This window comes from Hymenobacter lapidiphilus, from assembly GCF_003417065.2.
Taxonomy (GTDB): Bacteria; Bacteroidota; Bacteroidia; order Cytophagales; family Hymenobacteraceae; genus Hymenobacter.
Map to the genome: position 1 here is coordinate 1 of NZ_QVLT01000023.1, position 56,781 is coordinate 56,781.

48 protein-coding genes (1 of these 48 only partly in view) are annotated in these 56,781 nt (G+C 61.0%); 21 read left to right on the top strand and 27 right to left on the bottom strand.

The window, feature by feature from the left end; genetic code table 11:
- Nucleotides 1-297 precede the first annotated feature (297 nt).
- From ruvB to D0N36_RS13265, 5 genes are all read left to right on the top strand, one after another.
- Nucleotides 298-1,344: a Holliday junction branch migration DNA helicase RuvB gene (ruvB, locus tag D0N36_RS13245; RefSeq protein WP_116942274.1), complete on the top strand. Its 1,047-nt coding sequence runs from the start codon at nucleotides 298-300 to the stop codon at nucleotides 1,342-1,344.
- A gap of 760 nt (nucleotides 1,345-2,104) precedes the next feature.
- On the top strand, nucleotides 2,105-2,518 hold the full coding sequence (locus tag D0N36_RS13250) for a hypothetical protein (RefSeq protein WP_147320887.1): 414 nt from the start codon (nucleotides 2,105-2,107) through the stop codon (nucleotides 2,516-2,518).
- 176 nt (nucleotides 2,519-2,694) lie between these two features.
- Nucleotides 2,695-3,093, top strand: coding sequence for a hypothetical protein (locus D0N36_RS13255; protein ID WP_190242668.1), 399 nt, complete (start codon nucleotides 2,695-2,697; stop codon nucleotides 3,091-3,093).
- A gap of 35 nt (nucleotides 3,094-3,128) precedes the next feature.
- Nucleotides 3,129-4,436, top strand: a complete 1,308-nt coding sequence (locus D0N36_RS13260) for a PAS domain-containing protein (RefSeq protein ID WP_190242669.1) — start codon at nucleotides 3,129-3,131, stop codon at nucleotides 4,434-4,436.
- 42 nt (nucleotides 4,437-4,478) lie between these two features.
- Nucleotides 4,479-4,844 carry a CZB domain-containing protein gene (locus D0N36_RS13265; protein WP_116942278.1) on the top strand — a complete coding sequence of 122 codons (366 nt, stop codon included), beginning with the start codon at nucleotides 4,479-4,481 and terminating at the stop codon, nucleotides 4,842-4,844.
- 254 nt (nucleotides 4,845-5,098) lie between these two features.
- Here the strand turns inward: D0N36_RS13265 and nagB are convergent, their stop codons facing one another.
- Entirely contained in the window at nucleotides 5,099-7,042 is a 1,944-nt protein-coding gene (gene nagB, locus D0N36_RS13270) for a glucosamine-6-phosphate deaminase (protein ID WP_116942279.1), read from the bottom strand.
- Between the two features lie 639 nt (nucleotides 7,043-7,681).
- Between nagB and D0N36_RS13275 the strand changes: the two genes are divergently transcribed.
- Nucleotides 7,682-8,473, top strand: coding sequence for an MBL fold metallo-hydrolase (locus D0N36_RS13275; protein WP_116942280.1), 792 nt, complete (start codon nucleotides 7,682-7,684; stop codon nucleotides 8,471-8,473).
- A gap of 91 nt (nucleotides 8,474-8,564) precedes the next feature.
- Here D0N36_RS13275 and D0N36_RS13280 read toward each other — a convergent pair whose 3' ends face one another.
- Entirely contained in the window at nucleotides 8,565-8,894 is a 330-nt protein-coding gene (locus D0N36_RS13280; protein WP_242478913.1) for a CsbD family protein, read from the bottom strand.
- Nucleotides 8,895-9,047: 153 nt separating this feature from the next.
- Nucleotides 9,048-11,120 (bottom strand): HelD family protein, encoded by a 2,073-nt coding sequence (locus D0N36_RS13285; RefSeq protein ID WP_242478914.1) that lies wholly within the window; start codon nucleotides 11,118-11,120, stop codon nucleotides 9,048-9,050.
- A gap of 322 nt (nucleotides 11,121-11,442) precedes the next feature.
- Between D0N36_RS13285 and queG the strand changes: the two genes are divergently transcribed.
- Nucleotides 11,443-12,405: a tRNA epoxyqueuosine(34) reductase QueG gene (gene queG, locus D0N36_RS13290; RefSeq protein WP_116942281.1), complete on the top strand. Its 963-nt coding sequence runs from the start codon at nucleotides 11,443-11,445 to the stop codon at nucleotides 12,403-12,405.
- A gap of 95 nt (nucleotides 12,406-12,500) precedes the next feature.
- On the opposite strand, the gene D0N36_RS19685 is transcribed toward queG, so the two are convergent.
- From D0N36_RS19685 to D0N36_RS13310, 5 genes are all read right to left on the bottom strand, one after another.
- Nucleotides 12,501-12,695: a hypothetical protein gene (locus D0N36_RS19685; protein ID WP_116942282.1), complete on the bottom strand. Its 195-nt coding sequence runs from the start codon at nucleotides 12,693-12,695 to the stop codon at nucleotides 12,501-12,503.
- Between the two features lie 298 nt (nucleotides 12,696-12,993).
- Nucleotides 12,994-13,923, bottom strand: a complete 930-nt coding sequence (locus tag D0N36_RS13295) for a ferritin-like domain-containing protein (RefSeq protein WP_116942283.1) — start codon at nucleotides 13,921-13,923, stop codon at nucleotides 12,994-12,996.
- Nucleotides 13,924-13,942: 19 nt separating this feature from the next.
- On the bottom strand, nucleotides 13,943-14,668 hold the full coding sequence (locus tag D0N36_RS13300; RefSeq protein ID WP_116942284.1) for a ferritin-like domain-containing protein: 726 nt from the start codon (nucleotides 14,666-14,668) through the stop codon (nucleotides 13,943-13,945).
- 292 nt (nucleotides 14,669-14,960) lie between these two features.
- Nucleotides 14,961-15,776: a ferritin-like domain-containing protein gene (locus D0N36_RS13305; RefSeq protein ID WP_116942285.1), complete on the bottom strand. Its 816-nt coding sequence runs from the start codon at nucleotides 15,774-15,776 to the stop codon at nucleotides 14,961-14,963.
- Between the two features lie 29 nt (nucleotides 15,777-15,805).
- A complete protein-coding gene (locus D0N36_RS13310) occupies nucleotides 15,806-16,528 on the bottom strand; it encodes a ferritin-like domain-containing protein (protein WP_116942286.1) in 723 nt (240 codons plus the stop codon).
- A gap of 548 nt (nucleotides 16,529-17,076) precedes the next feature.
- On the opposite strand from D0N36_RS13310, the gene D0N36_RS13315 reads away from it, so the two are divergent.
- The 3 genes from D0N36_RS13315 (at nucleotide 17,077) to D0N36_RS13325 (ending at nucleotide 20,578) form a co-directional block, all read left to right on the top strand.
- Nucleotides 17,077-18,555 carry a BatD family protein gene (locus D0N36_RS13315; RefSeq protein WP_116942287.1) on the top strand — a complete coding sequence of 493 codons (1,479 nt, stop codon included), beginning with the start codon at nucleotides 17,077-17,079 and terminating at the stop codon, nucleotides 18,553-18,555.
- A gap of 141 nt (nucleotides 18,556-18,696) precedes the next feature.
- Nucleotides 18,697-19,773: a chorismate synthase gene (gene aroC, locus D0N36_RS13320; RefSeq protein ID WP_116942288.1), complete on the top strand. Its 1,077-nt coding sequence runs from the start codon at nucleotides 18,697-18,699 to the stop codon at nucleotides 19,771-19,773.
- Between the two features lie 175 nt (nucleotides 19,774-19,948).
- The gene (locus tag D0N36_RS13325; RefSeq protein WP_116942289.1) at nucleotides 19,949-20,578 is read left to right on the top strand and encodes a NifU family protein; all 630 of its coding nucleotides are present in this window, start codon (nucleotides 19,949-19,951) and stop codon (nucleotides 20,576-20,578) included.
- A gap of 229 nt (nucleotides 20,579-20,807) precedes the next feature.
- Here the strand turns inward: D0N36_RS13325 and secDF are convergent, their stop codons facing one another.
- The 5 genes from secDF to D0N36_RS13350 form a co-directional block, all read right to left on the bottom strand.
- Nucleotides 20,808-23,771, bottom strand: coding sequence for a protein translocase subunit SecDF (secDF, locus tag D0N36_RS13330; RefSeq protein WP_116942290.1), 2,964 nt, complete (start codon nucleotides 23,769-23,771; stop codon nucleotides 20,808-20,810).
- Between the two features lie 205 nt (nucleotides 23,772-23,976).
- Nucleotides 23,977-24,354: a hypothetical protein gene (locus D0N36_RS13335; protein WP_116942291.1), complete on the bottom strand. Its 378-nt coding sequence runs from the start codon at nucleotides 24,352-24,354 to the stop codon at nucleotides 23,977-23,979.
- A gap of 135 nt (nucleotides 24,355-24,489) precedes the next feature.
- Nucleotides 24,490-25,122: a uridine kinase family protein gene (locus D0N36_RS13340; RefSeq protein WP_116942292.1), complete on the bottom strand. Its 633-nt coding sequence runs from the start codon at nucleotides 25,120-25,122 to the stop codon at nucleotides 24,490-24,492.
- 385 nt (nucleotides 25,123-25,507) lie between these two features.
- The gene (gene rdgB / locus D0N36_RS13345) at nucleotides 25,508-26,086 is read right to left on the bottom strand and encodes an RdgB/HAM1 family non-canonical purine NTP pyrophosphatase (protein WP_116942293.1); all 579 of its coding nucleotides are present in this window, start codon (nucleotides 26,084-26,086) and stop codon (nucleotides 25,508-25,510) included.
- Nucleotides 26,087-26,165: 79 nt separating this feature from the next.
- Complete coding sequence (locus D0N36_RS13350) at nucleotides 26,166-26,564, bottom strand: hypothetical protein (RefSeq protein ID WP_147320888.1); 399 nt, start codon at nucleotides 26,562-26,564, stop codon at nucleotides 26,166-26,168.
- A gap of 284 nt (nucleotides 26,565-26,848) precedes the next feature.
- On the opposite strand from D0N36_RS13350, the gene D0N36_RS13355 reads away from it, so the two are divergent.
- The 4 genes from D0N36_RS13355 (at nucleotide 26,849) to hemC (ending at nucleotide 30,936) form a co-directional block, all read left to right on the top strand.
- On the top strand, nucleotides 26,849-27,115 hold the full coding sequence (locus D0N36_RS13355; RefSeq protein WP_116942295.1) for a type B 50S ribosomal protein L31: 267 nt from the start codon (nucleotides 26,849-26,851) through the stop codon (nucleotides 27,113-27,115).
- Nucleotides 27,116-27,258: 143 nt separating this feature from the next.
- The gene (locus D0N36_RS13360) at nucleotides 27,259-28,491 is read left to right on the top strand and encodes a GlmU family protein (protein WP_317191473.1); all 1,233 of its coding nucleotides are present in this window, start codon (nucleotides 27,259-27,261) and stop codon (nucleotides 28,489-28,491) included.
- Nucleotides 28,492-28,530: 39 nt separating this feature from the next.
- The gene (locus D0N36_RS13365) at nucleotides 28,531-29,667 is read left to right on the top strand and encodes a DNA polymerase III subunit (protein WP_116942296.1); all 1,137 of its coding nucleotides are present in this window, start codon (nucleotides 28,531-28,533) and stop codon (nucleotides 29,665-29,667) included.
- 336 nt (nucleotides 29,668-30,003) lie between these two features.
- A complete protein-coding gene (gene hemC / locus D0N36_RS13370; RefSeq protein WP_116942297.1) occupies nucleotides 30,004-30,936 on the top strand; it encodes a hydroxymethylbilane synthase in 933 nt (310 codons plus the stop codon).
- 127 nt (nucleotides 30,937-31,063) lie between these two features.
- Here hemC and D0N36_RS13375 read toward each other — a convergent pair whose 3' ends face one another.
- The gene (locus D0N36_RS13375; RefSeq protein WP_116942298.1) at nucleotides 31,064-31,702 is read right to left on the bottom strand and encodes a DUF2238 domain-containing protein; all 639 of its coding nucleotides are present in this window, start codon (nucleotides 31,700-31,702) and stop codon (nucleotides 31,064-31,066) included.
- A gap of 219 nt (nucleotides 31,703-31,921) precedes the next feature.
- Here D0N36_RS13375 and D0N36_RS13380 point away from each other — a divergent pair, with 219 nt between their 5' ends.
- Together D0N36_RS13380 and D0N36_RS13385 are read left to right on the top strand one after the other, a co-directional pair.
- Nucleotides 31,922-32,563 carry a peptidylprolyl isomerase gene (locus D0N36_RS13380; protein ID WP_116942299.1) on the top strand — a complete coding sequence of 214 codons (642 nt, stop codon included), beginning with the start codon at nucleotides 31,922-31,924 and terminating at the stop codon, nucleotides 32,561-32,563.
- Nucleotides 32,564-32,745: 182 nt separating this feature from the next.
- A complete protein-coding gene (locus D0N36_RS13385; RefSeq protein ID WP_116942300.1) occupies nucleotides 32,746-33,657 on the top strand; it encodes an SDR family oxidoreductase in 912 nt (303 codons plus the stop codon).
- Between the two features lie 31 nt (nucleotides 33,658-33,688).
- On the opposite strand, the gene D0N36_RS13390 is transcribed toward D0N36_RS13385, so the two are convergent.
- The 7 genes from D0N36_RS13390 to D0N36_RS13420 form a co-directional block, all read right to left on the bottom strand.
- Complete coding sequence (locus D0N36_RS13390; RefSeq protein ID WP_147320889.1) at nucleotides 33,689-34,297, bottom strand: PKD domain-containing protein; 609 nt, start codon at nucleotides 34,295-34,297, stop codon at nucleotides 33,689-33,691.
- A gap of 55 nt (nucleotides 34,298-34,352) precedes the next feature.
- The gene (locus D0N36_RS13395; RefSeq protein ID WP_116942302.1) at nucleotides 34,353-35,063 is read right to left on the bottom strand and encodes a LytR/AlgR family response regulator transcription factor; all 711 of its coding nucleotides are present in this window, start codon (nucleotides 35,061-35,063) and stop codon (nucleotides 34,353-34,355) included.
- Nucleotides 35,064-35,115: 52 nt separating this feature from the next.
- A complete protein-coding gene (locus tag D0N36_RS13400; RefSeq protein ID WP_190242670.1) occupies nucleotides 35,116-37,740 on the bottom strand; it encodes an ATP-binding protein in 2,625 nt (874 codons plus the stop codon).
- Nucleotides 37,741-38,194: 454 nt separating this feature from the next.
- On the bottom strand, nucleotides 38,195-38,596 hold the full coding sequence (locus tag D0N36_RS20280; RefSeq protein ID WP_190242671.1) for a two-component regulator propeller domain-containing protein: 402 nt from the start codon (nucleotides 38,594-38,596) through the stop codon (nucleotides 38,195-38,197).
- Nucleotides 38,597-38,733: 137 nt separating this feature from the next.
- Nucleotides 38,734-40,773, bottom strand: a complete 2,040-nt coding sequence (locus D0N36_RS13410) for an OmpA family protein (protein ID WP_116942305.1) — start codon at nucleotides 40,771-40,773, stop codon at nucleotides 38,734-38,736.
- 68 nt (nucleotides 40,774-40,841) lie between these two features.
- The gene (locus D0N36_RS13415; protein ID WP_116942306.1) at nucleotides 40,842-41,903 is read right to left on the bottom strand and encodes a tetratricopeptide repeat protein; all 1,062 of its coding nucleotides are present in this window, start codon (nucleotides 41,901-41,903) and stop codon (nucleotides 40,842-40,844) included.
- A 243-nt stretch (nucleotides 41,904-42,146) separates the two neighbouring features.
- Entirely contained in the window at nucleotides 42,147-42,440 is a 294-nt protein-coding gene (locus tag D0N36_RS13420; RefSeq protein ID WP_116942328.1) for a hypothetical protein, read from the bottom strand.
- Between the two features lie 167 nt (nucleotides 42,441-42,607).
- Here D0N36_RS13420 and D0N36_RS13425 point away from each other — a divergent pair, with 167 nt between their 5' ends.
- Nucleotides 42,608-43,030 carry a BrxA/BrxB family bacilliredoxin gene (locus D0N36_RS13425; RefSeq protein ID WP_116942307.1) on the top strand — a complete coding sequence of 141 codons (423 nt, stop codon included), beginning with the start codon at nucleotides 42,608-42,610 and terminating at the stop codon, nucleotides 43,028-43,030.
- A 158-nt stretch (nucleotides 43,031-43,188) separates the two neighbouring features.
- A complete protein-coding gene (locus D0N36_RS13430; RefSeq protein WP_116942308.1) occupies nucleotides 43,189-44,115 on the top strand; it encodes a glycosyltransferase family 2 protein in 927 nt (308 codons plus the stop codon).
- 133 nt (nucleotides 44,116-44,248) lie between these two features.
- Here the strand turns inward: D0N36_RS13430 and recQ are convergent, their stop codons facing one another.
- Nucleotides 44,249-46,447, bottom strand: a complete 2,199-nt coding sequence (gene recQ, locus D0N36_RS13435) for a DNA helicase RecQ (RefSeq protein ID WP_116942309.1) — start codon at nucleotides 46,445-46,447, stop codon at nucleotides 44,249-44,251.
- 180 nt (nucleotides 46,448-46,627) lie between these two features.
- Here recQ and D0N36_RS13440 point away from each other — a divergent pair, with 180 nt between their 5' ends.
- Together D0N36_RS13440 and D0N36_RS13445 are read left to right on the top strand one after the other, a co-directional pair.
- Nucleotides 46,628-47,605, top strand: coding sequence for a KpsF/GutQ family sugar-phosphate isomerase (locus tag D0N36_RS13440; RefSeq protein ID WP_116942310.1), 978 nt, complete (start codon nucleotides 46,628-46,630; stop codon nucleotides 47,603-47,605).
- A 93-nt stretch (nucleotides 47,606-47,698) separates the two neighbouring features.
- Entirely contained in the window at nucleotides 47,699-48,826 is a 1,128-nt protein-coding gene (locus tag D0N36_RS13445; RefSeq protein WP_116942311.1) for a mannose-1-phosphate guanylyltransferase, read from the top strand.
- A gap of 83 nt (nucleotides 48,827-48,909) precedes the next feature.
- On the opposite strand, the gene D0N36_RS13450 is transcribed toward D0N36_RS13445, so the two are convergent.
- Nucleotides 48,910-50,142 carry an isocitrate dehydrogenase (NADP(+)) gene (locus tag D0N36_RS13450; RefSeq protein WP_116942312.1) on the bottom strand — a complete coding sequence of 411 codons (1,233 nt, stop codon included), beginning with the start codon at nucleotides 50,140-50,142 and terminating at the stop codon, nucleotides 48,910-48,912.
- A gap of 180 nt (nucleotides 50,143-50,322) precedes the next feature.
- Here D0N36_RS13450 and D0N36_RS13455 point away from each other — a divergent pair, with 180 nt between their 5' ends.
- Complete coding sequence (locus D0N36_RS13455; RefSeq protein ID WP_116942313.1) at nucleotides 50,323-50,697, top strand: hypothetical protein; 375 nt, start codon at nucleotides 50,323-50,325, stop codon at nucleotides 50,695-50,697.
- An 80-nt stretch (nucleotides 50,698-50,777) separates the two neighbouring features.
- On the opposite strand, the gene rlmB is transcribed toward D0N36_RS13455, so the two are convergent.
- The 4 genes from rlmB to D0N36_RS13475 form a co-directional block, all read right to left on the bottom strand.
- A complete protein-coding gene (rlmB, locus tag D0N36_RS13460) occupies nucleotides 50,778-51,866 on the bottom strand; it encodes a 23S rRNA (guanosine(2251)-2'-O)-methyltransferase RlmB (protein ID WP_317191474.1) in 1,089 nt (362 codons plus the stop codon).
- Nucleotides 51,830-52,999, bottom strand: a complete 1,170-nt coding sequence (locus tag D0N36_RS13465) for a GWxTD domain-containing protein (protein ID WP_207190727.1) — start codon at nucleotides 52,997-52,999, stop codon at nucleotides 51,830-51,832. Before D0N36_RS13465 ends, rlmB begins: the two co-directional genes overlap by 37 nt.
- A gap of 164 nt (nucleotides 53,000-53,163) precedes the next feature.
- A complete protein-coding gene (locus D0N36_RS13470; RefSeq protein ID WP_116942315.1) occupies nucleotides 53,164-56,160 on the bottom strand; it encodes a glycosyltransferase family 117 protein in 2,997 nt (998 codons plus the stop codon).
- 247 nt (nucleotides 56,161-56,407) lie between these two features.
- Nucleotides 56,408-56,781, bottom strand: the 3' portion of a protein-coding gene (locus D0N36_RS13475) for a T9SS type A sorting domain-containing protein (protein ID WP_147320890.1). 34 nt of this gene lie beyond the right edge of the window; only the last 374 of its 408 coding nucleotides appear in the window; the start codon falls outside the window, past its right edge; it ends in the stop codon at nucleotides 56,408-56,410.

The window sequence follows — 56,781 nt, forward strand, 5'->3', positions numbered from 1 at the left end:
ACTACGTTGGATAGCGGCCCGTATTGCCGAAGTTGTGCGGGCGCTGCCGTGGAGTATTTGTCCCATAAGTGCGTGCGAAATTCCAGCCCGGAAAATACACCATCTCTCCCTGGGACTATACACCTAGTCTGTTGATTGGAGGTAACAACGCCGGTATGATGGGGTGGCAGGCTCAGCACAGAAGTGGTTTTGCTAATCATGTTAGCTATATTCAGCCTGTGAAGTTTTTTTGCTAAAAAAGGCACCAAGGCCCGCGGCAAAGTGTTACCTTTCGACACGCTGAATTATTGCCAAGCTATGCGCGAACCGCTCCTGACGGGTGACACCGAACACTACGACGCCACCGATAAAGACATTGACAAGGCCCTGCGGCCGCTTTCCTTCGACGACTTCGCCGGCCAGGATAAGGTGGTGGAGAACCTGAAGGTATTCGTGGCCGCCGCCAAGCGCCGCGGCGACGCCCTCGACCATGTGCTGCTGCACGGCCCTCCTGGTCTGGGTAAAACCACGCTCTCGCACATCATCGCCAACGAGCTGGAAGCGGGCATCAAGATGACCTCCGGCCCGGTACTCGACAAGCCCTCCGACCTGGCCGGCCTGCTCACCAACCTGGAGCCGCACGACGTGCTGTTCATTGATGAAATCCACCGCCTCAACCCAGTGGTGGAGGAGTATCTGTACTCGGCCATGGAGGACTACCGCATCGACATCATGCTCGATTCGGGCCCCAACGCCCGCTCGGTCCAGATTTCGTTGTCGCCCTTCACCCTCATCGGGGCCACCACGCGCTCGGGCATGCTCACGGCGCCGCTACGCTCCCGCTTCGGCATCAGTTCGCGCCTCGAATACTATGATGCCAAGCTGCTGACCAGCATTGTGGGCCGCTCGGCCGAAATCCTGGGTACACCCATTCACGACGATGCGGCCTACGAAATTGCCCGCCGCTCGCGCGGTACTCCGCGCATTTCCAACAACCTGCTGCGCCGCACCCGCGACTTCGCCCAGATTAAGGGCACGGGCACTATCACTGTTGATATTGCCCAGTTTGCCTTAGCTGCCCTCGATGTGGACTCTCGCGGCCTCGACGATATGGACAAGCGCATTCTGACCACTATCATCGACAAGTTCAAAGGTGGTCCGGTAGGTATCAGCACCATCGCCACGGCCTGCGGCGAAGAGGGCGAAACCATCGAGGAAGTTTACGAGCCCTTCCTGATTCAGGAAGGCTACCTAAAGCGCACCAGCCGCGGCCGCGAGGCGACTGAGGCCGCCTACGAGCACCTGGGCCGGCCCATGCCCCAGCATCTGCGCGGCAACTCGTCTACCGGCGAGCTGTTTAGCTAGGCGGCGTAGCCAATAGTTGAATGCCCGGCACCTGCTACCGTTTGGCTGGCTGGTGCCAGGCATTTGACTGTCGGGTAAGGTGCCAGAACGGTTGTGCGGTAACCAGTAGGCTCCCGATGCAGCGTGACTGTTTCAGCCTGCTGTTCAGCGCGCCAGACCCTCCCGAAACAGCAAACCCGGGTTTCAAAATGGCCGGATCAGTGCTTTCAGCCATTCGTTGTGGCCGCAGGGCCGGTGCCACGCGGCCAGCCCGGACCGCGCAGTCTTGCCAACAGACCCTCTTTGCCTGTTTTCTCCTCCGCTGTTGTCATCAGTTTGTCCTCTCGCTACGGCTGCGCCCTAAATGTAGCACTCTGGCTACGCCACCGCTGATACACCGACTTGCCCGTGAAAACGGGCACCTAGCGCAACTCTCATGTCACTGTACAGTGGCCGGATGTAGGAGCGGGGCTTAGCTGCGCCTCTACCTGAACTAACCTGAAATCTGCTCTGGTTTCTAGGTATTTACTATGCGGGCAGCCTGCCAGAAGGCTTCCAGAGGCCCGATTGTGGCTTTTGGGGTGCCCGCTGTTGCGCTCAGCCAGAAAAGTGCCGGAAAAATCGGCGAAATAATTCTGCCTCACGTTCAAGCGGAATAGCTAAATTGCCTTTTTATTGACGGTTGTATGTGGTGCCGGTGCCCCTATTGTTGGGGCATGTACCAGTACTATCACGCCACTGCCTCGCGCCTTTAGCTTTCTGCTCTAACTACCTGTTGCCCATGCCTGCTGCCTCCCGGCTTTACTTCAACAACCCTGTGGGGAGGGTTATGGAACATCCCGAGGGGTATGCCCATATTATCTACGAGCCCGGCCTTCGCCGGCTCGACTACCTGCAGTCCTTTCTTACCCATACCGGCAAACTGCTGCGGCTGCGGGGCTGGAACAAGCTTCTGGGTGACCAGCGGCTGATGACGCCCTTTACGATCGAGGAAAGCGAGTGGATTGTTGACTACTGGCTCACGGCCGAGCAGCGGGGCAGCGCCCGCATTTATGGGGCTGTGCTGCTGCCCGAAGACGATATTGCCCGTCTTTCTACAAGCCAGCTCATGGCCGATGCCCACGTGGCCGCGCTTACCTACCGCATGTTCGATTCGGAGGAGGCGGCGCAGCAGTGGCTGCGGCAGGTAATGTAAGCGTCCGGGGGCCGCGTAGCCTTATTGGCTCAAATGGGCCGACTGTATGCCAGTATGGCACAGAAAGGCTTATTCGTAGCTTTTTGCATCCATTGTAAATTCGCGTGCCCATGCCCCAGGCCTGCCCTAACCCAACGTGGCTGGGGCCTTACACCTGCCACAACCCCCTGCTTGTAATGGCCAACCGCATCCTTTACGACACACCTGTCCTGACCATTTCCATCAATTACATCGACGATTGGCTGTACCTCGATTGGCACGGCCGGCTCGATGATGAAGCGATAGTACCTGGAGCGCTCAAATTGCTTGAGCTGTTGCAGCAGGAGCGCTGTGCTAAAATACTCAACGATAATACCCATGTGTCCGGCCTGTGGGCCGATGCGGCCAAATGGGGCAGCGACGTGCTCTTCCCGCAGCTTCATGCCGCGGGCTGCCGTTACTTTTCGTGGGTACACTCGCCCGAGCGCTACAGTCAACTATCGGCCGAGCTGGCCGTGGAGCAAACCTCCGCCGGTATCACTTTTATGTCCTTTCAAGACCTGCCCACGGCCGCCGCGTGGCTCCGTCGCATGTAAGTAAGGGCTCGTCGCCTGCTTCGTTTTTTCGCGCCATGACTTCTCCTCTTCCCGCCCCCGGTACGTTCTATTCTTTGTGGCAGCTGCCGGAGCATTATATGCTGGTGACGCCCGACCATACCATTCTGGACGCCACCGACCTGTACCTGACCACCACGCTGCTGGAACGCGCCGACATTGTGGGCCGCAATGTGTTCGATGTTTTTCCCCGCGAAGAGCAGAGCGAGTGGCAGGTGCTTTTCAATTCGCTCGAATACGTACGCCAGCACGCTACGGCCCACACTATGCCCCGCATCCGCTACGACCTGCAGCGCCCCGCCGCACAGGGTGGCGGCCTGGAGGAGCGGTACTGGCAGACGACCAACTACCCCCAGTTCGACGACCAGGGCCGGCTCCAGACCATTCTGCTCAAAACCGAGGACGTAACTGCGCAGCACCGGGCCGAGCTGCAGGCTGCGGCCATAGAGCGTGAACTGCACGAAAACCAGGAGCGGACCCGCTTTATTCTCGAGTCGCTGCCCGTTATGGTCTGGACCACTCAGCCCGATGGTGCGGCCGACTACTTCAACCAGCGCTGGCTCAGTTTCACGGGCAAGCCGCTGGACGCTGAAACCGGCTCCGGCTGGCTTGATGGCGTACACCCCGACGACCGGGCCAGCGCCGCCGCGGCCTGGCGCGGGGCTTACGAGTCGGGGGAAGCTTACCAGACCGAATACCGCCTGCACTGCGCCGAAGGTGACTACCGTTGGGTACTGGCCCGCGGCATTCCGCGTCTTAATGCCGAGGGCGCCATCACTATGTGGGTAGGGTGTTGCATCGATATTCAGGATCAGAAGCTAATGGTTCTGGAGCTGCTGCAGGCCAGCGAGGAGCAGGCCTTGCTTTCCGATCAGGCATACCAGGCCTACCAGCTCGCTCAGTCGCAACGCGAAACATTTTATGCTCTGTTTCAGCAGGCACCCGCCCTCATTGGCATTTCCCGGGGGCCGCAGCACGTGTTCGAGTTTGCCAACCCGCCCTACTACGAGCTGTTTGCCACCGACGACCTGATTGGCCGGCCCGTGCTTGAGGTGGTGCCCGAAGCCGCCGAACAGGGCTATATCACGCTGCTCGACAATGTGTACCAGACGGGAGAGCCGTTCTTCGGCAAGCAAATGCTGCTGCAGCTCCACCGGCGTACCACGGGCCAAATTGAGGAGCGGTATTTCGACTTTTCTTACCAGGCGTTGCGTGAGAAAGAACAGATTGTGGGTATAATCAGCTTTGCCTTCGACGTAACGGAACTCGTGGAGGCCCGCCACAAGTTAGAGGGCCTGCTACCACCGCCCCCGGCTGCCTCCTAGGTAAGCAAGTGTGCTCCCTCGTTTTTGCTCACTTCTTCACCCATGGACTTTACTACTCTTGATATTCAGCAAGCCCGCATTAAACAGATTCTGTTTAAGTCGCAGCTGCGTTCAGTACTCTACGGTGTGCGCGAGGCCGATGAGAACCTGTTCTCGCTGCAAAGCAATGCGTTGGGCCTGTGGCTGAGCACCGAGGTAAAGCCCCGCTACCCCGGCCGCCCCGAAGTGCGCGAAGCCGAGCGCCTGCTCCAGCAGCTGCTCGACACGGGACGCGAGCTGGCTGCGCAGTACCGCCAGGGCCAGATTGACGAAGCCCGCCGGGGCCTGACGCGCATTGAGCAGGTCGGAGAAGAGCTGGTTGCCGTGCTGCAGCGGCTTAGCACGCAACCGCCAAAGCTGGTGGCTTAAAACCGAAGTGGGGCGAGAACAGCAGCTAGGCTTTGCGGTTCAGGTGCTGCCGGAGCTCGCCTAACTGCCGGTCATTGTTCTGGGCCACCTGCCGGGCGGTAAGGGTAATTTCAGCTTGAGTTGACATGGCAGGAGGTATGTACCCATAATGCGGGCATCCGTTGGATATGAGGTTGCGGCTCCTGCGAACTGGCCGTGGCCGGGAGCCTGGGGCGAAGAGGCAACGCCGGAGCGGTGCGCCTCCCCAGCAGGGGCTAAAAGTGCCAGCGCACGAAGGCCTCCATGGCCTCGTAGTTGGCCATGCCCAGGCGGTGGTACTGTTCGGCCGTTTCGTGGTTGCGATGCTCGGCGCGCACCCAGAACTCGCGGGCATCATCGCCCGGGAACACCGGCGTGTCCTTCTGGCTCTGGTGCTTAAAGATGGCGTTGCGCTTGCGCGTCACTTCGTGCGGCGACAGGGGTACGGCCATTTCAATCTCGTGCACCGGAAACTCGTGCCAGGCCCCGCGGTACATCCACACCCAGCAGTCCTGCACCCAGGCCTCAGTGGCCTTCAGGCGGCGCAGGGCTTCGGCCACAATATTGAAGCATACAATGTGCGTGCCGTTGGGGTCGGCAAAGTCGCCGGCCAGAAATACCTGCTGCGGCTTTACGCGCTGCAGCAGCTGCATGGTCAGCTCAATATCTCCGTCGGTTACCGGGTTCTTCACCGTTTTGCCCGACTCGTAAAACGGCAGGGCCTGGAAGTGGATGTGGCTGTCGGGCAGGCCGGCATAGCGGGCACCCGCAATAGCCTCGCTCTTGCGGATGTAGCTCTTGACGTTGCGGATTTCCTGGGTATCCACCTGGTTGGGCTGCTTTTGTCCGATGAAGGCCCGCATGTTCTCATACACGTTCAGCAGCTCCTGGCTGTCGCGGCCCAAACTGTTTTCCAGGTCGATGGCAAACTCCATGTAGCGCAGCACGTCGTCGTCCCACACGGCCGTGTTGCCAGAGGTCTGGTAGGCTACATGCACCTCGTGGCCCTGGTCAATCAGGCGGATGAAAGTGCCGCCCATCGAAATTACGTCGTCGTCGGGGTGGGGCGAGAAGATGAGGCTGCGCTTCTTTTCGGGCAGGGCGCGCTCGGGACGCTGCGAGTCGTCGGCGCCGGGCTTGCCGCCGGGCCAGCCCGTAATGGTGTGCTGGAGTTGATTGAAAATGGCAATGTTGATGTCGTAAGCCGGGCCGCGCTCGGTGACCAGCTCGGCCATACCGTTGTTGTTGTAGTCCTCTTCGGTGAGCTTGAGAATGGGCTTGCCTAGCGTGTTGGAAAGCCAGATAACGGCCTTCTTAATCATCAGCTCGCTCCACACGCAGTCCTTCACCAGCCAGGGCGTATCAAAGCGGGTGAGTTCGGCGGCGGCAGCTTCGTCGAGCACGAATTCCACGTGGTGGGCCAGCTGCAGGTAGGTGGCCGGCACCTCGCCCGATACCTCGCCCTCCACGGCCTTGCGGATAATGGAGGCCTTCTTACCGCTCCAGGCCAGCAGCACAATCTCACGGGCCCTGAAAATGGTGCCAATCCCCATGGTAATGGCCTTGCGGGGCACGTTCTCCTTGCCCCCGAAGTCGCGCGAGGCGTCGCGGCGGGTCAGGTCGTCGAGCGTAACCAGACGGGTGCCCGAGTTGGGCGCCGAGCCGGGCTCGTTGAAGCCTACGTGGCCCGTGCGGCCGATGCCCAGAAGCTGCAGGTCCAGCCCGCCGGCCTGCTCAATCTGCTGCTCGTAGCGCAGGCAGTAGTCGGCCACTTCTTCGGGCGCCAGCGTACCATCGGGAATATGAATGTTTCCAGGCTCGATGTCGATATGGTCAAACAGCTGTTCGTGCATGAAGGTCACGTAGCTCTGGGGCGCCGTGGGCAGCATGGGGTAGTACTCGTCGAGGTTGAAGGTGATTACGTTGCGGAAGCTCAGCCCTTCCTGCTGGTGCAGGCGCACCAGCTCGGCGTACACGCCCACCGGTGTGGCGCCGGTAGCCAACCCCAGCACGGCCTGCTCGCCGCGCTGCTGCTTGCCCCGAATGAGGTCGGCAATGCGCGCCGCCACCTGCACCGAAGCCAGCTGCGGGCTGGAGAACACCGTGACGGGCTGCTTCTCGAAGCGGGTTTCTTCCAGTAGGTTAAGTCGGGTTGTGGCGGGAGCAGGTGTATTAACCATCGGGCCGGGAATAAGGCGTGAAGAAGGAAGAGCAGGTATAAAGGGCACGCCGCACCAGAAGCCAGCGCCCATAAACAGGTGCGCCGGGACTATACGGGACAGTCAGATGGCAGCCTGCCCCTAAGCCGGAGCCGGTAAGTTTCTGAAAGCACCCGGGCAGAATAGCGGCGGCTACCCAACCGGCCACTACACCGCCTGAAGCCGGCCAGTTGGTTGTGGCTGGCGGCCTGGCAACGCACCGTATTGTTGAAGTGCTCCAGGAGCGGTTGTTCTGTAACCAGTAACGGATTCATGGCAGGAGCTCCAAAGAATCAATAAATAAAGCAAAAGCATTTTGGTAAGTGAAACGACTCTTGCTAAAACCTGCCGAAAGCCAGCAGAAGTATGCCAGCGCAGCAAGGTTGGTGGGCTGGCGGACTACTTTGGTTTCAATTTGCCGCCTACGCCCGGCTGAGAGTTCCGTCGTTTAGGCCATCAGCGCATCTTCGCGGCCAGGTTGGTATTGCCTGGCTGCCGGCCGGCCAAAACTTGTGCGCCGCAACCGAGTTACAGGGCACGGTTTTCGGGGATGACGGCGGTTAAATGGCGCTGTAACCCAAAACCGTCTCCTTCACGCATCAACAACAAACCTAAACTCCGATGAAATCTACCTTCCTGCTCACGGCCGCGCTGGCTGTTTTTGCGGTTCAGGCGCAGGCCCAGACCGCTGCCGCTCCTGCCGCCGCGCCACGTGCGGCCGCCGACCAGATTGCCACCAAGAAAGGCCCTCTCACGGTGCAGCCTATCACCCATGGCAGCGTAGTATTCACCTGGAACGGTAAAACTATTTACGTGGACCCCTACGGCGGGGCCGAAGCCTATGCCGGGCTGGCGGCGCCCGATGTTATCCTGATTACCGACATTCATGGCGACCATCTGGACCCCAAAACGCTGGCGGGCCTCTCGGTGGGCAAGGCCCTGATGGTAGTGCCCCAGGCGGTGGCCGAAAAGCTGCCCGCCGAGTACCAGGCGCAGGTCCGCATCCTTAATAACGGCCAGCGCCTCGATACGCTGGGCATGTCGGTCTCGGCCGTGGCCATGTACAACCTGCCCGAAGCGGCCGATGCCATGCACACCAAGGGCCGGGGCAATGGCTACGTACTGAACCTGGGCGGCAAGAACGCGTACCTGTCGGGCGACACCGAAGACATTGCCGAAATGCGCGCCCTCAAGAAAATAGACGTGGCCTTCGTGTGCATGAACCTGCCCTACACCATGGACGTGGACCAGGCCGCGCAGGGGGTACTGGCTTTTAAGCCGGGCATTGTATACCCGTACCACTACCGTGGCCAGAACGGCCTGAGCGATGTGGACGGCTTCAAGAAAACCGTGAACTCAGCCAACAAGAAAATCGACGTACGGCTGCGTAACTGGTACCCGGCGGCCAAGTAGGCGCGCCTGCTACCTGCCACCCAAAACGGGCCCGCCACCTGGTTGCTACAACCGGGGGCGGGCCCGTTTTGGGTGGGCAGATGTGGTAAGGCTACAGCGCGTTCAACAGCTTAATGACTTTGCGCTTGCCTTTGCCCAGTTTAGCCTGCAAACGGCTCACCAGTTCGTGGCCTTTGCCCTCCACATAGGTCAGGTCTTCGTCGGTGAGCTGGGTGTAGGCCTGCTGCAGCTTGCCCTTGAGCAGGTTCCAGTCGCCCTGCAGCCGCAGCCGTTGGTCGGTCCGGTAGTTGCGGAACTGCCGGCGGCGTTCCATGCTGCTCCTGGAATACAGCAGCACCCCCACGGCGGCCCCTACGCCGGCACCGGCCAGAGAGGTGAGCAGGACTTTAACAGTTCGGTTTTTGGGCGTATGGCACGTCATCGGAGAGGGGTTGAAAATGGGAAGATCGTAGCTGCCGCCAGCCGGTTTCGGTACCGGGCGTCTGGCGTCTGGCGTCTGGCGTCCGACAAAGGTTGCTCCCCGCGCGCCCCGCTACCTTGACTTACGCCAGCCCGGACGATGATATGAATCAAGTCAGGACAGAAATCCGGCTAGCTGGCCCGTATACGTAAGCGTGAGTTGGTGCATAGCCCTGGTACAGGCCACGTAGAGCATGCTCTTGTCGACATCCGTGTGGTAGGTGCGGGCATTGGCGAAGGGCACCAGCACCTCATCAAACTCCAGGCCCTTGGCCAGGTGAGCCGTTGTGATGATGATGCCCTCCTGAAAGGATGATGACTCGTCCGTGAGCAGGTACACATCCGGGGCCTGCAGCGCCTCGAAGGCCTGCTCGGCCTGGTGTTGGGTTTTACAAATAATTCCCAGCGAATGACTGCCCGATTTTCGGAAGGCGGCCGTGAGTTGCCGGATCGTTTCCAGCTCCTCGGCGGGGCTGGCGCAGCGCACCACGGCCGGAGGCGGCCCGTGTCTTTCCAGCGGAATAATGTGGGGGTTGGGCGTGATGCGTTGCGTGAAGGCCGTAATTTCCACCGTCGAGCGGTAGCTGCGGTAGAGCCGGACCACATCGGCCTGCGGGAATACCCGCTCAATCATTTCGGCCGAGGAGGCGCTGTACGGGTTCACGGTCTGGCTCACATCACCCAGAATGGTTTTGCGGCAGGTAAACAGGCGCGACAGCACGGCGTACTGCACGGGGGTGTAGTCCTGCATTTCGTCTATCAGCAGGTGCTTGACGTGCGCATAGGTGCTGACGCCTTCCAGCCGGATGCGCAGATAAATAAGCGCAAACACGTCGGCGTACTCCAGCTTCAGGTTCTGGCCGAGCTTCAGCAGCGCGGGCTTGCCGGCCCAGCGGTAAAAGTCGCGGTAGATGTCGAGTACGTTGTGGAACCGGAACATACGGCTCATGGCCTCGCCAATGGTGCCCTTTTCATGCCCGCTGAGCTTGCGGCCGGTGGCGTGGCGCACGTAGTCGCGCACATCCTGCGCCACCAGCGCAAAGCGCTTCAGCAGCGGCACGCGGTGGTAGCCCTGGAATTTCTGCTCGATGACGGCCTTCGGAACCAGCGCGCTGCCCACCCGCAGATCCTGAAACGTGAAGTAGCTGTTTTCTATGTGCAGCAGATACTGGTTGAGCTGACCAAGAAAATCGAACGAAGACTTAAATCGGATGCGCTCAATAAAGGCCGCATCATGGTGTTCGAGCAGGGCCGATACCTGCTCAAAGAAGGTCTGAAACGGGTAGCGGTTTTCGAGCAGATCGGCTGCCAGCTCCTCCATCACCATCTCCGGAATGTGCTCCTCTCCCAGCTCGGGCAGCACGTTGGAAATGTAGTCGGCAAATACCTTGTTGGGCGAGATGATGAGAATGTCGCTGGCGGCAATGGTTTCGCGGTAACGGTACAGCAGAAAGGCAATGCGGTGCAGGGCAATGGAGGTTTTGCCCGAGCCGGCCACGCCCTGGATGACCATCACCGGAGCACTCTCGTTGCGGATAACCGCGTTCTGGTCGCGCTGAATAGTGGCAACAATGTTCTTGAGCTTGTCGTCCGACGACTTCGCCAGCTCGCGCTGCAGCACGTCGTCCTGAATGTTCACGTCGCTGTCGAGCAAAAACTCCAGGCGGCCGTCGCGGATGCGGTACTGGCGCTTAAGCCCAACGGTGCCGCGCACCGAACCGGAAGGAGTGGTATAGAAGGCCGGCCCCGGCTCGAAGTCGTAGAACATCGACGAGATGGGCGCCCGCCAATCATAAATCAGGTTCGCGCGCTGCAACTCGTCGAAGAAGGAATAGATGCCTATATATACCGGCGTGGCCTCCTTGCCGGTGGCGGCGAAATCGAGGCGCCCGAAGTAGGGCGACTGGCCCAGCTTGAGCAGCTTGCGCTTGCGGCTGACGGCCGCTTCGCCCGTAAAGGCCATGCGGTTGATCGACTGGCCGGCTGCGACCATATCGGCCTCATCCATGCCCGACTGGTGCTCGTGGATGTATTGCTTTTTCTCCCGGAGCTCGTCAGAAAACTGCTTTACCGAGCCGTCTACCCGCCGGATAGCCTGCGTCAGCTGCTCCTTAATCTGCTCCAGGTATTCCTTCTCCTCCTGCTGGGTTGCGTTCATCACGGCCGACTCCTGAAAAATGAACCCCAAAGGTGGGGGCAAATTCTGGTCTATGGAAGCGCTGCGGCGTTGGCTGCTGTGGCAACCCAGCCCGGAGCCGCACCCGCCAATACGGCAACAGGGCTGGCTGCCCGCGACTAATGAAGCATACCGGGCTTATTGATTCAGCGGATTTGCTACACCGATTCCCCTACGAGCTGGCAGTGGCAGTCTATTCAGGCAAGAATGGCCTGCCGGGCCTGCCAACGAACTCCGGCGGCATCTGCCTCACTGTTTCGGGAAGGAAAAGTGGCTGGCATACGTTGGCACGTTCGGCATGACGTATTTTTGCGGCTCATTCCTGTCTGATCCTATGCTGCCAACAGCCCACTATACTGCTTTCATCAAACGCCGGGCGGCGGAGCTGGGCTTCATGTACTGCGGCATTTCGGAAGCCGGGTTTCTGGAGGAGGAAGCCCCGCGCCTCGAAAACTGGCTCAATAAGAACATGCATGGCCAGATGGCCTACATGGCCAACCACTTCGACAAGCGCCTCGACCCGCGCCTGCTGGTCGACGGCGCTAAATCGGTTATTTCGCTGCTGCTCAACTATTATCCGCCCGAGGAAACCCGGCAGCCCGCCGACACGCTGCAGGTAAGCAAGTACGCCTACGGCCGCGACTACCACTTCGTCATCAAAGACAAGCTGAAAGAGCTGCTCCACGATATGCAGCAGGAGATAGGGGAGGTGGGCGGCCGCTGCTTCGTCGATTCGGCCCCGGTGATGGACAAGGCCTGGGCTAAAAAGAGCGGCCTGGGCTGGGTGGGCAAGAACGCCAACCTGATTACGCCCGGCGTGGGCTCGTTCTACTTCATTGCCGAGCTGATTGTGGACGTGGCCCTCGACTATGACGGCCCCATTAAAGACTACTGCGGCACCTGCACCAAATGCGTGGATGCCTGCCCCACCCAGGCCATTACCGAGCCGTACGTGGTAGATGGCAGCAAGTGTATCAGCTACTTCACCATCGAGCTCAAAGACCAGATTCCGCGGGAAGTGGAAGGCAAGTTCGGCAACTGGGTATTCGGCTGCGACATCTGCCAGGATGTGTGCCCCTGGAACCGCTTTGCCAAGCCCCACCACGAGCCGCAGTTCCTGCCCCACCCGGCTCTGAAAGACCTAACCCGCGGCGACTGGCAGGAAATCACCCACGAACTGTTCTCGGAGTTGTTTCGTCAGTCGGCCGTGAAACGTACCGGCTACGTCGGGCTGCAGCGCAACATCCGCTTCGTAACAACCGACGATGGGTTCGGGGCCAATACTCCAGCAGGCTAAAACCCAAAGCGCAAGGGCCGGGCAGCGCTACCAGTAGGTGCGGTGCCCGGCCCTTGCGGTGCCGGCTGCGTTGTGTGCAGCAGGAGAGGTGGGGCTTACCCCAAAGCAGGCTGCCCGAAAACCCGGTTCAGAAGGCGATGATAAACTCTGGAGAATTGCTGGTAGCACCAAGCTTTAAGTTCCAGCAAATCGGCGGGTACCAGATTCCGCAGGGCTTTGCGCAATTCCTTCTCAAACAGAATTTTGTCGAAGCTAACCTTCAGCAAAATAGTTTTGGCATACTCCAACATGGCGTTGAATAATTTGGGGTGGGAAAGGTGGGAGGATAGGTAAGAACGAAGAGTTAGAAGGTGGAAAGATGATTTTGAGCGGGCAAACTGCCCCTTGTACGGCTGCTACACAAAAAGGGCACGAGTTACCCGAAACCGGATAGTCCCTTTCTTGAAAGATACAAAATTTTGCCGGACAGATGCAACCGCCATACCGGCGGCTACAGCAGCAAACCGGGCTAAAAAAGCAGGCGTAGCGTGGAAAACCACGCTACGCCTGCAATAAACGAGTGTTACCGACCGGCCGTTAGGCCCGTATTTAGTACGTGAACAGGGCCGCCACATTGGTGGCGATAACCGCGTCGGCGGGTTCGTCGAAGGCCTCGGCCACCTTGCGCAGGATGGCTTCTGCGCTTAGTGGTGGCGTTGCCACGTTAATGGGCAGGGTCGAATCGAAGGGCACCGAAACCAGCGGTCCTCCCTGGCCACTGGAGTCGCTGGCGTTGTAGGTCTGAATGAAACCTGATTCGCCTTCGTACACCTTGGCAATGGCCGGGCTGGGGGCGGCCACCGGCGCATCGTTGGGGCTAACCCAGCTTTTCACCACGGCCCCGCGCTGCCGGCGCATGGTGCGCAGGTGCGAGGCATGGCGGGCCTCGGCCGAGTGGCTGCGCAGCATTGTTTCGGTGAGGTAGGCGTCGGACCGCACAAAGTCAACCTGGCTCTTGTAGGCGCGTACGGCCACGTCTTTAACCACCTGCGCCACCAGCAAATAGGTATCGGGGTTGGTCTGGATGTCGGGATAGAGTGCGGTCTGGGCACCGTTCCGGCTGCCCGTAAAATCGTAGCGCGGCGCGGCAGGCAACGTGGCACCACCATCGGTAATCAGCCGCGAAAACAGGGCAACGCGTTGCACCTCCTGCTGCTGAATAACCTGAATGCCGGCTTTTTCGGCTGCCGTGAGGGGCAAGGCCGGGTATCCGGGCACCAGGCCTAGGGCGCGCGAGTGCAGCTCGTTGCCGAGGGCCGCCAGCTGGCGAACCAGCAACAGCACATCGAGGCGGGTGCGGGTGTCGAGGGCGCCGGCAGTGGCCGGCTGGCCGAGGGCGCTCAGGAGCAGGCCCGGCAGCAGAGCCGTACCAGCCTGGCCCAGCCGGCCCAGGGCGGCGCGGCGTGGGGCCGCCAGTTGAGGTGCGGCAGAAGTCGAATCGAGGTCGGCCAACCGGGCCAGCAGGTTCAGAAAGTCCATGAGAAAGAAAAAGCGGGGCTTAAAGACGCATCAGGTTGTCGGCTACCAGCACTATCGGTACCAGTGGGGCGAGCAGCTTGGCCACTTCAACGGGCGTTTTTACCGTGTCGAGTCCGGCCTCGTTACCGGTAGGCGTTATCACGTCGGAGCCGGCGAAGGAGTTGGGCTCGGCCTGGTCGCGCACAAAGGCCGCGTGTCGGGCCTTCACAGACGTTATCTTGAGCAGCAGGCGCAGGTAGCTGCTGTTGGCCAGCCGCCGGCCCAGGCCGTTGTAGGCACCCACCGCAAGGTCTTCGAGCGTGCGGGCCGCCTCGTACACGCCCTTGCGCGTGGTAAGCGTGTAAGGCGTGAAGTTGAACTCCAGCGCCGTCGTCAGGCCATTATCGTAGACTGACGTACCCAGCACCGACTTGTAAAATTCGCGGTAGATAACCTCGTGGTCGCGCATGTCCACGAAAGCGGCCGTGTCGGCGGCCGTAAAATCGGCCGGGGGCGTTGTAACCACCTTTTGGTAAAGCGCCGCCTGTATCTGTGCCAGCAGGTAAGTCAGGTTGAGGATGCCCGTGTCGTTGGCCGCAAAGACCAGTGTGCCGGTACCGGCATCCGGCACTGGCTTCGGGTCATCATCGTTGCCGCAGCCGGCCATTACCAGCGCCGAGGAAGCAGCCGTAGCACCGGCCACCCGTAAAAAAGTGCGCCGGCGCAGGGCCCGGCCCGAAAAAGAAGTGTCTGCCAAATCAGCCATACGCGAAAATAAACCCGACAAGCAACAACCCAACGCAGGTTGCCAAGTCCCGGAGGGCAAAGGTACTCCTTTGAACCCGGATGCTCTACCGCCACGATACCGATACTGGCCGGAAGGTTGCCAGGCCAGCGCACCGGACAGTGCATCTGGCACCTGCACCGCGCCGTTTAGCCTGCCCAGCCCCCTGCTCTGGCACAGATGTCACGCCATGCGGGAATCCTGTCAAATAAAAACAGGCTGCTCCTTACGGAACAGCCTGTTTTTATTGGGAAAGCAAAAAAGCTGTAGCAGCTTATCCTTGTACCAAACCACCAGCGCGCGAAGCGTCGAGCACTTCGGCCATGGTCAGGATTTCGTCGAACGAAGCGGCAGCATCATTGGCCGAGTAAGGCGTGCCGAGCTGGCTGGTGATGTTAACGTTCGATTGGATAACGTTGTCCTCGCGGATAGTACCGGTGTATACCGGACCCAGCGGAGCAGGCAGGTTAGAGTCAGAAGCTGGAATCCAGGCTGGCTGCATGCGCATGCCGCGGATGTGAGCTGCGTGACGAGCTTCTACCGAGTGAATCTGAAGAGCCACCTGGAGCAGACTGGTCGTACCGGCCATTTTGCCTAGCAAGTTACCAGCCTGACCTTTATAGGCCCGTACACCGGTGTCTTCCAATGCCTGGGCTACTACCAACTGGGTAGGATAGTCGGCTGGGAAAGCCGAAGTCTTAAATTTTACGTTCGTCACGGGCGTGCCGTTCAGCGCTCTGATGGTATCAGACAGCAGCTTAACGTGAGCAGTTTCGTGCTTCAGGATAGTAGCAATGGCTCCGGCGGCGACACCAGCGGGTACTCTGCCGGCAGCAGTCATTTTCTTATAGAAGTCTTCTTCCAGCAACTCCAGGGTCAACGCGTAGTTGAGGACTTCAACAACACTGGGAGTCGTCGTCTGGCCATAGGCCTTCGAAAACAGCGAGGATACGAAAACTGGGGCGGCAGCCAGGGCGCCCATTTTGGCGGTGTTGCCAAGGCTTTTGAATACTGCCCGACGGGAGTCGAAACGGCCCAGTACGTCGGCGTCTACTTCCGACAGTTGCTCGATTATGCGAAGTATGTTCATGATGATGGCTCGTTAAAAGGAAGGAGGAATTACTTACCGACTCTCGAAGCGTCGAGCTTCTCTTTGATGAAGCTCTGAGCCGCCGTTACCACTTCGACCGGCTCCATGGCTTTGTCGAGGCCGTTGGCGTCGATGATGCTGTCATCAGCAAACGAGCCGGGGGAAATCAGGTCGCGCACATAAGCGGCGTGGCGGGCTTCTACCGATACAATCTGTCCGGCAATTACCAAGTAAGCCGGCGTCTTCAGGTATTTACCTGCACCATTATAGGCCGCTACTCCCAAATCCTCGAACGTTTTGGCAGTGGCCAATACCGAAGCACGCTTCGTAAAGTCGACGGAAGTGAAGATAGGCGTCAGGCCGGGGATAATCTGGCCGGGCGCGTCGCGCGTGATGGCGGCCTTGAAAAAGTCGCGGTGAATAGCTTCGTGTGCGGCTACCTGGTTGAAGTAATCTTTTTCCAGGGTCGAGAAGTCGGCGGCTGGAGTAGCCTTCACCTGGGCATAGAAAGCAGCTTCGAGCTGCTCCAGGGCGTAAGCGTAGTTGAGCACGCCTACATCGCCCGAACCCAGATTAACCGTGCCATTGGGCGTAACGATTTCGTTATCGTCGTCGTCGCAGCCCGAGAGCAGCAGAGCAGTAGCTCCGGCGGTAGCCCCGGCATACATGAAGAATGAGCGACGCTTGATGGGCGTGTACAGCGGCTTGGCGAATTCCGCCTCTTCGCTGGCATTTTGCTTGATGTTGGACATTAGAGAAATAGTTTGGGTGAAAAAAGGCAAGATGAATCTGCGCGCCCTGGGGCAGTGAATTACGAGTCAGGAACTTCTGCCGAAATGAGCGGTGGAGTAGTTGCTGGGTAGAGTTACGGCTGCAACTCGGCAGTGGATTGAGAATAACCGAAATTCTGTAACATATTATATGCAATGTGCTGATAGATAGAAGTCTCCTTTTTCAGGATAAGGCGTATTGTTCTATGGAATGCCCCAATGAAAGGCGCCTGATAATCAGTTGAGTGTCGTGAGAAAATGCTGGTATTGAATTTGTGCGCAACTGAAACAGGGAGTTGTTGAGCTTGCGGAGAAGCGCAGTGGTTGGCTTCTCCTAGTTGCACTGTTGCCGATAGCCTCCGCTCTACCCCGCGGCTCAACCACAAAGCGCCAACGGCTGCGCCTCCAAATTGTTCTGGGCCAACCCGGGGGTGGCCCCACGAACAAACCGCCAACCGGGGGTTGGCGGGCCCAGCAGCCCCAAAACAGTTTTTCGTAACTTTGAAACCCACCCGCTGAAGTTGGGCCTCATGCGTTTAGTTCTGGTTGTGTTTTGCTGGATACTGCTGCTGCCGGCCCTTAGTGCCCACGCGCAGCTGGCGCCGGCCGCTGGTACTGCCGACATTGAACTGGGGCCGGGCGCGTTTCCGCTCAACGAGTACTACACCATCAGCTTCCGGCTGCGCGGCGCCCCGCTGGAACGCTACTCTGCCTTCCCCGATCTGGAAGGCTTCAAAAAAAGTGGCAAGTCGAGCACCACCACCACGCGCATTGTGGGCGGGCAGAGCTTCACGGAACTGACCATTACGCAGCGCTACGCCGCTTTTTCCGAAGGCGAGTACGAAGTCAAGCCCTTCAGCATGAAGGTGAACGGGCTGAGGCTGGAATCGGTAGGAGCCAAACTGGAGGTGGGTCCCCAGCAGGCCACCGCCACGCCCGCACCCGGCGGCACGGCCCCATTGCAGGGCCTGGGGCTGCTCGACCAGCTTTTCGGCAAGCCCAAGCCGCAGGACTATACCGAGCCGCGCGACCAGGCTTTTCTGACCCTTACCCCCGACAAAGAGCGGGTGTTTGTGGGCGAGGGCCTGCACGTCGCCCTGTATTTCTACCTGCGCCCCGAAGACCAGGCCGTACTCGATTTCTATGACTTTGCGGGCCAGCTGCCAGGTATCATCCGGCAGCTGCATCTGCGCACGGTGTGGGAGGAAAGCTTCGACGAGCAGGAGGTAGTACCCGAAAACGTAACGGTGGGCGGCCAGCCGTTTCTGCGCTACCGCCTTTGGGAAGCCGCGCTGTATCCGCTTAATGCTACCCCGCTCGCGTTTCCGGCCGTCGAGCTGAAGATGCGCAAGTATAAGGTGGCTAAAAAGCCCGCCGAGGGCCTCGATAATCGCCTCGAAGGCTACAAAGCCTACCGCTCGACTCCGCTGACGGTGCCCGTGGTGCCATTGCCGCCCCACCCCCTGCGCGACCAGGTGCCGGTGGGCAACTACGAGCTGAAAGAGTTTCTCGACCGCACCACATTTCGCACCGGCCGTACGTTTGCCTACACCTTCGCGCTCGAAGGCGAGGGCAACCTGGCCACCGTAAACCTGCCTGCCCCCGTGGCCCCCGATGGCCTGGAGCTCTATGGCCCCGAAGTGCAGCAGACGCTGACCCGCCAGAACGGCCGGGTAGGAGGGCGCAAAAGTTTCCGCTTTCGCCTGGTAGCCCGCCAACCCGGCCCGGTCCGCCTCGATACGCTGTTTCAGCTCATCGTTTTCAACCCTGCCACGGCCCGCTACGACACGCTGCGCTCAACGCTGCGGCCTGTAGTGGCCGGCCCCGAGCGTACCGAAAACACCCTGCGCCCCGTTCCCACCGACCCGTTTTACCGCCAGGCCCTGGCTGCCGCCGATACGACGCCCCAGCCCCGGAGCATCTACCGCGACGTACGCCGCTACGCCAATCTGTTTCTGGGCGTATTATTGGTTTTCGCCCTATGGGGCTGGTGGCAGGCGCGGCGGTGAAGAAATTCCTGGTTATGCCGAGCCAGCCAGGGCCGTGTGCAGAAGCTGGCTTCAATAACGGCCTCTGCCTGGGCTTCGTGCTTTGCTCAGGCCGCTGGGCGTACTTTTACTCATCTGTTTGCTTTCTTTCTACTTCATCGCATGAACACTTTCGGTCACTTGTTTCGCATTACCACATTTGGCGAGTCGCACGGGCCGGGAATTGGGGTAGTTATTGATGGTTGCCCGGCGGGTCTGGCGGTAGAGGAACAGCAGATTCAGGCGGCGCTGGACCGGCGCCGGCCGGGGCAGTCGGACCTTACGACGCCCCGCTCCGAGGCCGACCGGGTAGAGGTGCAGTCGGGCATTTTCCGGGGCCAGACCACCGGCACGCCCATCAGCCTCTATATCCGCAACCAGGACCAGCACAGTCACGATTACTCGCACATCGAGCACGCCTACCGCCCCTCGCACGCCGACTACACCTACGACCAGAAGTACGGCCGGCGCGACTTCCGGGGTGGCGGCCGCAGCTCTGCCCGCGAAACAGCCGCGCGCGTGGCTGCCGGCGCCGTGGCCCAGCAGCTACTCAATCAGCACTATATAAAGGTGAACAGCTATGTGTCGCAGGTGGGGGCGGTGGCCGTGCCGGTGGGGTACGAAGGGCTCGATTTGAGTTTGATTGACTCGAACCCCGTACGCTGCCCGCACCCCGAAACGGCCGAGCGCATGGCCGCCCTCATCCGCCAGACGCGCGACCGGCACGATACGGTGGGCGGCCTCGTAACGGGCGTGGTGCAGGGCCTGCCCGCCGGCCTCGGCGAGCCGGTATTTGATAAGCTACATTCTGAACTCGGTCGGGCCATGCTGGGCATCAACGCCGTGAAGGGCTTCGAATATGGGTCGGGCTTTGCCGGTACGCTGCTGTTCGGCTCCGAACACAACGACGGGTTCTATACCGATGAGACCGGCCGCGTGCGTACCCGCACCAACCACTCGGGCGGTATTCAGGGCGGCATCAGCAACGGCCAGGACGTGTATTTCCGCGTCGCCTTCAAGCCGGTAGCCACCATTCTGCAGCCCCAGGCCACCATCAACGACCAGGGCGAGGCCGTTACGCTGGCCGGCCGCGGCCGCCACGACCCCTGCGTGCTGCCCCGCGCCGTGCCCATCGTCGATGCCATGACCAGCCTTGTGCTGGCCGATATGCTACTGCGGGCCCGTGCGAACAAGGCTTGAGCACACGCTTCAGCTACAAGTGGCAAGCACGTTCCGAAAGCTTGCCGCTTGCAGCCTGAAGCGTGTGGCTCAAAGCAGCTACCTTTGCAACTATTGCCGCCCCGTGCGGTTTTATGGTATTGAGGCCGACCAAAATGGCCTGATTTCTCTCCGCTTGTCTCCAAGTCTTTCAAACATGGCTGAACAACTCACTGCCCCCGCCGGCCCGGTATCGATATACGCCGAGGCTTCGCCCAACCCCGAATCCATGAAATTCGTGCTCAACGCCCAGCTTTTGGCTGATGGTGTGAGCGTGGACTACCCCAACCTGGAAGCCGCCGTTAATTCGCCGCTGGCCCAGGAGCTGTTCAACTTCGATTATGTGGGCCGCGTGTTCATCGCCCAGAACTTCGTGACTATCACCAAGAGCACTGACCACCAGTGGGCCCAGCTGATTCCGGAGCTGCGTACCTTTCTCAAGTCGTACATCGAGGCCAACGGCCCCATCTTCACCGTCGACCCCGCCGTGGAGCAGAAGGCTGCCCAGCAGGCTGCCGCCACGCCCGCCGATGCTTCGGAAGCCGATCAGGCCACCAGCCAGAAAATCATCGACCTGCTCGATAACTACGTGCGCCCCGCCGTGGAGCAGGACGGTGGCAACATCACGTTCAAAAGCTTTAACGACGGCATTGTAACAGTGAACCTGCAGGGCTCGTGCTCCGGCTGCCCTTCGGCCACTGTTACGCTCAAGTCGGGCATCGAAAACCTGCTCAAGCGTATGGTTCCCGAGGTAACATCAGTAGTTGCTGAAGGCATCACCATTTAATCACAGATGTTGCAGATGGTGCAGATGCCGCAGATGCAGGCGTCAGCACGATGAACATGAGGGAGAGCCCGGCCGTTTGGTTGGGCTCTTTCTGTTTTAATGAAGAATGAGGTAACACCATTCTGCCATCCACCAAAACGAAGAGCCCGACCAATTGGCCGGGCTCTTTCTGTTTAGAAGCAAGCAGAACGAATCTGCGGCATCTGCACCATCTGCAACATCTGTGATTTTAGGTGTGCGAGGTGCTCAACTTGGGGACTCCGGTAGTGTCGGCGTCGCTGAGGCGGTCGGTTTCTTTGCGGCCGTAGGTGTCGAGAATCAGCGGGGCCGCGATGAACAGCGACGAGTAGGTGCCAAAAATCACGCCCAGCAGCATGGCGAAGGAGAACGAACGCAGGGTTTCGCCGCCGAAGATGTAGAGCACGAGCATCACCAGGAACACGGTGGTGAACGTAATCATGGTGCGCGAGAACGTGCTGTTGAGGGCCGGGTTCACCACCTGCGCGAACGTGAGCTGCTTGTTTTCCTGCAGGTACTCACGTATTCGGTCGTAAATCACGATGGTGTCGTTCATCGAGAAGCCGATGGTAGTCAGGATGGCAGCCACGAACACCTGGTCCATCTCGTAGTTGAGGCCAAAGGCCCGCGCAATCGGGAAGGAGGCAATAACGATAAGTGCATCGTGGAACAGGGCCACTACGGCGGCCATCGAGTACTGCCACTTCTCGAAGCGGAAGAGCACGTACACGAAAATAGCCAGCAGCGTCAGGCCCAGGCTCAGTACCGAAGTCCGCTTGATGTCGTCGGCAATGGTGGCGCCTACTTTGGAGGTGCTTTCGATGTTGGGCTTGAGGGCACCGTACTTGGCGTTGAGGCCCGTTAGCAGCGCGTTCTTCACTTTATCGTCAGCCGTTGTGCTCTCGTCGTCGGCCAGGTAGCCGGTCGTGATGCGCAGGCGGTTGTTGGTGCCAAAGGTTTTGGCCTCGGTACCGGCTCCGGCGAAGTACTCTTTGGTGAGGAAGTCGCGGGCGTCGGAAGCCACCACGGGCTTCTCGAAGCTCACCACGTAGGCCCGGCCGCCCCGGAAATCGACGCCCAAGTTGGGGCCGCCCTGCAGGTACATCAACCCGAAGCCCACCAGAATGAAGACAGTCGAGAACACGTAGGCCAGCTTGCGCTTGCCCACGATGTCGAAGTTGATGTTTTTGAACAGGTTGCGCGAAAGGAAGGTGCTGAACGTGAGCGAAGTCGTTTCCTTGCCCTTCATCATCCACTCCACAATCAGGCGCGAAATATACACGGCCGACAGGAAGGAGGTGAATACGCCAATCAGCAGCGTGATGGCAAAGTTCTGCACCGGACCCGTACCGAAGATGAACAGGATGGAGGCAATGATAAGCGTCGTGACGTTGGCATCGAAGATAGCCGAAAAAGCCCGCGAGTAGCCTTTGTTGATGGCATCCTTAGGCAACAGGCCGTGGTCCATCTCCTCGCGGATTCGCTCGAAGATGAGTACGTTGGCATCCACGGAAGCCGCAATAACGAGCAACAGACCGGCAATGCCGGGCAGGGTGAGGGCGAAGCTGAACTGGGCCAGCACGCCCATAATCAGGAACAGGTTGAAGAGCAGAACGGCATCGGCCACCAGGCCGGCTCGGCCGTAGTAGGCCGCCATGAACACCATAATAATCACCAGGCCGGCGATGATGGAAAGCAGGCCCTGGTTGGTAGCTTCCTGGCCCAGTGAGGGGCCTACCACGGCTTCTTCCACGATGCGGGTGGGAGCGGGCAGCTTACCGGCTTTCAGTACGCTGGCCAGGTCCTTGGCTTCTTCGATGGTGAAGTTGCCCGAAATGCTCGAGCGTCCACCCCCAATTTCGGCCTGCACCACGGGGGCCGAGTACACGTAGTCGTCGAGTACAATGGCCACTTGGCGGCCAATGTTGGCGGCCGTCAGACGCTGCCACTTGCGGGCACCGTTGGGGTTCATCTGCATCGATACCTCGGCACCGGCGCCCTGCTGGCTGAAGTCGCCCATGGCATCAGAAATAACCTCGCCGCCGATAGGTGCCTCCACGTCGCGGCTCTTGCGGATGGCGTAGAGCTGCAGGTACTCCTGGCCGTCAATCATGTCGGGCTTCACGCCCCACATCAGGGTCAGGTTGGAAGGCAGTACGGCGCGAGTGTCGGCGCTGCGCAACACGGCATTCACGCGGGCCGTGTCGCGGATGTTGGCACCCAGCGTGCCGGGCATCGTGAACAGGCTACCCAGTACGTTTTTCTGGGGGGCGGCCGAATCGGTCTGGGCGGCAGCGGTGTTTTTCTGGGCCAGCTGGCGGGCCAGGGCCGAAGTGTCGCCCGGGGCGGCGGTAGCAGCAGCGGTAGTAGCGGCGGCCGCGGCCGGCGTAGCGGCGGCTTCCTTGGCGCTCAGCACCTGGTTGAGCTGGTTGAGGTAGGGCGCAAACTCATCCTGACGCCATACTTCCCAGAACTCCAGCTTGGCCTGGCCCTGCACGAGCTTGCGCACGCGGTCGGGGTTATCCACGCCGGGCAGCTCAATCTGGATGCGGCCGGTGCCTTTTACGCGCTGAATGCTGGGCTGGCTGGTGCCGAACTTGTCGATGCGGGTGCGCAGGATGTTGAACGAGCGGTCGATGGCGTCCTCCAGCTGCTTGTTGATTTCGTTGGTGACCTGCTGATCCGACGAGTTGATGTCGATGGCGCCCTTGTTGATGGTGTTGGCGAAGATGCGTGCCAGCTTATCGTTGGGGGCCACCTGCCGGAAAGACTGGGCAAACAGCGTGGTGAAGGGCGTGGAGGGGTTGGTACGCTGCAGCTGCTGCGCCTGCGCCATAGCCTTGTTGAAGTTGGCATCCTTGCTCTTGCCGCTCATGGCCCGCACGATTTCTACCGGCGATACTTCCAGCGTCAGGTGCATGCCGCCGTTCAGGTCCAGGCCCAGGCCCAGCTCCGACTGCCGGACTTCCTTGTAAGTAAGCGGCCCGAACACGGGCGCGCGCCACACCGAGTCGAGGTAGTGCTGGCGCTGTTTTTCCACGAGCTGGCCGCCCCGCGCGGCGTAGCGCTCAGCATCGCGCTGCACGCCCCGCGAGATGAGAGTCAGCGAGAGGAAGTAGATGCATAACGCCGACAGAATAACTGTCAGCGTGATAATGAGTCCTTTATTACGCATTGATTTTGTTGAGCTGTTAGCCAATAGCGGTTAGCCGTTGGCTACTGTTCTGGAAAGCAGTTATACAGAAAGGAAAAAGGGAAGAGTGGGAGCCGGAGCGGAGTGAAAAAGCACCAGGGCTTCCGCAAGCACCAAGCTTTGCAAGGAAGGCTTCAGCCGGTTTTCACCTGAGCCCCAGTACTCCTGTTCTTCCCCTTAGAAAATGCTAGGGGGCCTGGGGCGAGAGGGCCACGCGCAGTAGCCGGGTCCGGAAAAAACCTGTTGTCCGGTTAAAACGGGAGGAAGCAATGGGCTGCGTGGCAGCCGGCCATTGTGGCCCGGCCGGGAGCAGCAGCAGTGGGGCGGGCAGCCAGGTATCGGCCGCGCCGGGCAGCTCGGCCACCCAAACGGGCGTGGCTTCCAGGTTTACGCGCTCCTTCACCACGGCCGTGCGAGCCGCCACGGCAGCGCGGGTCGGCCCGCCGGCAACTGGCAGCACCCGCAACGTCGCCACCGATTGGTGGTTGAGGCCCAGCACCATCAGCACCGTCAGGGTGAGAAAGGCCAGGCGCAGACGCGGTAAAAAGGCGGTGAGCAGCAGCACGGAACAGGTGTAAGAACTACAAATATAGGTTTTTGCCTGCCCGGCTGCAACGCCCCGGCCCACCGCTGGCCCAAATCCGCGAAAAAGCCCCCGAAAATTTCGGGGGCCTGGCTGTAATAAGGTAGGTGGGGCTGGCTATTCGGTCCGGCTGGCTACCACTTTGCCGCGCAGGTAAGCCACCAGCACATCGAGGCCTTTATCAAAGCGGTGGTTGTTCGGGATAATCAGGTCGGCGTCCTGCTGGAAGGGCTTAATGTACTTCTCGTAGGTGGGTGCCACGTGGTGCGTGTAGCGGTAAAGCACGTCCTCCAGGTCATACCCCCGCTCGTCCCGGTCGCGGATAATGCGGCGCTGCAGCTTCACGTGTTCCTGGGCATCGATGAACACCTTCAGGTCGAGCAGGCGGGCCACGGCTTCAAAGTAGAACACGAAAATGCCCTCTACCACCACAATAGGGGCGGGCCGAAACACCAGCTCGGCCGCCACCACATTGGGGTTATTAAAGGTGTACTCGGGCCGGCGTACCTCTTTGCCCTGGCTGATGCGCAGCACATCGGCGGCGTAGGCCGCCGAGTCGATGGAGGTCGGCAGGTCGAAGTTGGTGACGCCCTGGGCATCGACCAGCTGGTTTTCGCGCGGGTGGTAATAGTTGTCCTGCGAAATCAGGCAAATATCCTCTTCGGGAAATGAGGCCAGCAGCCGGCGCAGAAAAGTGGTTTTGCCTGAGGCGCTGCCGCCCGTGATACCGACGATGAAAGGTTGTTGCATAAGGGAAAAGCGAGGCCCGTACCGGCAGGGCCAACCCTGCAAAAGTAGTGATTATTAGAAGTGAGAAGGGGGAAATGAGAAAAGAATGTCATTCTGAGCAGCGCGAAGAATCGCGCATGTCAAGCTAATTCGCCCCGTTAAATCAACGAAGCTGTTTACAAAGTCAACAGCACGTCATGCTGAGCTTGTCGAAGCATCTCTACCGCTTCGTAGCGGTCGTTCAACGAAGCGGTAGAGATGCTCCGACAAGCTCAGCATGACGTTTTGATTGATTCCGGGTACTTTCCAAACAGCTTCAACACTATGAAGTCAGCACCCGAGATTCTTCGCGCTGCTCGGAATGACGTTCTTTTCTCCCTTTTCTGTAGTCAGTTCTCCTCGCTCACTACTGATTCAGAAACGCCACGAGTCCGGCTACGGCGCGGCTGCGGTGGCTGAGGCCGTTTTTTTCGGTCAGTGGCATTTCGGCAAATGTGCGGCCGTCTCCTTCAACCGGTACAAATACCGGGTCGTAGCCGAAGCCGCCAGTGCCGTGTAGCTCTGGGCTGATGCGGCCTTCTACGGCCCCGGCAAACTCGTGTATGGTGCCGTTGGGCAATACCAGGGCCACTACGGTCCGGAATCGGGCCGTGCGGTCGGCTTTGTCGTGCAGCTCGCGCAGCAGTTTGGCTACGTTATCTTCGGCCAGGCGCTGGGGGCCGGCGTAGCGAGCCGAATACACGCCGGGCGCGCCACCCAGCGCGCTTACTTCTAGGCCGGTGTCATCGGCAAAACAGGCCACGCCGAAATGGTCCCACACGTACTGGGCCTTCTGGCGGGCGTTGCCTTCGAGCGTGGCCTGGGTTTCGGGCAGTTCCTCGTGGCAGCCGATATCGGCCAGACTCAGGAGCTGCACAGTGGCAGGCAGCAACGGCCTGATTTCGTCGAGCTTATGGGCGTTGTTGGAGGCGAAGCAAAGGCGCATGGCAGCAGGAGTTGAATGAGTGGAAGTCGGGGCAAAGGTCAGCCATAAAAAAGCCGGCCTGGGGCCGGCTTTGTCGCACTCAGCGAAACATCTGCTTGATAAGGCTCCAGCAGCTGTTTAGCGGGTGGTTGGGGGGAGGGGGAGGTGAACTGAGGTAAGCAGGGGCGCGCGGCGGCGAATGTACTGTGAGGCGGTAGGTTACAGTGCCGCCGGCGCCCGCTATGGGGCGGGTATGGCGGTCGAAGTAGGAGTAGCGCGACTGGGAACCGGCCGTCAGGCTCGTCAGGTGGTCGAAATCATCCGTCGGCCCATCCTGCCGGTCGATGCCATAGCTGATAACGCCGGGTGCGTTGGTGGCGGCCCACTCCAGCTGCACTCCGCCGGGCAGGGCCTGGGTACGGAAAAGCAGTAGCCCCGAGCCCGAGGCCAGCCCGGAAAGCAGCAGCAGAAGCCCTAACAGGGCAGGTAAGCGGTTCATAGCGAAATCGATAGTGGTAATGAATAGAGCGGAGAGCAGTGCAAACATAATTAGTTTCGTCCAAAAGCACAGCGCGGGACCGGAGGCTTTGGGGGCAGTGGAAGCTGCGGAAACATTCGTTTTACCGGCGGCGGCCATATCCGGGAACGGCATGGTGTCGAACGCCCGTCGGACAGGCACGAGGAAAAAAACGTCGGACGTTTTTAAAATCCGGACCTAACATGTACTTTTGCAGTCCCTTCCGCAAAATCGGCAGGCACTCAGGTACAAACGGCCCTACGACCATGAAAAAAGAAATTCATCCCGAGTATCGCGAAGTGGTATTCCAGGACACTTCCAGCGACTTCAAGTTCGTGACCCGCTCCACGATGAGCTCCAACGAGACCATCACCATGGAAGACGGCAAGACTTACCCCGTTATCAAGGTGGAAGTTAGCTCGGCGTCGCACCCGTTCTATACCGGCAAAAACGTGTTTATCGACACCGCCGGCCGCGTGGAGAAATTCCGCACCCGCTACAGCAAGAAGACCCAGCAGAGCGAAAGCGAGTAAGCTTCAAGCCACAAGCTCTATGTTCCCAAAACTCCCGTTGGCAGCCCTGCCAGCGGGAGTTTTTGTTTGTTCCCTTTCCGTCTTTCCTACTTTTGCTCCGTCCGCAGGCAGCTTGTAGCTTGCGGCTTGTAACTCGTTTTCTCATGCATGTTCTGCTCTTCGACGACCCGGCTATCCGGCCCCGGCTGCTGCCGCTCACCTTTACCCGGCCTGTGGCGGCGTTGCGCTGCGGCATCCTTACGCTGGCCGAAAAATGGCAGCACCGCCTCGGCGTGTCCCAGATCGGCTACCTGACCGAAGGCTACCTGCAGGCCAAGTTTCCGGCCGGCGACACGACCGGCCCAGCCTTAGTCATCAACGGTGCCGTGTGCCCCGACGAGTTGCTGGTGCGCCAAGTACAGGCTCTGGAGGTCGGCAGCGCCCTTTTCGATGGCGAGCTGTTGGTAGCCGCTCACCTAACCGACGCCACCAAGGTGGCCGAGCTGATTCAGGAAGGTTTCCGGAATACGCACGAAGTAGCCGAGCCGGTGGCCGTTATCGGGGAGCTGTGGCACCTGTTTTTGCGCAACGGGGCCGAAATACGCCTCGATTTTGAGCTGCTGACCGCCGGCCGCGAGTCGGCCCCGATAAGCGACCCGCACACGATTGTATATGGTCTGGAAAACATCTTCATCGAGCCCGGCGTGAAAATCCGGGCTGCCATCCTCAATGCCGAAGACGGCCCGATTTACTTGGGCCGGAACGTGGAAGTACACGAAGGAGCCACTCTAAAAGGGCCGCTGGCCGTCTGCGAGGGAACCCACATCAACACCGGCGCCAAGCTGCGCGGCGACAATACCATCGGCCCGCACTGCCGGGTGGGGGGCGAGGTGGCCAACAGCATTATCATGGGCTACTCCAACAAGGGCCACGAGGGCTACCTGGGCAACTCGGTCATCGGGCAGTGGTGTAACATCGGCGCCGATACCAACACCAGCAACCTCAAAAACAACTACGCGCCGGTTAAAATCTGGAGCCACGTGGCCGGCCGGTTCGTGAACACGGGCCAGACGTTCTGCGGCCTGATGATGGGCGACCATAGCAAGTGCGGTATCAACACAATGTTCAATACCGGCACGGTGGTGGGCGTGGCGGCCAACATCTTTGGGGCCGGTTTTCCTCGGGCCTTTATTCCAAGCTTTGCCTGGGGCGGTCCGGCCGGTTTCGAAACCTTCCGCCTGCCCAAAGCGGGTGAGGTAGCCGAGCGGGTAATGGCGCGCGCCACCTCGCCTACGACGAAGCCGAGCAGGAAGTCATGCGCCACGTGTACGAAGCCACGTCCAAGGACCGGGTGTGGGAGCGGGCAGAGTAGACCCTTGGCGCTGCGCTCAACATGACTTTTCCGCTTAATCACTAGTCACTATTCATTAAAAGAAATGCGCTTTTCTGCTGTTCCGGGGCCTGGCCAGGTAAAGCAGCTGCTGATGGGCGGCGTGCGGCGCAACCACGTGGCCCACGCCCAGCTGTTTCGGGGGGCCGAAGGTTCGGCGGCGCTGGCGTTGGCGCTGGCCTACGCGGCGTTTCTGAACTGCGAAAACCGCCCGCCCGAGGCCGAGGATTCGTGCGGTGCCTGCCCGAGCTGCCAGAAAATCGACAAGCTCATCCATCCCGACCTCAACTTCATTGTGCCCGTGACCACCACCAAAGCGGTGGCCAAGGATGCTACGAGCAGCAAGTTCGGGGCCGAGTGGCGCGAGTTCGTGCTTGGCAATCCGTACCAGGGCCTCAACGACTGGATGCAGCATATTGGGGCTGAGAACAAGCAAGGCAGCATTTCCAAGGATGAAAGCGTGCAACTGCTGCGGCTGGTGAGCCTCAAGGCCTTCGAGGCGCGCTTCAAGGTGGTTATTATCTGGCTGCCTGAGCTGATGCACCCGGCGGCGGCCAACGCCGTGCTCAAGCTGTTGGAAGAGCCGCCGCCCGCCACCGTGTTTCTGCTGGTGAGCTTCGCCCCCGAGCAGCTGCTGCCCACCATCATCAGCCGGGTGCAGCCGGTGGTAGTGCGCGCTCCGGCCGAGCAGGAGCTGACCGATTGGCTACGCACTACCCAGAACGTGCCCGAAGCCAAAGCCCGGCAGCTGGCCCAGCTCACCAACGGCAACGTGGGCGCGGCGCTGGCCGCCAGCGCCGACGGAGCCAGCGCCGAACACGACTATTACGAGCTGTTTGTGGGCTGGATGCGCACCTGCTACGGCAACAAAGTGGCCGATATGCTGACCCGCAGCGACGAATTCCAGAAGCTGGGCCGCGAAAACCAGAAAGAGTTTTTCCAGTATGCGCTGGCGCTGCTGCGTAAGGTGCTGCTCTTCGGCCTCGACCCGCAACTGGTGCCGCACCTGCCGGCCCAGGAGCAGGGCTTCATCAGAAGCTTCAGCCCCTTTGTAACGCCGCGCAACGCCGACGCACTCACTCAGGAAATCAACGAGGCGCACTACCACATCGAGCGCAACGCCAACCCGCGCATGGTGTTCATTGACGTCTCGCTGCGCCTGGCCGAGCTGCTGCGGGCGTAATTTGCTTTGCTGGCTTTTGCCCTAAGTTGCGGGCGCCGTAGGGGCGGGGCTTGTCCCCGCCCGCCGTTTGGGCCGCTTCAACAGTTTTGCTCAACGGCGTGAATGGCGGGCGGGGACAAGCCCCGCCCCTAGGGCGCCCTCCGTAACGCAAGCGAAATAGTAAATGAAAACGCCTTCTCTGGCTTGCAGAGCAATAAAATACAGTTTGCTAACTTGCTATAGCCAGTGCTAAAACCACTATAGGCTCGCTTCTTCAGTTGCCGGAGCAGTACCTTTGGCAGGGGCTGAGAACGGGTTTCTGGTCCCAAGCTTTCTGTTTTCTGACGTTAATTCCTAGTGAAAAAACATATTCGCATCGGCACCCGGGGCAGCAAGCTCGCTTTGTGGCAGGCCAACCACGTGGCCGACCGGCTGAAAGCCGCCGGCCTGGAGCCGGAAATCGTCATTATTACCACCAAGGGCGACATCGTGCTGGACCGCTCGCTGGATAAAATCGGCTCGAAGGGCGTGTTTACCGAGGAGCTGGAAGAGGGCCTGCGCACCGGCCACATCGATGTAGCCGTGCACAGCGCCAAAGACGTGCAGAGCAGCATCCCCGACGACTTGGAGCTGCTGGCCTTTATGGAGCGCGAAAAGGTGAACGACGTAGTGCTGAGCTTCGACGCCGACCTCGACCTGAACCGCCCCGACCTGGTGCTGGGCACCAGCAGCACCCGTCGCCGGGCGATGCTGCGCCGGTTTATGCCCCACGCCACCGCCGCCGACGTGCGTGGCAACCTGCAAACCCGCCTGCGCAAACTCGAAGAAGGCCATTACCACGGCCTCATACTGGCCTATGCCGGCGTACACCGCATGGAGTACGACGGCCTGATTCGGCACATATTGCCCGAAACCCGCTTTGTGCCCGCCACCGGCCAAGGCAGCGTGGCCGTGGAGTGCGCCCGTAACCTGGAGCCGGCGCTCAAGGCTGAACTACACCGCCTGCTCGACCACCCCGCCACCCACGTGTGCCTGCGGGCCGAGCGCGCCTACCTGCGCACCATGGAAGGCGGTTGCAGCATCCCCAGCTTCGCGCTGGCCACCCTAAGCCCCGATGGCCAGACGGTGCAGCTACACGCCGGCCTCATCAGCCTCGACGGCGCTCAGTTTCTCGAAGAAATCCGCACGGCTCCCGCCGCCGCTGCCGCCCAGCTCGGCACCGAAATAGCCGAAAATATCCTGGGGCGTGGTGGCCGCGAAATCCTGGAGGAAATCCGCAACGGTAAGTAGTTAGTTGACGATGGGGTGAAAGGAACGTCATTCTGAGCGAAGCCGGAGGCGAAGTCGAAGAATCTCACCTGCCAAAGCAATTCCGCTATCAGGGGGTACTACTACGGTAAAGATTCTTCGACTTCGCTCAGAGTGACGTTCCTTTTTTATCCTCATCACCCTTAAACAACGCGTACAGCGCTAGGGCGAAAATGGCGCCGGTGGTGTCGGCCAGCATATCTTTCTGGGCATCCCAGATGTCGCCCTGGCTGCCTAGGAAAGCCGCGCCACTGTCGCCGCCCGCCAGCTCGGCATACACCCACTCAATCAGCTCATAGCTCATGGCCACCGTGCCGATGACGCAGAGCGGGTAGAGGTAGCTGATGGCCCGGCTACGGATGAGCTGGCGCGAATCGGTGTACTCGATGAGGGCGTAGGCGTAGAAGCCGACCGAGAAGTGGGCCACCCGGTCGAACATGTTGCGCTGAAAGCCGAATAGGTTGTTGAACCAGTCGAACGGCACCTTCTCGAAGGTGTAGTGCCCGCCCACAGTGTGCAGGAAGATGAGCACGCTCATCAGCGCGTAGGCAAGGTTGGAGAAGCGCACGCCCCGCAGGTACAGCACCGTCAACAGGCCTGCGAGCAGCATAATGGGCACGTTTTCGGCCCACCAGGTGGCCCGGTCGGCGGGGTGCAAACCCAGGGCCACGAATTCGATGAGGTAGACGGCCAGCAGCAGGGCCGGAAACCAGTGGAAAGGACGGGCCGGAGCCGAAACAGAGGGCATAGGGGAACAGGAAAATCGAAAAGACGCGGTAACCTACGCAAACCCGGCATAGCGCCAGCTGTGTGAAGGCGGGTAGCTGCGCCGGGTTTGCGGGGCGAAGCCGGGAGCCATTAGGTGGCAGATCCAGCGGTAAGCCCCGGGTTTTTGCGTAGCTCCGTAAAGAAACTGCGTAAATTTGACCCTCAGTTCGCTGTTAAACTTTCTGCCCGCTTACCTCGCATGAAAAACTTCTTTCGCCGCACCCTGCTGCTGGGCCTGGTGCTGACGCTGGCCATACCCGCCGCGCAGGCGGCCAAAAAGCCCCGCAAAAGCAAAAAAGACGAGCTCGTCACCATCAATACCCCGCTGGGCGACATCCGGCTGGTGCTTTCTGAGCTCACGCCGGTGCACCGGGCCAATTTCCTGAAACTGGCCCGCAGCGGGTTCTATAACGGCACCACGTTCCACCGCGTCATTCTCAACTTCATGGTGCAGGGCGGCGACCCCAACTCGAAGGACGCTGACCCCGGCAACGATGGCCAGGGGCCAGCCAGCGAGCAGACGCTGCCGGCCGAAATCCGGCCCGCGCTGACCCATGTGCGCGGCGCCATAGCCGCCGCCCGCACCGCCGATTTCGCGAACCCCGAGCGCCGTAGCAGCGCCTCACAGTTCTACATCGTGCAGAACCCCCAGGGCACGCCTCATCTCAACGGCCAGTACACTGTATTCGGCCAGGTTATCAGCGGCCAGGAGGTGGTGGATAAGATTGCCCAGCAGCCCGCCGGCCCCGCCAACCGCCCCCTCACCGACATCAAAATGACGATGAAGGTGGAAAAGCTGAAAAAGAAGAAGATTACCGAGCAGTTCGGGTATCAGTATTGAGAAGTGAGCATCGCAGCTGTCTAGAAAGTATCCCGGACCGATAAAAACGTTATGCTGAGCTTGTCAAGCATCTCTACCGCTTTGTTGAGTGACTCTTGCAAAGCGGTAGAGATGCTTCGACAAGCTCAGCATGACGTTCTTTTGACGTTTCAATACTCACCTCGCACTTCCTGCTTCACACAATGAAAATCCTCATTACCGGTTCTAATGGCCTGCTGGGACAGAAGCTGGTGGCGCTGCTGAGCCGGCAGCCGGGCGTGGCGCTGGTGGCTACTTCGCGCGGCCCCAACAAGCTGGCCAGTCTGTATCCGCAGGTGCCGTTTGTGCCGCTTGACGTAACCGATGCGGCCCGTGTAGCGCAGGTAATCGAAGCCGAAAAACCCACCCACCTCATCCACACGGCCGCCCTGACCAATGTGGATGAGTGCGCGCTGCACCAGGCCGACTGCTGGAACCAGAACGTGACGGCAGTGGCGCATCTGGTGGCCGCCTGCGAGCAGCACCAGGTGCATTTGGTGCACCTGAGCACCGATTTTATTTTCAGCGGGGAAACGGGCCCGCTGGCCGAGGATGCCGTGCCGGGGCCGGTGAATTTCTACGGAGAAAGTAAGCTGGCCGCCGAGCAGCTGGTGCGCGAAAGCTGCGGCCCCTGGGCCATTGTGCGCACCGTGCTTGTGTACGGCGTGGCCCACGACTACGGCCGCACCAACTTGGTGCTGTGGGTGCGCGATGCGCTGCGGGCGGGCAAGCCGATAAACGTGGTGGACGACCAGCTGCGCACCCCCACGCTGGCCGAGGACCTGGCCCAGGGCTGCTGGCTGGTGGCCCGCCTCAACGCCACCGGCATCTACCATATCAGCGGGGCCGAGCTCTGCACGCCCTACCAGCTGGCGCTGCAGGTCGCCGCTTATTTTCAGCTCGATGCCGGTCTTATCAGCCGGGTAGACGCCGATACGTTTTCGCAGCCGGCCCGCCGCCCGTTGCGCACGGGCTTTGTGGTTGATAAAGCGGTGCGCGAGCTGGGCTACCGACCCCACCCGCTGGCCGAAGGCATTGCCCTGGTAGCCGGGCAGGCCGACGAAGTCCCGTTGTAGGGCCCCCGCCACCGGACTAATTTAATAAGTGTTAGGGCAGCACCACCACCTGGCGGCTCACGCAGTGGCTGTCGGGGCAGGCGCCGGGGCCGTTGGCGCGCAGGGCCATGCGCACGGCGTAGCTGCCGGGCCGGCGGAAGCGGTGCTCGACCCGCGGGCCGGTGCCGGTAGCTCCGTCGCGAAAATCCCAGATGACCACCATGTTCCGGCAGGTGGGCAGCTGCGAGTCGGCGGCATCGAAGGCTACCGGCTGGCCCACCCGCACTGTGTCGGCAGCCCGGAAGTTGACCACGGTTTGCTTCGTGAAATCAACGTCGAGCAGTTTTTCGGCCGGTCGTACTTCGCCGCTGACCTCGTCTACCACGTCGAGGCGCACGGTGTAGCGGCGGCGCTCGGCATAGCAATGGGCCACGGTGGGGCCGGTAAGCAGCGTGCCGTCGCCCATATCCCAGCGGAAGATGAGCGGCCCGGCGGCGGGGTCTACGGCCTGGCGGGCGTCGAGTTCCACGCACAGTTTGGGTACGCGCGGTGGCGGGCAAGTCACGCTAATGGTGTCGCCGGGCTGCTGGGCTGCCGCCGGCCGGGCCAGTAAAAGCAGTGGCAGCAATAGCAGCAGCACAGGGCGAAATACGCGAAGCAACACGGTAACGAGCGAGGTAGGGATATTTGGAAAGGTTGCGTCTGACCGAAGGAGGCTAGAACCGGTTCAGGCGCTGGAAAACCTCTTTCTGGTAGGTCTGGCCGATGGGAACAAGCTTGCCGGCCAGCATGATGGAGTTGTCCTCGATGGTCTGAATCTGGCGGATATTAACAATAAACGAGCGGTGCACTCGCACAAACAGCGCCGCCGGAAACTTCTCGGCAATGCCCCGCAGCGTGCTGTACACGATGAGCTTGCTGTGCTTGGTCACGATGTGCACGTAGTCGCCTAATGCTTCCACAAACAGCACCTCGTCAAACTGCACCTTCACCAGCTTGCTATCCACCTTCACGAAGGTGAACGTAGCGTCGGCCTCGGCCGGCTGCGCGCGGCTCGCCAGCGCCTCGCGGGCCTGCTGGGCAGCCTGTAGAAAGCGGGCGTAGCTGATGGGCTTCACCAGATAATCGAGCACGGCGTACTCGAAGGCCTCCACGGCGTAGCCTTTGTTGCTGGTGATGAGCACCACCAACGGCGGATTGCGCAGGGTGCGCAGCAGGTCGAGGCCCGACATCAGCGGCATCTCCACGTCGAGAAACAGCAGGTCGATGGGTTGCTCACGCAGCATTTCGGCGGCCACCAGAGCGCTGCTGCAGCTGCCGACGTGCGCCAGAAACGGGGTGTTGGCGACGCAGTTTTCAACAATCTGCACGGCCAGCGGGTCGTCGTCGACCACCAGGCAGCGAAGGGAAGCAGGAGTTTCGGCCATATGTGCAAAGCTACAGTCTTTCTTCGCAGAATTCCATCAAAGCAGAATCGGGCTAGACCCCGGCTAGCCGCTGCTCCAGCAACGGATACAGGGCCTGCAGGCGGCGCTGAATGTCGGTGAGCCGGGCAGGCAAGGCCGGATGGGGCGGCTCCTGACGGGCGGTGGCCTCCACTTCTTCCAGCAGCTGGCAAAGCTGCGGCATACCAAAATAAGCTACCTGGCCCCGCAGCTTGTGCGCGGCCTCGGCCAGCGCCGGCCCCGGCAGCTCTTGCAGCTGCCGGCCCAGCGGCGGGGCCTGCGCCAAAAAGGTGCGTACCAACTGGCCCACGAAAGCGGAACTGCCCCCGGCCAGCTCCTCCAGCAGCGTCCAGTCGGGCGGCTCGGTGGCGGTGGCTTCAGAAGGTCGGGCCGGTTCGGTGGGGGCGGTTTGCAGGCCGGGGCCCGGTTCGCTGGCGGTGGCGGGCGGAGTGCGGCCGGTGTAGTGGACGAGGCGGGCGTAGAGCACGGCCGGGTCGAAGGGCTTGGCCAGCGTGTCGTTCATGCCGGCGGCCAGAGCCAGCACCCGGTCTTCGGGTAGGGCCGAGGCCGTAAGGCCGATTAGGGGCAGCCGGCTGGGGTCGGGGAACAGGAGCCGCAGTTGGCGGGCGGCCTCGTAGCCATCCATTTCGGGCATCTGCACATCGAGCAGCACGGCATCGAAGGGCTGCCGGCGGGCGGCTTCCACGGCCAGCCGGCCGTTGTCGGCCACCGTTACCTGCACGTTCCAGGCTTCGAGGGTGCGGCGGGCCACGAGCTGGTTGAGGACGTTATCTTCGGCCACCAGCACCCGTAGGGCGGGTTCGAAGGGCGGCAGCACGGCCGGGGCCTCCGGTGGTATGGTAGCCGGATCGGCGGGTTGGGCCGGAATTTCAAACCAGAACGTGCTGCCCCGGCCCTCGGCGCTTTCCACCCACAGCCGCCCGCCATGCAGCCGCACCAGGTTGCGGGCGATACTCAGGCCCAGCCCGGTGCCGCCGTACTGCCGGGTGGTGCTGGCGTTGGCCTGCGAGAAGTCCTCGAAAATGGCCTCCTGCTGCTCGGGCGCAATGCCGATGCCCGTATCGCGCACCCCAAACCGCAACACTGGCTCACTGGCCGCGTTGGTGGCCGGGCCGGATTCCAACAGCAGCGTAATGCCGCCGTGGGCCGTAAACTTCACGGCGTTGCCCACCAGGTTCACCAGCACCTGCTGCAGCCGCACCGGGTCGCCGGTAATGGCCGTGGGCACGCCGGAGTCGACTTCCGTGCGCAGGTACAAGCCCTTGGCATCGAGGGCGAAGCGGAACATGGCCTGCACCCGTTCCAGCAGCGCGGGCAGCCGGAACGGCACCTGATCCAGCGTGAGCTTGCCGGCTTCCATCTTCGAGGAGTCGAGGATGTCGTTGAGAATAACCAGCAAATTCTGCGACGACGACTGAATGGCCTCCAGGTACTCCTGCTGCCCGGCATCGACGCGGGTGCCGCGCAGCAGGTGGGTAAGCCCGATAACGGCGTTCAGCGGCGTACGGATTTCGTGGCTCATATTGGCCAGAAACTGCGCCTTGGCTCGCTGTGAGGCCTCGGCCGCGTCGCGGGCTACCAGCAAATCGGCGTTTACCAGCTCGGTGGCGTCCTTCTGGTGGCGCAGCTCGGTGGTGCGCTCATGCACGGTGGCTTCAAGCTGCTGCTTCTGGCGGCGTAGCGTGGCGGTGCGCACCCGCAGGAAGCCCCAGATGCCGCCGAATACCGCCGCTACGCTCAGCAGCGCAAACCAGCCGGTCTGCCAGAAGGGCGTGGCCACCCCGAACCGGGCCGTAGTAGCCGGCCCCCAGGTACCTTCGGCGCCGCGGCGGGCGCGCACCTCGAAGGTGTAGCGGCCGGGCCCGATCCGGGGGAAATCGGCTTCTGTAAAACCGCTGGCGCGGCTCCAGGCGGGCTGGTAGCCGCGCAGCCGATATTGGTACTGCCAGGTGCCGGCCGGGGCCAGGCTGGCGGTGCGGAAAAACCAGGTGAGATGGTGAGGCCCCACCGGCAGCTCGGCCAGCGAGTCGGGCCGGCGCGAGGCCCCGTTCACCTCCACCGCCACCAGCGAAACCCGCGGCCGAACCGGAGTCGGCAGCGCGGGCAACCCGACTCGTAGCAAACCCGCCCGACTGGCCAGTAACACCGCCGGGGTAAGTCCGGCCAGCAGCCCGGCGGCGTTGGGCAGCAGGTTTCGTACCAGCGGGTTGCCGGGCGCGGTAAGCGGGCTGAAATCCGTGCTCCGGCCCAGACTCAAGGCTTCGGCGTGCTGTACCACCAGGCCAGCGGGCGTGGGCAGCAGACCGTAGCAGTAGTTGCTGGCCAGCCCGCTGTTGCGGGTGGTGAACTGCCGGAAGCGGCCGTTCTCAAAGCTGAACAGGCCGTCGCCGTCGGTGCCAATCCATACTCGGCCGGCGGCATCCTGGCACAGAGCCGAAGCCCCAATGCCGCCGGCCAGCACGCGGTACACCCGGAATTCGCCCGCTTCGAGCACCGCCAGTCCGGTGCCGTGCGTGGCAAACCACACCCGGCCCTGCCGGTCGGGCAGGATAGCATAAATGTCGTTGTGGAGCAGGCCGTTGGCAGTAGTGTGGTGGCTGAGCCGGCCTTCGCGCAGATAGTAAGCCCCCTCGCCCACGGTACCTATCCACAGCCCGCCGGCCGTATCCTGGGCCAGTGCCGTTACGGCCAGCCCGGCCGGTAGTAGCTCCAGCGCGGGTCGATTCGCTTCGGAGTTTAGCAGCAGCGGCAGATTACGCTGCCATACGGCCGCTGCCTCAGCGCCGGCTACGGCCCAACGTGCGCCATCGAATGTAACAGGGGCAGCGGCGTGAGCGGGACTGGCTGCGGGCTTTTTCCGGTGGCATTGAACTGCAGCACCTGTCCGGCGCGGGTGGCCGCCAGCAGTACCGGGCCACGGCGCACCAGCGAAACCAAGCCGGGCAGAGGTAGCAGCGAAACGTGCGGGTCGGTGAGCCGCCACAGGCCCTGGCCGGCCGTAGCCAGCCAATACGTGCCTTCGGTGTCGCGCAGTACATCGGTAACCACCAGGTCGGCGGGCAGGGCGAGCTGGTAGCGGCGGCGCAGCTGGTTCAGGCGGGCCGTGTCGGGCGCTGGCAGCCCCTTGGCGGCGAGCAGGCCCGCTTCGGCGACTGTGGCCGGCCGGAAGCCGGTACCCTGTTCAACTGACTGCCCACCCTGGTAGTGGCGCACCGCCAGCGGCCGGAACGTGGGGCCAGGGCCAGCTGGGTCACGAAGTCCTCGGCCAGCCCTTCGCGGGTAGTGAAGGTGCGGAAAGTGGTGCCGTCGAAGCGCACCAGGCCTTCCGCCGTGCCCAGCCAGAGGTAGCCGGCTCGGTCCTGTACCAGCGCGTAGATGAACGGCTGCGGGAGCCCCTCCGCCGGCCCAAATTGCTTCAATGCCAGCTTTGCGGGTAGCGGCTGGGCGGCGGCAAACCGGGTGAGTAGAAAGAGGAGAAGAAGCAGGCGGCGCATCGGGCAAGCAAGATACGCGTAGCAACACTCCATAACCGGCGTGCGCGTTCAGCCGCCGTCTTTTCTCGGTGAAATAGGCCGTGCGGGCGTTTAGCCCGCCAGGGTACCAGCGTTGCCGCCGTACCCCGGCCCGCCGCTTACTTGCCGGTTACCTTGAACTCGGTGCGGCGGTTAAGCTGGCGGTTAGCTTTGGTGGTGTTGGGGGCCACGGGCTGGGTGTCGCCGTAGCCGGCGAAGGTCAGGCGGCCCTTGTCGATGCCCTTGCCCACGAGGTAATCGACCACGGCTTTGGCGCGGCGCTGCGAGAGGTCCTTGTTGTAGGCGTCGGCGCCCACGTTGTCGGTGTGGCCCGAAATTTCGAGGCGCAGGGCGGGGGTTTCGGTCAGCAGCTTTTGCAGGCGCTCAAGCTCGCCGGTGCTTTCCTTGCGCAACGTAGCCTTGTCGAAATCGAAGAAGATGTTGTTGAGCACCACCTTCACGCCCACATCGAGCTTCTTGAGGGCAATATCCTTTACGACCTCCGAATAGGCCGCGCCGGCCGGCAAATCGAAGTTCTCGGAGTGGAACAGGTAGCCCTCCTTGCGCACCACAATGCCATAGTTCACGCCCGAGGGCAACGACACCAGGTAGCGGCCCGACTTCGCGTTCGACTGGAACGAGGCAATCACCTGGTTGAGCGAGTTGTCGATAACGTCAATCGTGGCCTCCAGAGGCTGGCGGCTGGCTTCCTCGCTCACCACGCCCTTGAGAATGGTTACCTGGGCCGCCACAATGGCCACCGGCGGAGCCAGCAGGGTTTCCTTCACCGGCTGTACTCTGGATGCCAGCAGCTGGTCTTCCTGGCTGAGCACAGGCGGCTTCTCGGCCCCCAGAAAGGTGATTTGGTAGATGTCTTTGCCGCCCAGCCCGTCTTCGCGCACCGAGGAGTAGTAGCCGTGCCGGCCCGAGGCGGAAATCACGAAAAATACGTCGTCGTCGGGCGTGTTGATGGGCCAGCCCAGGTTTTCGGGCTTGCTCCACTTGCCGTTCTCCAGCACCGATTTGAAGATGTCGTAGCCGCCCATCGCATCGTGGCCTTCCGAGCTGAAGTACATGGTTTTACCATCGGGATGCAGAAAAACGCCCTCCTCGCCGTACGATGTATTAATCACCGACCCCAGATTCTGGGCTGGCCCGCGGCCTTCAATTTCGATGCGGTAAATGTCGCGCGAGCCCAAGCCGCCCTCCTTATCGCTCACGAAAAATAAGTGGCGGCCATCGGGCGTGTAGGAAGCCGACGACTCGTGGTACTTGGAGTTGATGCGTGAGCCCAGCTTCTGGGGGCGGCTCCACTCGGTGCCGCGCAGCTCCGCCTGGTTCAGGTCGCCGCCGTTGTCTTCCAGGTACACCAGCAGCCGCTGCCCGTCGGGGGCGAGGCCCACGGTGGCGTCGTGGCCATCGGTGTTGATGTTCTCGCCCAGGTTGCGGGCCGCGCTCCAGTTATCCTTGCCTTCGCGCGCGCTCTGGTAAATATCCTCAAAATAGCCGCCCAACTCGGGGTCGGTTTTGCCGCCCGTCGAGCCTTCGCGGCGCGAGGTAAACAGGATAACCGACTCATCGGCCGTGATAACGGGGCCGTAGTCGGGGTAGGGCGAGTTCACGCCCTGGCCGGCGTTGTCGATAAACACGCGGCTGGGTTTGGCAGCCAGCCGGCGGCCGTTTTCGCACTCCTTTACCTTCTTTTGAATATCGAGCACCAGCCCGGCCGTGTTTTTGGTGCCGCTGGCCGGAATGGCGCGCTTATATTCGGCAATTGCTTCGTTCCACTTGGCGTTCAGGTGCAGGCCCCGGCCCAGCAAATAGTGGATGCGGGGGCTCACGTCGGGGTTGAGCTGGTAGGCGCGTTGCAGATACTCCAGCGCCCGGGGCTTAAAGCCCGAATGCAGGTAACAGTCGCCTATTTTAAGGTTGAGCTGGTCGTTGTTGGGGTTGAGCTGCTGGGCCTTCAGGTAGAAAACCAGGGCCTGCTCGTAGCGCGGCGGGTCCGACTCGTAGAACGCGTCGCCGGCCTTCAGGTCCTTCTGGGCCGCTTTCAGGCCGTCCTTGTCGTTGCCGAACCGGTCTTTGCTGAACTCCACACTCTGGGCCGAAGCCGCCGAAGCCGTGAGCAGCAGAAAAACGAGTAGGTACTTGTACATAAGTCAGTATTGAGTACTGAGTATTGGGTAGTTGGATTCCGTACTGCTGGGCCGACCGGCGCCGTGGGCTACGGGCAGCCCGAGTTGGCGGCGTGCGTGGTGCCCACTTCCAAGCCCAGCTCGGCGGCGCGGCGCCAATCCTGGCAGGCGGCGTCGGGCTGGCGGAGCATCTCGCGGGCGTGGCCCCGGTTGAGGTAGGCCTCGGCGTAGTCCTTGCTCAGACTGATGGCCTTGCTGGCGTCGGCTTCGGCCTTTTTGTAGTCTTCGAGCTTGAGGTAGGCGGCGGCGCGGTTGTTCCAGGCGAAGGCGTAGCCGGCATCGAGTGCCACGGCCCGCCCAAAGTCCTCGACGGCGCCCTTGTAGTCGGCCTGCTCGTAGCGGGTGGCGCCGCGGTTGGTGTAGGCCAGGGCGTGGTCCTGTTTCTTAGCTAGGTAGGCGTCGTAGTCCTGCAAAGCGCCTTTCAGGTCGCCGGCGCGGCGGCGGGTGCCGGCCCGGTTGAGCAGAGCCGGCAGCAGCTCGGGCTGCAGCGTGAGGGCCTGGCTGTAGTCTTGGATGGCGGCGGGCAGGTTGCCAAGCCGGCGCTGGGCACTGCCCCGGTCGTGCCAGGCGTAGGCGTAGGTCGGGTCGGCCTTGATGGCGGCGTCGAAATCAGTTTTGGCCGCGGTATAATCGGCCTTTTCGAAGCGGAGGGCCCCGCGGTAGTACCAGGCCGGGGCATAGTCGGCCTGCAGCTCGGCGGCCCGGCCGTAGTCACGCTCGGCCTCAGCGGGCTGCTGCAGCGCCTCCTCGGCCCGGGCCCGCCCGAAGTAGGAGGCGAAGGTGCCGGGTTCGAGCTTGATGGCCTGGTCGTAATCCTGCACGGCAGGCTGGTAGTCTTTCAGCTCGTAGCGGGCAGCGGCGCGGTTGGTATAGGCGCGGGCAAAGTCGGGCTTCACGGCCAGGGCCTTGTCGAAGTCGAGTACGGCGGCGCGGTAGCTTTGCTGCTTGAACTTGGCCAGCCCGCTATTGTAGAGCCGCTCGGCCTGCTGGTCGGGCGGCAGGGTGGAGGCCCGTACGCTATCCACCTGGGCTTGGGCAGCCGCCGCACTCAATACTAAGCCCAGCAGTAAAACAGGAATTTTCCGCATCATATCCCGCCAATTTAAAAGGCGCGGGATAAATGTAATTTTTTCTACTGGATATGGCTAATCAGGCGGCTAAATTGCTTGCTAGTTGTTCTTTGTCAAGATGTAATAGTACCAAAAACAAGCTTGGTCAGTAACAAACCACGGAGTACCGACCGGCCCGTTTAAGCATTCGGGCGGCGTAAGTGAGCCAAGGCAATGCCGAATAGAAAGCTAACTGCTAACAGCTGTCAGCTAATAGCTCAAAATTCAATCAGGCAGTTGGGTCTTTACCATTTCCTGCCACTCGTGGCGTAACGAGCCGTCGAACTCGGGGCGGGCAGCGCGGCGGTACCAGTAGGCGGCGTTGTCGGCGTCGCCCTGCTGGCGGTGCAAAAAGGCGTGGAGCCAGTCGAACAGCGGGGCGTCTTCGTGTTGCTCGGCAATGGCGTGGGCCTTGTGCCACTCGTCGCGGCCGGCGTACCAAAGGGCTTCGAGCAGGGGCGAGAGGCCGGCCGGCGTTTCATGCTGGGTCTGGGAATCGAGGAAGTTCTGGTAAGTCATAACGTCGGGCTGAAGAATACAGAAGCGGTTCAGGCAGTAAACTTCTGCGGGCCGGCCGGGGTTTTGGCTATTGGCGGCGGCCATGCGGCGGTAGTTGCGTAATTTTACGTCGCCGCCGGACAACGTGTCCGCCGAAGAAGTCCATTTCCAACGCCTAGCTTTCACCTATGGCCACCTACCCCGAATACATGGTTGCGCCCATCCGCCAGGACCTCACCGAGGCCGGCTTCGAGCAGCTCATGACCCCCGAAGAAGTTGATCAGGCCCTGTCGGCCGACAGCGGTACCGTACTGGTTGCCATAAACTCGGTATGCGGCTGCGCCGCTTCCAAAGCCCGTCCGGCCCTCAAAATGGCCGTTTCCAGCTCCGATAAGAAGCCCGCCAAGCTCGTTACCGTGTTTGCCGGCATGGAGTCGGAGGCCGTGGCCCAGGCCCGCCAGCACATGCTGCCCTACCCGCCCAGCAGCCCCTGCATCGCCCTGTTCAAAGATGGCGAGCTGGTGCACATGATTGAGCGTTACCACATCGAAGGCAACGACCTGATGCGCATCGTCAACAACCTGCAAGGCGCCTTCGAGGAGCACTGCTAAAGCTACTGGCACCGCTCAACGCTGTTTCGCGGTACAAGTAGTTTAACCTTTCCCAACAACAAAGCCCGTGGCTATCCGCTGCGGGCTTTGTTGCGCTTGCGGAAGTACGTGCCACACTCGGCCATTGGTCGGTAACTGCCAGTCGCTAACTTCGTCCTATGCTCGACTACTCGGTTGTTGTGCCCGTGTACCAGGGCCAGGATACGCTGGCGACCCTCACGGCGCAGCTCCACGCTTTTTTTGCCGGCACCCACCGCTCGTTCGAAATCATTTTCGTTTACGACTGCGGACCCGATGGCTCCTGGGCCGTTATCCGGGCGTTGCAGGCGCAGTACGGGCCGGAGTTGGTGCGGGCGGTACACCTGACGCGCAACTTCGGGCAGCACAACGCCCTGCTGTGCGGCTTCGGCGAAGCGCAGGGCCGCTTTATCATCACGCTTGATGAGGATTTGCAGCACCGGCCCGCCGATATCGAGCAGCTGATTACGCGGCAGCAGCAGGGCAATTTCGACGTGGTGTACGGCCAGCTGCAGGAGCTGCAACACTCGCCCTTTCGCAACGTTGCTTCGCGGGCCATGCGCCAGCTGCTGCGGGCCGGTATTCCCGATTTGCACCCGCACTTCTCAACCTTCCGCCTGCTGAAAGCCGACATTGCCCGCGCCTGCCTCGACATGCGCAACTCCCACACCTTCCTCGACGGCTACCTGACCTGGCTGACGACCCACGTGGCCAGCACCCCGGTAACGCACCAGCCCCGGGCGGCCGGGAGTAGCGGCTACACGCTGGGCAAGCTGCTGGCCTTCTCGCTCAATATTTTCGTCACCTTCTCTAACCTGCCCATCCGCCTGCTCACGGTGCTTTCGGTGCTCGTGTTCTTGCTTACCAGCGCCTATTCGGTCTATGTGCTGGTCCGCAAACTGCTCTACGATGATTATCTGCTCGGCTTCCCTTCTCTCATCATCTCCATCGGCTTCGGCGTGGGCCTCATTATGCTGGGCTTGGGCATTCTGGGCGAGTACATCTACCGCATCAACCTCAAAACCACTCGCCGCCCCAATTTCGTGAAGCGGACGATGGAGGATTAGGCTGTAATGCAGAACGGCTGTCTATACAAAGCAAAGGGCCTTACTCCACTGGAGTAAGGCCCTTTGCTTTCGCTTGATTGCGAGTGTCTAATCGTCAGGCTATCAGCTAAATACCATCAGCCGACAGACAGTATTAGTTCGCTACTTCGCTCAGAAACTTGATCCGCATCAGGCGCAGATCCTCTTCCGTGTAATCGTCGGTGCCGAGTTCCTTCAGGGCCACGGCGATGTTGTCGGTGCTGGCCGACATGAAGTAGTCGTAGATGTCCTCCTGACGGCTCTGGTCGAGCACGCCGTTGATGTAGTAGCCCAGGTTGAGCTTGGTGCCCGAATAGCAGATGTGCTCGATTTCCTCCATCAGCTCGCGCATATCGAGGCCCTTGGAAGACGCAATTTCCTCCAGGTCCATCTTCTTGTCGATTTGCTGGATGATGTAAATCTTGATTTTCGACTTGTTAACGGCCGATTTTACTACCACGTCGGCGGCCGTCGTGATGTCGTTGTCCTCCACGTACTGCTTGATCAGCGTTAGGAAGGGCTCCCCGAACTTCTGGGCCTTGCCCTGCCCCACGCCCGATACGTGGGCCAGCTCCTCCTGCTTCGTGGGGAAGGTAGTGGCCATTTCCTTCAGCGAAGGATCCTGGAACAGCACATAAGGCGGCAGGTTTTTCTGGTTAGCTACCTTCTTGCGCAACGATTTCAACATCTCGAACAGCGCCTCGTCGTGGCCGGCGGCCAGCTGCACGTCTTCCTGCTGCTGCTCTTCCTTTACTTCCTCGTCGTAGTTGTGGTCTTTGGTGAGTTTCATGGAGTGCGGCTTTTCGATGAAATCCAGACCCTTCTGGGTAATCCGAATTACGCCAAAATTTTCCACATCCTTGGCCAGCAGTCCACTAAGCATCGTCTGGCGCAGCAGCGAGTGCCAGAACTGGGCGTCGTGGGCCTTGCCCTGGCCATAAATCGGCAGCTGGTTATGGGCGTAGCTGATAACGTGCGGGTTCGACATGCCCATGAGCACCGTGCCGATGTGGTCGAGGCCGAACCGCTCGTCGGTCTGCACCACGGCCTTCAGGGCCAGCAGTACCTCGTCGCGGGCCTCAAACCGCTCGCGTGGGTGGCGGCAGTTGTCGCAGAAGCCGCAGTCCGTGGCGTACACTTCGCCGAAGTAGTGGAGCAGCTGCTTGCGCCGGCACACCGCCGAATCGGCGTAGTTGGCCATTTCCTGGAGCAACTGCTTGCCGTTGTCGCGCTCGGTTACGGGCTTGTCCTTATTGAACTTCTCCAGCTTCACGATGTCGTCGTAGCTGTAGAACATCAGGCAGTCGCCGTCCATGCCGTCGCGGCCGCCGCGGCCCGTCTCCTGGTAGTAGCCCTCGATGCTCTTGGGCGTGTCGTAATGAATCACGAAACGCACGTCGGGCTTGTCGATGCCCATGCCGAAGGCGATGGTAGCCACAATCACGTCGCACTCCTCGTGCAGAAACGCGTCCTGGTTTTGCATGCGCACCTGCGGGTCGAGGCCGGCGTGGTAGGGCCGGGCCCGCACATCGTTCACGCGCAGCAGCTCGGCTATTTCCTCCACCTTCTTGCGGCTCAGGCAGTACACGATGCCCGCCTGGTCCTTGTGCTGCTTCACGTACTGAATGAGCTGCTTTTTGGTGTTGTGCTTGGGCCGCACCTCATAATACAGGTTGGTGCGGTTGAAGCTCGTCTTGAACACCGAGGCATCATCCATCTGCAGGTTCTTCTGGATGTCCTGCTGCACCTTGGGCGTGGCCGTGGCCGTGAGGGCAATAATGGGCACGTTGGCCCCGAGGTTGTCGATGATGCCGCGGATTTTGCGGTACTCGGGCCGGAAATCGTGGCCCCACTCCGAAATGCAGTGGGCCTCGTCAATGGCCACGAAGCTGATGGTAGCCTTGTTGAGAAACTCAATGGTTTCATCCTTGGTCAGGCTCTCGGGGGCCACGTACAGCAGCCGTACCTCGCCGCTAATCACGTCGCGCTTCACCCGGTTCATCTCCGACTTGCTCAGCGTGGAGTTCAGGAACTGGGCATTCACGCCGAAGGCGTTAAGCTGGTCGACCTGATTTTTCATCAGGGCGATGAGCGGCGATATGACGATGGCCGTGCCCGGCAGCACCAGCGCCGGTAGCTGGTAGCAAAGGCTTTTGCCCGCCCCGGTGGGCATAATTACGAATGTGTTGTGGCCGGCAATAACATTCTGAATGATATCCTCCTGCACGCCGCGGAACTGCCCGTAGCCAAAAACTTCCTTTAACTTGCCCTTCAAATCAGCTGGCTGCTGGATTTCGGGGGTTATCACTGACATCGACATCCGCACTTACACTAATTAGTTGATAGACTTTAGGCAACGGCTACTTCGGGCCGCTTCCTCAATCTAAGGATTTTACCGGGATTAGAGGCCGGGCAGGCGAAACGGCGGGGCCGGCCGCGGCCAATTCTTCCCCTCATTCCGGCCCCGATTTCGAACCGCACTATCAAATTTAGATTGAAACTGCCAACCGAACTCCATAGCATCGCAAAAAAAGTGCTTCTGCTCGAAGCGGAAGCCATCCAGGGCGTCGTCGCGGCCCTCGATGAACGCCCCGATTTTGCACAATGCGTAGAAGCAATTCTTGCCCGCCGCGGCCGCGTAGTGGTCACGGGCATTGGCAAGAGCGCCCACATTGCGGGCAAAATGGTGGCCACCTTCAACTCCACCGGCACGCCCGCCCTGTTCATGCACGCCGCCGATGCCATCCACGGCGACCTGGGCATGATTCAGGCCGATGATTTCGTCATTGCCATCAGCAAGTCGGGCGACACGCCCGAGATAAAGGTGCTTGTGCCGCTGCTCAAGCGCAAAGGCGTGCCGCTGGCCGCGCTGGTCAGCAACGCCGACTCGTACCTGGCCCAGCAGGCCGACTATATTCTGCATGCGCCGGTAACCCGCGAGGCCTGCCCCCACAACCTGGCGCCCACCACCAGCACCACCGCCGCGCTGGCTCTGGGCGACGCGCTGGCCGTGTGCCTGCTCGAAAGCCGCGACTTTTCGCGCCACGATTTTGCCAACCTGCACCCCGGTGGCACGCTGGGCAAGCAGCTCTACTTAAAAGTAGGCGACATGAGCCGCCAGAACCAGCAGCCCCAGGTGACCGAATCGGCCCCGCTGCGCGACATCATCCTCGAAATTTCGGGCAAGCGCCTCGGCGCCACCGCCGTGTTGTCCGACGACGGCGCGTTGGTGGGCATCATCACCGACGGCGACCTGCGCCGTATGCTAACGGCCCACGCCGGCCGCCTCGATACCGTAACGGCCCGCGACATCCTCACCCCCAATCCCGTGACGGTTGAAGTGGACGATTTCGCCGTGGAGGCCTTGGCGCGCATGCAGGCCCGCAACATCACCCAGCTACTGGTAACTGAGCAGGGCCGCTTCAGTGGCTTCATCCACCTGCACGATTTGCTGCGCGAAGGGCTGGTGTAGAGGTTGTAGAACGTCATTCCGACTGCGCTCTGCTTCACTCAGAATAGCGTTCTTTTCCCTAGCCCTAACTTACCGGAAAACAAGCTCGACGACATGGACCAACATACTTACTTAGTGGTGATGGCCGGCGGCATTGGCAGCCGCTTCTGGCCCTTCAGCCGCACCTACCACCCCAAGCAGTTCCATGACGTGCTGGGCCTGGGCCGCTCCATGCTCCAGCTCACCGTGGACCGCTTTGCGGGCATCTGCCCGCCCGAAAACGTGTTTGTGGTCACCAACCGTGACTATATCGAGCTGGTACAGCAGCACCTGCCCGAGTTGGCTTTTCACCAAATTCTGGGCGAGCCCATCGGCCGCAATACCGCCCCCTGTATCGCCTACGCCAGCTACCGCATCGCCCGCCTCGACCCCGAGGCGGTGATTGTGGTAACGCCCGCCGACCACGCCGTGATGCACGAGGAGAACTTCCGCGCAGCCATTCGCGCCGCTCTCGACGGGGCTCGCACCCACAACGTGCTCATCACGCTCGGCATCCAGCCCTCGCGCCCCGATACCGGCTACGGCTACATTCAGTTTATTGATGACGCGGTGCGGCCCCAGGATGTGCGCCTGATGCCGGGCCACGCCGCCGGCTCTTTCCCAAAGCAGCTACGCAAGGTGAAAACCTTCACCGAGAAGCCCAATGCCGAGCTGGCCCAGATGTTTGTGAGCAGTGGCGAATTCCTCTGGAACTCGGGCCTGTTCGTGTGGCGGGCCGATGCCATTGTGCAGGCTTTCCACCAGTACCTGAGCGACATTGCCGAGGTGTTCGATGAAGGTGCCCAGCAGCTCGGCACGCCGGCCGAAGAGGAGTTCATCACCCGTGCCTACAGCCTCTGCCGCAACATCAGCATTGATTACGGCGTGATGGAAAAGGCCGACAACGTGTACGTGCTGCCGGCCGATTTCGGCTGGAGCGACCTGGGTACCTGGGACTCGCTGCACCGCATGGGCCAGCACGACGCCGACGAGAACGTGGTTGATGGCAACGCCCTGCTCTACGACACCCGCGAGTGCGTTATCAAAACCCCGCCCGAACGCCTTGTAGTAGTTCAGGGCCTCGAAGGCTACATCGTAGCCGAGTACGACAACGTGCTGCTCATCTGCAAGCGTACCGAGGAGCAGCGCGTCAAGGAGTTTGTGGCCGACGTGAAATCGAAGAAGGGCAACGGGTATAATTGATTTTAGCGCTTAGTTATTAGCGCATAGAAAAGCCTGTTATCCGTTATTGGGTAACAGCTTTTCTATGCGCTAATAACTAAGCGCTACTTGGCCAGTTTGGCCTTCAGGTTCTCGTCCAGCGCGGCCAGGAATTCCTCGGTGTAGAGGTAGTCGCGGCCGTGCTCTACTTTGTTGCCGTGGATGCAGACGGCCAGATCCTTGGTCATTTTGCCGCTTTCCACGGTTTCGATGCACACGGCTTCCAGCGCGTGGCAGAAGTCGATCAGCTCCTGGTTGTTGTCGAGCTTGCCGCGGAACTCCAGACCCCGCGTCCAGGCGAAGATGCTGGCGATAGGGTTGGTGCTCGTGGGCTTGCCTTTCTGATGGTCGCGGTAATGGCGCGTTACGGTGCCGTGGGCGGCTTCCGCTTCCATCGTATCCCCGTCGGGCGTTACCAGCACCGACGTCATTAGGCCCAGCGAGCCGAAGCCCTGCGCTACGGTGTCGCTCTGCACGTCGCCGTCGTAGTTTTTGCAGGCCCACACGAAGTTGCCGTGCCATTTCAGCGCCGAGGCCACCATGTCGTCAATCAGCCGGTGCTCGTAGGTGATGCCGGCTTCCTGGAACTTGGCGGTGTAATCCTGCTCATAAATCTCCTGGAAGATGTCCTTGAAGCGGCCATCGTACTTCTTCAAAATGGTGTTCTTGGTGCTCAGGTACAGCGGCCAGCCTTTGCTCAGGGCCTGGTTGAAGCAGGCGTGCGCGAAGCCGCGGATGCTTTCGTCGGTGTTGTACATGGCCAGCGCCACGCCGTCGCCCTTGAAGTTGTAGACTTCAAACGACTGCTCCTCGCCGCCGTCTTCGGGCGTGAAGGTGACGGTGAGCTTGCCCTTGCCCTTCGTTACGAAATCGGTGGCCTTGTACTGGTCGCCGAACGCGTGGCGGCCGATGCAGATGGGGGCCGTCCAGTTGGGCACGAGGCGGGGCACGTTGCTCATCACAATCGGCTCGCGGAAAACGGTTCCGTCCAGAATGTTGCGAATGGTGCCGTTCGGCGACTTCCACATCTGCTTCAGGCCGAATTCCTGCACGCGCTCCTCATCAGGCGTGATGGTGGCGCACTTGATGCCCACGCCGTACTGCTTAATAGCGTTGGCGGCATCAATGGTTATCTGGTCGTTGGTTTCGTCGCGATACTCAATGCCCAGATCGTAATATTTAATATCGAGGTCGAGGTACGGCGTGATGAGCTTGTCCTTGATGAATTTCCAGATGATGCGCGTCATCTCGTCACCGTCCAGTTCAACTACCGGATTGGCTACCTTGATTTTAGTCATGGGGTGGGGGGTAAGGAAGAATGAAAAACGGGCCCGACCGACCAGACCAGCCGGGCTTTGCGGCCATAAGATAGGCACGGGCCGTTAAGCGCCATACGCAAGGGCCGGCCCAATGACCCATCCAAAGCCCGCTTTTCGCTTATTTTCGCCCCCGCTTCTTTCCCGCGCCCCGCCACTGACATGCCCGACTCTGCCCCGCTGCGTAAGCGCGACCATCTGGCCGATGCCGCCCTGGCCGGCACCAATCGTTTGCGTCCGTTGCTGGAGCTGGCCGAGCGCATCCGCCCGCACATCGGTCACGACTCCGTGTTCAGCTCGCGCCGCGAGAAAATCCGCGAGCAGCTGGTCCTGGTACAGGCGCAGTTGCGGGCCGAGCAACCCCGGCATCAGGCGTTGCGGGAGGCGTTCCGGCAGCTGAGCGAGTTCGTGGGCGAAGAAGTGCGGGACGTAAGCCGCGACGAGGTAAAGGAGTCGGGCAAGCGCTTCGTAGCCGCCACGCTCAAAAACGCGCCCCAGCTACTGGCTGCCGCCAAGCAGGCGGGATTGTTGAGTTGATTCCAATTGAAAGTGGGCCATTCTACTCCTCCTAAAGAGGTAGCAGAACGGCCCACTTTCTACTTATCGGCGTTTGATCTTTACTCCTTACCTGCCCCTAGCCGCTGCCGGAGCACTTCATACAGCATAATTCCACTGGCAACCGACACGTTGAGGGAGCTGATTTGGCCCGCCATCGGGATGCGGAGCTTGTGGTCGGCGAGGCGCAGGTATTCGGGGCTGATGCCGTCTTCCTCCGAGCCCATCAGAATGGCTAACGGGCCGGTCAGGTCAACCGTTTCGGCTTCCAGGCTGGCATCCGACTTTTCGGTACAGGCAACTATCTGCACGCCCGATTCGCGGAGGAACGTGAGGGTTTGCTTGAGGTTGTGCTCGCGGCAGACCGGAATGATATTGAGCGCGCCGGCCGATGTTTTGAGCGCGTCGCCGTTGATCTGGGCCGCGCCGTGGCTGGGCACCACAATGGCGTGCACGCCCAGGCACTCGGCGTTACGGGCAATGGAACCGAAGTTGCGCACGTCGGTAATCCGGTCGAGCACCAGCAACAGCGGCGTTTTGCCTTCCTCGTACAGCCCGGCCAGAATGTTGTCCAGCGGCATGTAGTCGATGGGCGACACGAAGGCCACCGCGCCCTGGTGGTTTTTGCGGGTGATGTTGTCGAGCTTCTCTATCGGCACCATCGACACGGGCACGCTGGCCTCGCGGGCCAGGGCGTTAATGTCCTGGGTCATGGAATTTTTGGTGGCGCGCAGCAGGAATATCTTGTCCAGCGTGCGGCCCGCACTCAGCGCCTCCAGAATCGGGCGCAGCCCGAAAATCATGTCGATGCTGCGGTCCTGAGCCGGGCGATGGGGGTAGCGCGGTTTGTCGGAGGAGGAGGAAGACGGACGGCGGCTCTCTTCGCGGTTGCCACCTTCATCCCGACGGTCTTCATCCCGACGACCCTCGTCGCGGCGGCCTTCGGGGCGCTCCTCATCGCGGCGGCGGGGCTCACCGAACTGCTCGTCGTTTCGGCCTTCATCGGCGCGGCTGCGCTCGAAGCGCGGGGCCTCGTCGCGCCCTTGGTCCTCGCGCGGGTTGCGGCGGTTGGGCACGGGGCGGTTCTGCGAGTCGAAATATTGGCGGCGTTCGGTTACCGGCTGGGCCGGGCGATTAGTCCTTTTCTCCATAGCTCCACGGCGGCATACCAGAGATATTCATGCTCGGGACGGCGCACCAGTTCATAGTTGTCGGGCGCAAAGATACTGGGTTTGGCGCGGAAGACGAACGTGCTGTTCTGCGACTGGTATCCGCGGTATATCCACCGTTCCTCGTTGCCGTTGCGGTATACCGTTTCGGGCGCGCCCATCACCTGGAAAAGCATGCCGCGGTCGGTGAGCCAGCCGGCTTTGTGGGCCGAAAAAACAGTGTTGGCCGCTACCACCCGTCCATAAAACTGGCGAATCAGATGGCGGGCCAGGTCCTGGCTGTCCATGGCTATGCCGAGCCAGAACTGGTCGACGGCTTTCTTGGGTTCGGGCGCGTCAAACAATTTCTGCCGCTCCTCCGAGGTCGAAACGTAAATAAGCGGTGCAATCAGCTCGTCGGCCGAGGTAAGCTGCGGGAAGCGGTTTTCCTCTACCAGTAAGCCCTGGCTTGGCCCCCGGTTGCCCAGGCGCAGCAGGTACAGTCCGGCGGGCAGCCGCAATAGTTGGTCGGCGTTGAAGCGGGCCGAATCCTGGAGGCCCAGCGTGCGTGGCTGCTGGCCCAGGGTGCTGCTGGTGGCCATGGGCGGGGCGGCGGCCAGCGAACTGAGCGGGTAGCGGTAGGCATTCAGAGCCTGGCCGGGGGCGTAGGCATTCACTCCGAATACCTCGCGGGCCCGCACGTGGCGGCGCATCAGCGGCTGGCTCAGCGAGTCAATCAGCACAAAGCTGCGGTTAAGGTTATCCGGTGTCAGGCGCAGCCAGGCCGCCTCACCGCTCATGGCATCCTCGGCCGGCCCGATAGCCATACTCAACACCTGCCCTGCCACCAGGCGGCTCAACGGCAGCGCGAAGTTCAGAAGGGCCGCGTCGCCGGCGGGCAGTTGCTGGCGAACTGTCCGCCGCACCGTGTCCTGCCAGATCGGTTTACGGGAGTTATAATCAGCCCAGCCCATTACGTGCAGCGGAAAACCACGCCGCAATGCGCTCCGGTTCGGAAACCGCAGGTACACCCGCAGGCTGTCGCCCTCGCGGCGGGTGTCCACCTCAATAGTACGCCCCGGCCGGTACTGGTTGGCAAAGTCGCGGCGTGGGGCGGCCTGCAGCGACCCCGCCATAAGTAACGTTAGCAATAGCAGCAGTAGCGAGGCCAGGTTTCTCATACTATAAATGGAAGGGAGTGAATAGATAAGCTGCGTAAAGCTCAGGCGTAGGCACGTCACTTTACGCGAAAAAGCCGGCCCCGTTCCCGGAGCCGGCTTTGGCGTTCAAAAACCGTGCGCTATTGGCGCGGATTGTAATACTGCTGCAACAGCCGGATGGCCCGCTCGGCCCGCTTCTGGTCGCCTATTTCCTCGGCGGCGCGGCCAATGCTGTTAAGCGTCATCAAATAGGTCTGAAATTCCTGGTCGAACAGCGCCTGGTTGTGGGTGCTGTAGTAGGCCAGGCCCCGCTCGGCGCGGTTGGTCATGGTGTCCATGATTTCGTTGGCCCGCTGGGTTTCGCCCACCACGATAAGTGCCGGGATGAACTGGGGCACATAGTAGTCGTAGGGAATAGCCTTGTCGGGCATCACCTCGAACGCCTTGTTGAGCACCTGCTTGGCCCGCACCTTGTCTCCCTGTATCAGCAGCGCATCGGCCAGGCGCGAGAACTTGTCGCGGTAGTTAGCCGGGAAGCGCAGGTTGTTTTCGTCGTAGAAAATACCATCGTTGTCGAGGCCGCGGTAGGCGAAGGTTTTCATCAGCTTTTCGTACATCAGGTCCGTTTGCACGTAGCCTTCGTCAGCGGCGCCGGTTTTGGCGTCGTAGTCGGGGTTGCGGGCGGGCAGAATGCGGTAGGCCATGCCTTCGAGCTGGAAGTAGGGCTGCAGACCCATGAAGTCGCGCGAGTCGACGGTGCTCGAGAAGTACACCGGCCGTTCCCAGTTGTTGGTGGCCAGAATATCGAGGATGAACAGGCTCTTCTTTTCGATGGCGCTTTTGCCCACGGTCCAGTCCATTTGCGGCACCAGCTGCTTGCGCCGCCCGGCCGGAATAATGCCCGATTTGGCCACTGCAGCCGTATCGATGGGCAGGTAGAAGTTGCGCGAGGGGAAGGACAGCAGGTTTTTGCCGTCGCCGTAGCTTACCTGCAGCAGGGGGCTGTTGGCCTTCACCAGCTGCATAAACTGGCGCACATCCACGGCTGGTACGGCCGGGTTTTCGGCGTAGGGCAGGTAGTCGTTGGTGCCCTGCTTGTAGTCTTTGTTGTCCATCGAAACCGGCAGCGGGGCCGACTTGTAGGAGCGGCGCTTCATCTGGTCGATGTACCAGTCGGTGTTCAGGTAGCTGAGCACGGCCACGCGCACATCGGTGCGTACGCCTTCCACTTCCTGGGCGTACCAGAGCGGGAAGGTGTCGTTGTCGCCGTTGGTGAACAGAATGGCGTTGGGGGCGCAGGAGTTCAGCAGGTTCTTGGCCGAATCAACCGATAGGTAGCGGTCCGAACGGTCGTGGTCGTCCCAGCCCTGCGTTACCATAAGCCCAGGAATCACGAGGCCCGCTAGGGTCACTACGCCGGCGCGGGTGGCATCGGCTTTGATAACGGATTGCAGCAGCTCGGCCAGCGCCAGCACGCCCAATCCAATCCAGATGGCGAAGGCAAACGTGGCGCCCGCAAACGTGTAGTCCCGCTCGCGGGGCTCGATGGGCGGCTGGTTGAGGTAGAATACAATGGCCAGGCCCGTGAACAGGAACAGCAGGCCCACAACAAAAGCGTTGCGGCCGTCGCGCCGGATGTGGAAGAACAGGCCCAGCAAACCCAGCATCAGCGGCAGGGCGAAGAAGGCGTTGCGGGCCGGGCTGTCGGCCATGCGCTCCGGCAGGCCGTTGCCATCGGCGCTGCCCCACAGGATGCCCGACTGCTGCAGGTCGCCTTCGCGGCCTACGTAGTTCCACATAAAGTAGCGCCAGAACATGTGGCCCATCTGGTACTTGAACAGGAAGGACAGGTTCTGGCCCATGGTGGGCTTCACGTCCTTCTGCACGTTCACCCACTTCTGGTAGTTGTACACGTGCAGCGGATCGGGGCTGTAGATGCGCGGAATCAGCATCTTGTCCTCGGAGCGGTACTCCAGCACCGGGCGGTACTCGGCCACCACGTACTTGTCGCCCTGGCGCACGTAGCGCGGCGCACCTTCCGTTTGGGCAATGGGCTGGGCGTTTAGCTGGGGGCCGTAGAGCAGGGGCCGGTCGCCGTACTGCTCGCGCTTGAGGTAGCTCACGAACGAGAGCACGTCCTCGGGGTTGTTTTCGTTGATGGTGGGGTGGTAGGAGCTACGGATGGGAACAATCAGGTAGCTCGAATAGCCAATCAGGATGAACATGAAGCTCAGCATCACCGTGTTCAGCAGCCGGCTGCGCCGCTGAAACGACTGCCGGAATCCGAACCAGATAAGGCCGACAAAAATCAGCAGGAAGATGATGATGCCCCAGTTGAAGGGCAGGCCTACGGTATTCACGAAGAACACCTCGAAGGCGCCCGCCAGCGTGGGCAGGCCCGGAATGATGCCGGCCAGAATCAGGCCCACAATTACGCTGCTGATGGCCAGCGTAGCCACTCCGCCCCACAGGGTGGGGTTCTGGGTGCGGCGGTAGTAGTAAATGAAGCCCAGGGCCGGAATAGCCAGCAGGTTGAGCAGGTGAACTCCAATGCTCAGGCCGATAACGTAGGCAATGAGCACCAGCCAACGGTCCGAATCGGACTCGTCGGCGCGGTTTTCCCACTTCAGCATCAGCCACACTACGGCGGCGGTGCAGAGCGACGACATGGCATATACCTCGGCTTCCTCGGCATTGAACCAGAACGAATCGGAGAAAGCATAAGCCAAGGCACCCACTGCGCCCGCGCCCATAATCAGCAGCGTCTGCCCGAAGCTGGGCTCCAGCTGCCGGTCGTCGTGCATGCCGGGGCGGTGCAGCACGAGCTTCTTGGCCATCATCGTGATAATCCAGAACAGGAACAGCACCGTGAACGAGGAGCTGAGCGCCGACAGCGCATTCACTAGCACCGATACCTTGGTTACGTCGCCGAAGCTGAGCATGGAAAACAACCGGCCCAGCAGCAGGAACGTAGGCGCGCCGGGCGGGTGCGGAACCAGCAGCTTGTACGAGCAGGCAATGAACTCGCCGCAGTCCCAGAACGAAGCCGTGGGCTCCAGGGTAATCAGGAAAACGACGGTGGCCAGGGCAAATACCAGCCAGCCCACGAGGTTATTCAGGCTTTTGTAACTCCGCATATAGGTAGTGAGAGAGGGCCGCCGCTTGCAAAAGGGCGGGGAAATCGGGAAAGCAGTCAGCGAAAGTTCAAAAGTAGCCAATAAGTACCGAGCTACACCCCCAAATCAACCAACGCCCACCCCAGCTTCAACCAACTCCCAGATTGACCCTTTCGCAACTGGCAAACCGAACCAGCCCAAAACACAAAACCCCCGCCGGTACGGGCGAGGGTCTGGTAGTTCGTTGCAGATGGGGCGACCTAGAAAATTAGTTCTGCAGTACCAGTCGCTTGGTCGAAACCACCTTGTCGTTTTGCAGCAGGCTATAGAAGTACATGCCGGAGGGCAGGTCAGCCAGGTTCAGGGCCATGCCGCGGTCGGCAGCTTCGGGGCGCAGGGCCACGGTACGCACCTCACGGCCTATAATGTTGCTCAGGCGCAGCCGGTACTCGGTGCCCACGGCAAACTGGCTCATCGAAAGCGTGACCAAGCCGTGGGCCGGATTAGGGGCCAGCGAAAAAGTAGGCGTCAGCATGCGGGCGGCCAGCGTGGGCACCCCGGCGGCCGGGGCCTGTTTTGCGCCGGCTGTGCGCGGTGCGTAGCTGGCAGCGGCCAGCAGCGGCAACTGCCACAGCAGCAAAA

Excerpts from the sequence above, each read along its gene's own strand:
- D0N36_RS13250 (WP_147320887.1), top strand. The coding sequence starts at position 2,105 with ATGCCTGCTGCCTCCCGGCTTTACTTCAACAACCCTGTGGGGAGGGTT.
- D0N36_RS13385 (WP_116942300.1), top strand. The coding sequence starts at position 32,746 with ATGAAAATCCTCATTACCGGTTCTAATGGCCTGCTGGGACAGAAGCTG.
- D0N36_RS13415 (WP_116942306.1), bottom strand. The coding sequence starts at position 41,903 with ATGATGCGGAAAATTCCTGTTTTACTGCTGGGCTTAGTATTGAGTGCG.
- aroC (WP_116942288.1), top strand. The coding sequence starts at position 18,697 with ATGAACACTTTCGGTCACTTGTTTCGCATTACCACATTTGGCGAGTCG.
- D0N36_RS13465 (WP_207190727.1), bottom strand. The coding sequence starts at position 52,999 with ATGGCGGGGTCGCTGCAGGCCGCCCCACGCCGCGACTTTGCCAACCAG.
- secDF (WP_116942290.1), bottom strand. The coding sequence starts at position 23,771 with ATGCGTAATAAAGGACTCATTATCACGCTGACAGTTATTCTGTCGGCG.
- rlmB (WP_317191474.1), bottom strand. The coding sequence starts at position 51,866 with ATGGAGAAAAGGACTAATCGCCCGGCCCAGCCGGTAACCGAACGCCGC.
- D0N36_RS13470 (WP_116942315.1), bottom strand. The coding sequence starts at position 56,160 with ATGCGGAGTTACAAAAGCCTGAATAACCTCGTGGGCTGGCTGGTATTT.
- D0N36_RS13275 (WP_116942280.1), top strand. The coding sequence starts at position 7,682 with ATGAAATCTACCTTCCTGCTCACGGCCGCGCTGGCTGTTTTTGCGGTT.
- D0N36_RS13300 (WP_116942284.1), bottom strand. The coding sequence starts at position 14,668 with ATGGCTGATTTGGCAGACACTTCTTTTTCGGGCCGGGCCCTGCGCCGG.
- nagB (WP_116942279.1), bottom strand. The coding sequence starts at position 7,042 with ATGGTTAATACACCTGCTCCCGCCACAACCCGACTTAACCTACTGGAA.
- D0N36_RS13430 (WP_116942308.1), top strand. The coding sequence starts at position 43,189 with ATGCTCGACTACTCGGTTGTTGTGCCCGTGTACCAGGGCCAGGATACG.
- queG (WP_116942281.1), top strand. The coding sequence starts at position 11,443 with ATGCTGCCAACAGCCCACTATACTGCTTTCATCAAACGCCGGGCGGCG.
- ruvB (WP_116942274.1), top strand. The coding sequence starts at position 298 with ATGCGCGAACCGCTCCTGACGGGTGACACCGAACACTACGACGCCACC.
- rdgB (WP_116942293.1), bottom strand. The coding sequence starts at position 26,086 with ATGCGCCTTTGCTTCGCCTCCAACAACGCCCATAAGCTCGACGAAATC.
- D0N36_RS20280 (WP_190242671.1), bottom strand. The coding sequence starts at position 38,596 with ATGCGCCGCCTGCTTCTTCTCCTCTTTCTACTCACCCGGTTTGCCGCC.
- D0N36_RS19685 (WP_116942282.1), bottom strand. The coding sequence starts at position 12,695 with ATGTTGGAGTATGCCAAAACTATTTTGCTGAAGGTTAGCTTCGACAAA.
- D0N36_RS13310 (WP_116942286.1), bottom strand. The coding sequence starts at position 16,528 with ATGTCCAACATCAAGCAAAATGCCAGCGAAGAGGCGGAATTCGCCAAG.
- D0N36_RS13295 (WP_116942283.1), bottom strand. The coding sequence starts at position 13,923 with ATGGACTTTCTGAACCTGCTGGCCCGGTTGGCCGACCTCGATTCGACT.
- D0N36_RS13360 (WP_317191473.1), top strand. The coding sequence starts at position 27,259 with ATGCATGTTCTGCTCTTCGACGACCCGGCTATCCGGCCCCGGCTGCTG.
- D0N36_RS13410 (WP_116942305.1), bottom strand. The coding sequence starts at position 40,773 with ATGTACAAGTACCTACTCGTTTTTCTGCTGCTCACGGCTTCGGCGGCT.
- D0N36_RS13280 (WP_242478913.1), bottom strand. The coding sequence starts at position 8,894 with ATGACGTGCCATACGCCCAAAAACCGAACTGTTAAAGTCCTGCTCACC.
- D0N36_RS13395 (WP_116942302.1), bottom strand. The coding sequence starts at position 35,063 with ATGGCCGAAACTCCTGCTTCCCTTCGCTGCCTGGTGGTCGACGACGAC.
- D0N36_RS13375 (WP_116942298.1), bottom strand. The coding sequence starts at position 31,702 with ATGCCCTCTGTTTCGGCTCCGGCCCGTCCTTTCCACTGGTTTCCGGCC.
- D0N36_RS13445 (WP_116942311.1), top strand. The coding sequence starts at position 47,699 with ATGGACCAACATACTTACTTAGTGGTGATGGCCGGCGGCATTGGCAGC.
- D0N36_RS13255 (WP_190242668.1), top strand. The coding sequence starts at position 2,695 with ATGGCCAACCGCATCCTTTACGACACACCTGTCCTGACCATTTCCATC.
- D0N36_RS13380 (WP_116942299.1), top strand. The coding sequence starts at position 31,922 with ATGAAAAACTTCTTTCGCCGCACCCTGCTGCTGGGCCTGGTGCTGACG.
- D0N36_RS13355 (WP_116942295.1), top strand. The coding sequence starts at position 26,849 with ATGAAAAAAGAAATTCATCCCGAGTATCGCGAAGTGGTATTCCAGGAC.
- D0N36_RS13420 (WP_116942328.1), bottom strand. The coding sequence starts at position 42,440 with ATGACTTACCAGAACTTCCTCGATTCCCAGACCCAGCATGAAACGCCG.
- D0N36_RS13305 (WP_116942285.1), bottom strand. The coding sequence starts at position 15,776 with ATGAACATACTTCGCATAATCGAGCAACTGTCGGAAGTAGACGCCGAC.
- D0N36_RS13350 (WP_147320888.1), bottom strand. The coding sequence starts at position 26,564 with ATGAACCGCTTACCTGCCCTGTTAGGGCTTCTGCTGCTGCTTTCCGGG.
- D0N36_RS13455 (WP_116942313.1), top strand. The coding sequence starts at position 50,323 with ATGCCCGACTCTGCCCCGCTGCGTAAGCGCGACCATCTGGCCGATGCC.
- D0N36_RS13325 (WP_116942289.1), top strand. The coding sequence starts at position 19,949 with ATGGCTGAACAACTCACTGCCCCCGCCGGCCCGGTATCGATATACGCC.
- D0N36_RS13340 (WP_116942292.1), bottom strand. The coding sequence starts at position 25,122 with ATGCAACAACCTTTCATCGTCGGTATCACGGGCGGCAGCGCCTCAGGC.
- D0N36_RS13265 (WP_116942278.1), top strand. The coding sequence starts at position 4,479 with ATGGACTTTACTACTCTTGATATTCAGCAAGCCCGCATTAAACAGATT.
- D0N36_RS13365 (WP_116942296.1), top strand. The coding sequence starts at position 28,531 with ATGCGCTTTTCTGCTGTTCCGGGGCCTGGCCAGGTAAAGCAGCTGCTG.
- D0N36_RS13260 (WP_190242669.1), top strand. The coding sequence starts at position 3,129 with ATGACTTCTCCTCTTCCCGCCCCCGGTACGTTCTATTCTTTGTGGCAG.
- D0N36_RS13425 (WP_116942307.1), top strand. The coding sequence starts at position 42,608 with ATGGCCACCTACCCCGAATACATGGTTGCGCCCATCCGCCAGGACCTC.
- D0N36_RS13450 (WP_116942312.1), bottom strand. The coding sequence starts at position 50,142 with ATGACTAAAATCAAGGTAGCCAATCCGGTAGTTGAACTGGACGGTGAC.
- recQ (WP_116942309.1), bottom strand. The coding sequence starts at position 46,447 with ATGTCAGTGATAACCCCCGAAATCCAGCAGCCAGCTGATTTGAAGGGC.
- D0N36_RS13315 (WP_116942287.1), top strand. The coding sequence starts at position 17,077 with ATGCGTTTAGTTCTGGTTGTGTTTTGCTGGATACTGCTGCTGCCGGCC.